The 56,359-nt window shown below is 65.7% G+C and carries 53 protein-coding genes and 4 tRNA genes (2 of these 57 running past the window's edge); 30 read left to right on the top strand and 27 right to left on the bottom strand.

Annotation, left to right across the window (positions count from 1 at the left end; all coding sequences use genetic code 11):
* The 5 genes from B3098_RS23190 to B3098_RS23170 all read left to right on the top strand — a co-directional run.
* A protein-coding gene (locus B3098_RS23190; RefSeq protein ID WP_414631304.1) for a TonB-dependent siderophore receptor crosses the window boundary here: on the top strand, positions 1–1,170 show its 3' portion. 948 nt of this gene lie to the left of the window's left edge; only the last 1,170 of its 2,118 coding nucleotides appear in the window; the start codon falls outside the window, past its left edge; the stop codon is at positions 1,168–1,170.
* Positions 1,171–1,362: 192 nt separating this feature from the next.
* A complete protein-coding gene (locus tag B3098_RS23185; protein WP_255809193.1) occupies positions 1,363–2,349 on the top strand; it encodes a 2-keto-3-deoxygluconate permease in 987 nt (328 codons plus the stop codon).
* Positions 2,346–3,563, top strand: coding sequence for a D-threonate kinase (gene dtnK / locus B3098_RS23180; protein WP_286899205.1), 1,218 nt, complete (start codon positions 2,346–2,348; stop codon positions 3,561–3,563). Before B3098_RS23185 ends, dtnK begins: the two co-directional genes overlap by 4 nt.
* Entirely contained in the window at positions 3,560–4,612 is a 1,053-nt protein-coding gene (gene pdxA, locus B3098_RS23175) for a 4-hydroxythreonine-4-phosphate dehydrogenase PdxA (protein ID WP_286899203.1), read from the top strand. The genes dtnK and pdxA overlap by 4 nt, the downstream gene beginning before the upstream one ends.
* Before the next feature lie 5 nt (positions 4,613–4,617).
* Positions 4,618–5,508, top strand: coding sequence for a GntR family transcriptional regulator (locus B3098_RS23170; RefSeq protein ID WP_286899202.1), 891 nt, complete (start codon positions 4,618–4,620; stop codon positions 5,506–5,508).
* Positions 5,509–5,572: 64 nt separating this feature from the next.
* Here B3098_RS23170 and gudD read toward each other — a convergent pair whose 3' ends face one another.
* Entirely contained in the window at positions 5,573–6,919 is a 1,347-nt protein-coding gene (gene gudD, locus B3098_RS23165; RefSeq protein ID WP_175126179.1) for a glucarate dehydratase, read from the bottom strand.
* Positions 6,920–6,964: 45 nt separating this feature from the next.
* Complete coding sequence (locus tag B3098_RS23160; protein WP_414631303.1) at positions 6,965–7,936, bottom strand: Bug family tripartite tricarboxylate transporter substrate binding protein; 972 nt, start codon at positions 7,934–7,936, stop codon at positions 6,965–6,967.
* Between the two features lie 214 nt (positions 7,937–8,150).
* Here B3098_RS23160 and B3098_RS23155 point away from each other — a divergent pair, with 214 nt between their 5' ends.
* From B3098_RS23155 to B3098_RS23130, 6 genes are all read left to right on the top strand, one after another.
* Positions 8,151–9,176: a LacI family DNA-binding transcriptional regulator gene (locus B3098_RS23155; protein ID WP_286899199.1), complete on the top strand. Its 1,026-nt coding sequence runs from the start codon at positions 8,151–8,153 to the stop codon at positions 9,174–9,176.
* A gap of 197 nt (positions 9,177–9,373) precedes the next feature.
* On the top strand, positions 9,374–10,021 hold the full coding sequence (locus B3098_RS23150) for a DedA family protein (RefSeq protein ID WP_286899197.1): 648 nt from the start codon (positions 9,374–9,376) through the stop codon (positions 10,019–10,021).
* Positions 10,022–10,054: 33 nt separating this feature from the next.
* On the top strand, positions 10,055–11,056 hold the full coding sequence (locus B3098_RS23145; RefSeq protein WP_286899195.1) for a bestrophin family protein: 1,002 nt from the start codon (positions 10,055–10,057) through the stop codon (positions 11,054–11,056).
* Positions 11,057–11,171: 115 nt separating this feature from the next.
* Positions 11,172–12,050, top strand: coding sequence for an RNA polymerase sigma-70 factor (locus tag B3098_RS23140; protein ID WP_286899194.1), 879 nt, complete (start codon positions 11,172–11,174; stop codon positions 12,048–12,050).
* A gap of 304 nt (positions 12,051–12,354) precedes the next feature.
* Positions 12,355–12,789: a cupin domain-containing protein gene (locus B3098_RS23135; RefSeq protein WP_286899193.1), complete on the top strand. Its 435-nt coding sequence runs from the start codon at positions 12,355–12,357 to the stop codon at positions 12,787–12,789.
* A gap of 141 nt (positions 12,790–12,930) precedes the next feature.
* Positions 12,931–13,932: a LysR family transcriptional regulator gene (locus tag B3098_RS23130; RefSeq protein ID WP_279975931.1), complete on the top strand. Its 1,002-nt coding sequence runs from the start codon at positions 12,931–12,933 to the stop codon at positions 13,930–13,932.
* Between the two features lie 11 nt (positions 13,933–13,943).
* Here the strand turns inward: B3098_RS23130 and B3098_RS23125 are convergent, their stop codons facing one another.
* The 3 genes from B3098_RS23125 to B3098_RS23115 are packed head-to-tail and all read right to left on the bottom strand — an operon-like array spanning position 13,944 to position 15,703.
* Positions 13,944–14,438, bottom strand: a complete 495-nt coding sequence (locus B3098_RS23125) for an Ohr family peroxiredoxin (RefSeq protein ID WP_286899190.1) — start codon at positions 14,436–14,438, stop codon at positions 13,944–13,946.
* A 20-nt stretch (positions 14,439–14,458) separates the two neighbouring features.
* On the bottom strand, positions 14,459–15,214 hold the full coding sequence (locus B3098_RS23120) for an SDR family oxidoreductase (RefSeq protein WP_279975932.1): 756 nt from the start codon (positions 15,212–15,214) through the stop codon (positions 14,459–14,461).
* A gap of 9 nt (positions 15,215–15,223) precedes the next feature.
* Positions 15,224–15,703, bottom strand: coding sequence for a carboxymuconolactone decarboxylase family protein (locus B3098_RS23115; protein WP_056563450.1), 480 nt, complete (start codon positions 15,701–15,703; stop codon positions 15,224–15,226).
* A gap of 204 nt (positions 15,704–15,907) precedes the next feature.
* Between B3098_RS23115 and B3098_RS23110 the strand changes: the two genes are divergently transcribed.
* A complete protein-coding gene (locus B3098_RS23110; protein WP_286899184.1) occupies positions 15,908–16,795 on the top strand; it encodes a LysR family transcriptional regulator in 888 nt (295 codons plus the stop codon).
* 11 nt (positions 16,796–16,806) lie between these two features.
* Here B3098_RS23110 and B3098_RS23105 read toward each other — a convergent pair whose 3' ends face one another.
* Positions 16,807–17,475: a FadR/GntR family transcriptional regulator gene (locus B3098_RS23105; RefSeq protein WP_286899183.1), complete on the bottom strand. Its 669-nt coding sequence runs from the start codon at positions 17,473–17,475 to the stop codon at positions 16,807–16,809.
* A gap of 196 nt (positions 17,476–17,671) precedes the next feature.
* Between B3098_RS23105 and B3098_RS23100 the strand changes: the two genes are divergently transcribed.
* Together B3098_RS23100 and B3098_RS23095 are read left to right on the top strand one after the other, a co-directional pair.
* A complete protein-coding gene (locus tag B3098_RS23100; protein ID WP_286899182.1) occupies positions 17,672–18,541 on the top strand; it encodes a fumarylacetoacetate hydrolase family protein in 870 nt (289 codons plus the stop codon).
* A 68-nt stretch (positions 18,542–18,609) separates the two neighbouring features.
* Positions 18,610–19,593 carry a tripartite tricarboxylate transporter substrate binding protein gene (locus B3098_RS23095; protein WP_286899180.1) on the top strand — a complete coding sequence of 328 codons (984 nt, stop codon included), beginning with the start codon at positions 18,610–18,612 and terminating at the stop codon, positions 19,591–19,593.
* Between the two features lie 53 nt (positions 19,594–19,646).
* Here the strand turns inward: B3098_RS23095 and B3098_RS23090 are convergent, their stop codons facing one another.
* The 5 genes from B3098_RS23090 to B3098_RS23070 are packed head-to-tail and all read right to left on the bottom strand — an operon-like array spanning position 19,647 to position 24,668.
* A complete protein-coding gene (locus B3098_RS23090) occupies positions 19,647–21,152 on the bottom strand; it encodes a class I adenylate-forming enzyme family protein (RefSeq protein ID WP_286899178.1) in 1,506 nt (501 codons plus the stop codon).
* Between the two features lie 41 nt (positions 21,153–21,193).
* Positions 21,194–21,928 carry a CoA-transferase subunit beta gene (locus B3098_RS23085; protein ID WP_286899175.1) on the bottom strand — a complete coding sequence of 245 codons (735 nt, stop codon included), beginning with the start codon at positions 21,926–21,928 and terminating at the stop codon, positions 21,194–21,196.
* The gene (locus tag B3098_RS23080) at positions 21,921–22,754 is read right to left on the bottom strand and encodes a CoA transferase subunit A (RefSeq protein WP_286899173.1); all 834 of its coding nucleotides are present in this window, start codon (positions 22,752–22,754) and stop codon (positions 21,921–21,923) included. Before B3098_RS23080 ends, B3098_RS23085 begins: the two co-directional genes overlap by 8 nt.
* Positions 22,755–22,782: 28 nt before the next feature.
* The gene (locus tag B3098_RS23075; RefSeq protein ID WP_279975936.1) at positions 22,783–23,502 is read right to left on the bottom strand and encodes an enoyl-CoA hydratase/isomerase family protein; all 720 of its coding nucleotides are present in this window, start codon (positions 23,500–23,502) and stop codon (positions 22,783–22,785) included.
* Complete coding sequence (locus B3098_RS23070) at positions 23,499–24,668, bottom strand: CaiB/BaiF CoA transferase family protein (protein ID WP_239215730.1); 1,170 nt, start codon at positions 24,666–24,668, stop codon at positions 23,499–23,501. Before B3098_RS23070 ends, B3098_RS23075 begins: the two co-directional genes overlap by 4 nt.
* Before the next feature lie 312 nt (positions 24,669–24,980).
* Between B3098_RS23070 and B3098_RS23065 the strand changes: the two genes are divergently transcribed.
* Both B3098_RS23065 and B3098_RS23060 read left to right on the top strand, forming a co-directional pair.
* Positions 24,981–25,949, top strand: coding sequence for a Bug family tripartite tricarboxylate transporter substrate binding protein (locus B3098_RS23065; RefSeq protein ID WP_286899170.1), 969 nt, complete (start codon positions 24,981–24,983; stop codon positions 25,947–25,949).
* Positions 25,946–27,595: an FAD/NAD(P)-binding protein gene (locus tag B3098_RS23060; RefSeq protein WP_286899169.1), complete on the top strand. Its 1,650-nt coding sequence runs from the start codon at positions 25,946–25,948 to the stop codon at positions 27,593–27,595. Before B3098_RS23065 ends, B3098_RS23060 begins: the two co-directional genes overlap by 4 nt.
* Here the strand turns inward: B3098_RS23060 and B3098_RS23055 are convergent.
* Together B3098_RS23055 and B3098_RS23050 are read right to left on the bottom strand one after the other, a co-directional pair.
* Complete coding sequence (locus tag B3098_RS23055) at positions 27,504–28,268, bottom strand: IclR family transcriptional regulator (protein WP_175124223.1); 765 nt, start codon at positions 28,266–28,268, stop codon at positions 27,504–27,506. The genes B3098_RS23060 and B3098_RS23055 overlap by 92 nt on opposite strands.
* Before the next feature lie 81 nt (positions 28,269–28,349).
* On the bottom strand, positions 28,350–28,964 hold the full coding sequence (locus B3098_RS23050; RefSeq protein ID WP_286899167.1) for a cysteine dioxygenase: 615 nt from the start codon (positions 28,962–28,964) through the stop codon (positions 28,350–28,352).
* Between the two features lie 166 nt (positions 28,965–29,130).
* Here B3098_RS23050 and B3098_RS23045 point away from each other — a divergent pair, with 166 nt between their 5' ends.
* From B3098_RS23045 to B3098_RS23035, 3 genes are all read left to right on the top strand, one after another.
* On the top strand, positions 29,131–29,919 hold the full coding sequence (locus B3098_RS23045; protein ID WP_279975940.1) for an SIR2 family NAD-dependent protein deacylase: 789 nt from the start codon (positions 29,131–29,133) through the stop codon (positions 29,917–29,919).
* A gap of 98 nt (positions 29,920–30,017) precedes the next feature.
* On the top strand, positions 30,018–30,620 hold the full coding sequence (locus B3098_RS23040) for a helix-turn-helix domain-containing protein (RefSeq protein ID WP_286899164.1): 603 nt from the start codon (positions 30,018–30,020) through the stop codon (positions 30,618–30,620).
* A gap of 96 nt (positions 30,621–30,716) precedes the next feature.
* Positions 30,717–30,965, top strand: a complete 249-nt coding sequence (locus B3098_RS23035; protein ID WP_286899162.1) for a hypothetical protein — start codon at positions 30,717–30,719, stop codon at positions 30,963–30,965.
* A 35-nt stretch (positions 30,966–31,000) separates the two neighbouring features.
* Here the strand turns inward: B3098_RS23035 and B3098_RS23030 are convergent, their stop codons facing one another.
* Positions 31,001–31,885 (bottom strand): LysR family transcriptional regulator, encoded by an 885-nt coding sequence (locus B3098_RS23030; RefSeq protein WP_218344564.1) that lies wholly within the window; start codon positions 31,883–31,885, stop codon positions 31,001–31,003.
* A gap of 128 nt (positions 31,886–32,013) precedes the next feature.
* On the opposite strand from B3098_RS23030, the gene B3098_RS23025 reads away from it, so the two are divergent.
* Positions 32,014–32,610: a short chain dehydrogenase gene (locus B3098_RS23025; RefSeq protein WP_175124229.1), complete on the top strand. Its 597-nt coding sequence runs from the start codon at positions 32,014–32,016 to the stop codon at positions 32,608–32,610.
* 156 nt (positions 32,611–32,766) lie between these two features.
* Here B3098_RS23025 and B3098_RS23020 read toward each other — a convergent pair.
* A tRNA-Arg gene (locus tag B3098_RS23020) sits at positions 32,767–32,843 on the bottom strand.
* A 166-nt stretch (positions 32,844–33,009) separates the two neighbouring features.
* On the opposite strand from B3098_RS23020, the gene B3098_RS23015 reads away from it, so the two are divergent.
* Positions 33,010–33,231: a DUF3079 domain-containing protein gene (locus B3098_RS23015; RefSeq protein WP_175124230.1), complete on the top strand. Its 222-nt coding sequence runs from the start codon at positions 33,010–33,012 to the stop codon at positions 33,229–33,231.
* Positions 33,232–33,470: 239 nt separating this feature from the next.
* Here B3098_RS23015 and B3098_RS23010 read toward each other — a convergent pair.
* Positions 33,471–33,547, bottom strand: a tRNA-Arg gene (locus B3098_RS23010).
* Between the two features lie 161 nt (positions 33,548–33,708).
* Positions 33,709–33,785: transfer RNA gene (locus B3098_RS23005), tRNA-Arg, on the bottom strand.
* A 217-nt stretch (positions 33,786–34,002) separates the two neighbouring features.
* Between B3098_RS23005 and acpA the strand changes: the two genes are divergently transcribed.
* Positions 34,003–35,739 (top strand): acid phosphatase, encoded by a 1,737-nt coding sequence (gene acpA, locus B3098_RS23000; RefSeq protein ID WP_286899159.1) that lies wholly within the window; start codon positions 34,003–34,005, stop codon positions 35,737–35,739.
* 73 nt (positions 35,740–35,812) lie between these two features.
* Here the strand turns inward: acpA and B3098_RS22995 are convergent, their stop codons facing one another.
* On the bottom strand, positions 35,813–36,328 hold the full coding sequence (locus tag B3098_RS22995; RefSeq protein WP_286899156.1) for a DUF2199 domain-containing protein: 516 nt from the start codon (positions 36,326–36,328) through the stop codon (positions 35,813–35,815).
* 541 nt (positions 36,329–36,869) lie between these two features.
* Here B3098_RS22995 and mnmH point away from each other — a divergent pair.
* Entirely contained in the window at positions 36,870–37,916 is a 1,047-nt protein-coding gene (gene mnmH / locus B3098_RS22990) for a tRNA 2-selenouridine(34) synthase MnmH (RefSeq protein WP_286899155.1), read from the top strand.
* Positions 37,917–38,075: 159 nt separating this feature from the next.
* Here mnmH and B3098_RS22985 read toward each other — a convergent pair.
* The 6 genes from B3098_RS22985 to cysS form a co-directional block, all read right to left on the bottom strand.
* A tRNA-Ser gene (locus B3098_RS22985) sits at positions 38,076–38,168 on the bottom strand.
* A gap of 89 nt (positions 38,169–38,257) precedes the next feature.
* Positions 38,258–39,523, bottom strand: coding sequence for an aspartate kinase (locus B3098_RS22980; RefSeq protein ID WP_175124234.1), 1,266 nt, complete (start codon positions 39,521–39,523; stop codon positions 38,258–38,260).
* Positions 39,524–39,773: 250 nt separating this feature from the next.
* Positions 39,774–40,751: a tRNA lysidine(34) synthetase TilS gene (gene tilS, locus B3098_RS22975; RefSeq protein WP_286899297.1), complete on the bottom strand. Its 978-nt coding sequence runs from the start codon at positions 40,749–40,751 to the stop codon at positions 39,774–39,776.
* Between the two features lie 156 nt (positions 40,752–40,907).
* Positions 40,908–41,873 carry an acetyl-CoA carboxylase carboxyltransferase subunit alpha gene (locus tag B3098_RS22970; RefSeq protein WP_175186447.1) on the bottom strand — a complete coding sequence of 322 codons (966 nt, stop codon included), beginning with the start codon at positions 41,871–41,873 and terminating at the stop codon, positions 40,908–40,910.
* Between the two features lie 36 nt (positions 41,874–41,909).
* Complete coding sequence (locus tag B3098_RS22965; protein WP_175124237.1) at positions 41,910–42,554, bottom strand: DNA-3-methyladenine glycosylase family protein; 645 nt, start codon at positions 42,552–42,554, stop codon at positions 41,910–41,912.
* A 20-nt stretch (positions 42,555–42,574) separates the two neighbouring features.
* Positions 42,575–44,029: a cysteine--tRNA ligase gene (gene cysS, locus B3098_RS22960; RefSeq protein WP_218344558.1), complete on the bottom strand. Its 1,455-nt coding sequence runs from the start codon at positions 44,027–44,029 to the stop codon at positions 42,575–42,577.
* 343 nt (positions 44,030–44,372) lie between these two features.
* On the opposite strand from cysS, the gene B3098_RS22955 reads away from it, so the two are divergent.
* The 3 genes from B3098_RS22955 (at position 44,373) to B3098_RS22945 (ending at position 46,466) form a co-directional block, all read left to right on the top strand.
* Positions 44,373–45,056, top strand: coding sequence for a tetratricopeptide repeat protein (locus tag B3098_RS22955; RefSeq protein ID WP_175124239.1), 684 nt, complete (start codon positions 44,373–44,375; stop codon positions 45,054–45,056).
* Between the two features lie 134 nt (positions 45,057–45,190).
* On the top strand, positions 45,191–45,700 hold the full coding sequence (locus B3098_RS22950) for a peptidylprolyl isomerase (RefSeq protein ID WP_175124240.1): 510 nt from the start codon (positions 45,191–45,193) through the stop codon (positions 45,698–45,700).
* Positions 45,693–46,466 carry a UDP-2,3-diacylglucosamine diphosphatase gene (locus B3098_RS22945; protein ID WP_279976024.1) on the top strand — a complete coding sequence of 258 codons (774 nt, stop codon included), beginning with the start codon at positions 45,693–45,695 and terminating at the stop codon, positions 46,464–46,466. The genes B3098_RS22950 and B3098_RS22945 overlap by 8 nt, the downstream gene beginning before the upstream one ends.
* 88 nt (positions 46,467–46,554) lie before the next feature.
* Here the strand turns inward: B3098_RS22945 and B3098_RS22940 are convergent, their stop codons facing one another.
* The 3 genes from B3098_RS22940 to azu all read right to left on the bottom strand — a co-directional run bounded on the left by B3098_RS22940 (position 46,555) and on the right by azu (position 49,713).
* Positions 46,555–47,418, bottom strand: coding sequence for an undecaprenyl-diphosphate phosphatase (locus B3098_RS22940; protein ID WP_286899152.1), 864 nt, complete (start codon positions 47,416–47,418; stop codon positions 46,555–46,557).
* Positions 47,419–47,437: 19 nt separating this feature from the next.
* Entirely contained in the window at positions 47,438–49,024 is a 1,587-nt protein-coding gene (locus B3098_RS22935; protein ID WP_175124243.1) for a TerC family protein, read from the bottom strand.
* 239 nt (positions 49,025–49,263) lie between these two features.
* Positions 49,264–49,713 carry an azurin gene (azu, locus tag B3098_RS22930; protein ID WP_175124244.1) on the bottom strand — a complete coding sequence of 150 codons (450 nt, stop codon included), beginning with the start codon at positions 49,711–49,713 and terminating at the stop codon, positions 49,264–49,266.
* Positions 49,714–49,981: 268 nt separating this feature from the next.
* Between azu and B3098_RS22925 the strand changes: the two genes are divergently transcribed.
* The 4 genes in view from B3098_RS22925 to B3098_RS22910 are tightly spaced (at most 53 nt apart) and all read left to right on the top strand, a layout consistent with a single transcriptional unit that may run on beyond the window.
* Positions 49,982–52,240 carry a NosR/NirI family protein gene (locus B3098_RS22925; protein ID WP_286899148.1) on the top strand — a complete coding sequence of 753 codons (2,259 nt, stop codon included), beginning with the start codon at positions 49,982–49,984 and terminating at the stop codon, positions 52,238–52,240.
* A 53-nt stretch (positions 52,241–52,293) separates the two neighbouring features.
* Entirely contained in the window at positions 52,294–54,210 is a 1,917-nt protein-coding gene (gene nosZ / locus B3098_RS22920; RefSeq protein ID WP_175138605.1) for a TAT-dependent nitrous-oxide reductase, read from the top strand.
* A gap of 6 nt (positions 54,211–54,216) precedes the next feature.
* Complete coding sequence (locus B3098_RS22915; protein ID WP_286899146.1) at positions 54,217–55,602, top strand: nitrous oxide reductase family maturation protein NosD; 1,386 nt, start codon at positions 54,217–54,219, stop codon at positions 55,600–55,602.
* Positions 55,599–56,359, top strand: partial view of an ABC transporter ATP-binding protein gene (locus tag B3098_RS22910; RefSeq protein WP_286899143.1) — the 5' portion only. 145 nt of this gene lie beyond the right edge of the window; only the first 761 of its 906 coding nucleotides appear in the window; it begins with the start codon at positions 55,599–55,601; its stop codon lies beyond the right edge, outside the window. Before B3098_RS22915 ends, B3098_RS22910 begins: the two co-directional genes overlap by 4 nt.

Raw genomic sequence — 56,359 nt, 5'->3', positions numbered from 1 at the left:
AAGTTCAACGACACCTGGAAGGTCCGCCAGAGCTTCCGCAACACGGTCAGCAGCGTGGACTACAAATCGCTGTACCCGAACGTGTATGGCGACCGCCGCGGCGATTCCTATATCGACCCCGAGCAGACCACAGTCGACCGCTACTACTACATCAACAAGCCGCGCATGCGCACACTGCTGGCCGATCAGAACCTGGAAGGCAAGCTGAACTGGGGCCGCACGCAGCATACCGTCATCGTCGGCATGGACTACACGCGGTATCGCGAAACCAGCCAATCGGACAGCGGGCTGGGATCGCCGCTGAATCTGTACCACCCGGTGTATGGCAACGCGCCCGACTACACGCTCAGCGACTCGCCCAAGCAGCGCCAGCAACAGCTGGGCTTCTACGCACAGGACCAGATCACGTTCGACAAGAACTGGATCCTGCTGGCAGGCATCCGCCGCGATCGCGTCGAAAGCACGGCCGAGGGCCAGGACAAGGAAACCGATCAGGCCACGACCAAGCGCTTCGGCCTTATGTACGCGGCCGACAACGGCTGGTCGCCGTACGTGAGCTACAGCGAGTCCTTCACCCCCATCGCGGGCGCGGACTTCTACGACCAGCGCTGGAAACCCATGCGCGGCAAGCAGTGGGAACTGGGCCTGAAATACATGCCCCCGGGCGCCGACCTGGAATTCACGGCGGCCGCGTACGACCTGCGCGAAAGCAACCGCCAGACCAACGATCCGGACAATCCCAACAACCAGATCCAGGCGGGCAAGACGCGTACACGCGGCGTCGAACTGGAGATGCGCGGGCGCGTCACGCAAAACGTCGACGTGATCGCCAACTACATCTATACCGACATCGATCCGCAGCTTGAAGGCATGCCCAAGCACATGGTGTCGCTGTGGAGCAAGTACCGCTTCGCTATCGCGGGCCAGCCCGGCTTCGCGGTCGGCGCCGGCACGCGCTTCCTGTCCAAGTTCCGGGACGGCGGCGCGCCGGAGACGCCGTCCGTGACGTTGTTCGACGCGATGGTCAGCTACACCAACGGACCGTGGCGCTATGCGCTCAACGTCAACAATATCGCGGACCGCACGTATGAAGTGGTCTGCCTGGACCGTGGCGACTGCTTCTATGGTGCGCGCCGCACGGTGATGTTGAGCGGCGCCTACCGCTTCTGACGACGAAACCGTCCCCATATCCGGGACGGCAATTGGGGTCAACCTGTACGTACATGCTGTACGTACAGGTGTACACTACGATTTTTTCACCCGTCCGACAGACGCGCGCATGAACGTCTGCAACCCAGAAAAATCGTCCTGGAGACCTCGATAGTGTCGACCGCAACTACCCGCTCGCCCTTTTTTGGCACGATGCAGAAAATCCCTGGTGGATTGATGCTGGTGCCGCTGATCCTGGGTTCCCTGATCGGCACCTTTGCCCCTGATGCGCTCGCCATCGGCGGCTTCACCACCGCCCTCTTCAAGAACAGCGCGCTGCCGCTGATCGCGCTGCTGATCTTCGCGACCGGCACGCACGTCAACGCCCGCACCGGCGGCCCGATCCTGGCCACGGCCGGCACCATCCTGCTGATGAAGACGCTGGTGCCCGCCACGCTCATCATCATCCTCGGCAGCTACGTCGGTCTGGACGGTCTGTGGGGCGTGTCGATCCTGGCCATGCTGGCCGCGTTCGACAACAGCAACGGCGGCCTGTGGCTGGCCTACACCGGCCAATACGGCGATGCCCGCGACCGCGGCGCCTACGTCGCCAGCGCGGTCAACGACGGCCCCTTCTTCAGCCTGCTGTTCCTGGGCGCGTCGGGCTTGGCCGACATCCCGATGATCGCCTTGGTCGCTGCACTGGTGCCCTTCCTGCTGGGCGTGGTCGTCGGCAACCTCGATCCCAAGTGGCGTGACGTGCTCAAGCCCGTGCCGAACATCGTCATTCCGTTCTTCGCCTTTGCGCTGGGCACCGGCATCGATCTGGGCGCCGTGGTTGGCGGCGGCATCAGCGGCCTGATCCTGGGCCTGATCATCAGCCCGATCACGGGCGGCCTGGTCTATCTGGGCTACCGCATGATCCTGCGCCGCGGCGGCAAGAGCGGCCTGGGCTTCGCAGCCGGCACCACCGCCGGCAACGCCATCGCCACGCCCGCCGTGGTCGCGGCAGCCGACCCCAACTTCCAGCAATACGTGTCCACCGCCACCGCGCAGGTCGCCGCATGCGTGCTGATCAGTTCCATTCTGGCGCCCGTGCTGGCATCCTGGTTCCTCAAGCGCGCCGGTGAACTGAAGTCCGAGGACGCCGACGCCACCGTCGCCCCGCCCCTGACCGAAGCCCGCGGAGAGGCCCTGTGAAACCCACCATCGCCATCGTTGCCGACGACCTGACCGGATCTGGCGACACCGCCGTGCAATTCGTGCGCGCCGGCTGGTGCACGCACCTGTCGATCGGCGGCGCGGACGAGGCCCTGTCCGGGCCCGCCCACGAGGGCGTCGAGGTGCTGGCCGTCACGACCAACAGCCGCGCGCTTAGCGCGGCCGATGCGGCCGAAGTCATCCGCGGCAACGTACGTCAGTTGCGGGATGCCGGCGTGACCCGCCTGTACAAGAAAGTGGATTCGACGCTGCGCGGCGCCTTCAAGGCCGAGATCGACGCGGCGCGCGGCGCCTGGGGCGATGACGCGATCGCGGTGGTCTGCCCCGCCTTTCCGGCGACGGGCCGCACCGTCGAGCAAGGCATTCTTTATGTGAACGGCAAGCCGGTCACCGAAACCTCGGCGGCGACCGATCCGGTCACCCCCGTGACCGAAAGCCACATCCCCACCCTGCTCGGCTGCGCCCACGTGGCGCCGCTGGCGGAAGACACGCCGGAAACGCTGGCCGCGCGCATCGCGCACGCGGGCGGCGCCGTGGTGGTGGACGCGGCCACCGATGCCGACCTGGAACGGCTGGCGCGCGCCGTCGGCCTGCTGGGCGAGCGCGCCCTGCCCGTGGGCGCGGGCGGCCTGGCCGTCCCGTTGGCCCGCGTTTGGGCGGGCGCCGACCAGACCGCCCCCGTTGTCGTCGTGGTGACATCGCAGCACAGCGCCGCACGCGGCCAGGCTGCCGCATTGCAGGCTGCGGGCGCCGACACCTGGCGCCCGTCGCTCGAACAACTGGCCGACGACGCGCAGTGGCAGGCCTGGAGCCAACCGCTCCTGCAGGCGCACGCGCAGGCCCCGCTGGAAGCCGGCACCATTCTGCTGCTGGCCCCCGAAGGCCAACGCGCCGGCCTGGATTCCGACAAGGTCGCCGACCGCCTCGGCAGCCTTGCCGCGCAATTGATCGCCGCCTCGCGCGCGGCAGGCGTCGTCGCCACCGGCGGCGACGGCGCGCGCAGCGTGCTGGTGGCCCTGCAGGCCAACGGCATTGCGCTGGTGGACGAAGTAATGGGCGGTGTGCCTCTGGGCACGCTGACCGGAGGCACGGCCGCTGGCCTGCCCGTGGTGACCAAGGCCGGCGGCTTTGGCACCGAAGACGTACTGGTTCGCGCGGTGCGCGCGATCCGCGACAGGAGATTCAAGCGATGACACAAACCCCTCCCGCAAAGCTGCCCCTCTTGGCCGTGACCTTGGGCGACGTAGCGGGCATCGGGCCGGAAATCACGGCCAAGATGCTCATGGGCCACGACGAACTGCGCCAGAAGGCGCGCCTTTTCGTCGTTGGCGACGCAGACGTCATGGCCAATGCCGTGCGCAGTCTGGGCGCCGACCCCGCCATCGTGCGCAAGATCGAACGTCCGGCCGACGCGACCAACACCCCAGGCTTGATCGAAGTGCTGCAGGCCGGCCCGTCGCTCGCGCACGTCAAACTGGGCGAGATCAGCGCGGACGCCGGCGACGGCTCGGTGCGCTTTGTCACCACGGCCTGCGCCCTGGCGCGCGCCGGCGAGATCGACGGCATCGTCACCGCCCCGCTGAACAAGGCCGCGATGCACGCCGCCGGCCATAAATGGCCCGGCCACACCGAACTGCTGGCGCATGAGTTCGGCGTCAAAACCTTCTCGCTGGTGCTGTCGGCCGGCGACCTCTACATCTTCCACGCCACGACGCACGTGTCGCTGCGCCAGGCCATTGAAGACGTGAACCCTGCCCGCATGCGCGCTGTCCTGCGTCTGGCCGGCTCGTTCGCCACGGCTTTGGGCCGCGCCGACGAACCCGTCGCCGTCGCGGGCCTGAACCCGCACGCCGGCGAAAACGGCATCTTCGGCAGCGAAGACGCCGACATCCTGGCGCCCGCCGTGGCCGAAGCCAACGCCGCCGGCATCCTCGCCGCCGGCCCCATCCCGGCCGACGCGCTGTTCCCGCAGGCCGTGCGCGGCAAATGGAAGTTCGTGATCGCCTGTTACCACGACCAGGGCCACGCGCCCTTCAAATCGGTGTACGGCGATGACGGCGTCAACATCACCGTCGGCCTGCCCGTCGTGCGCGTGTCCGTCGACCACGGCACCGCCTTTGACATCGCCGGCAAGGGCATCGCGCGCGAAGACAGCCTGATCCTGGCCGCCGAGCGCGCCGCGCATCTGGCCCCGGGCTGGACGCATGTATGGGAAACTGCGCGGGCACAAACCGGAGGTTGATTCCCATGGCGCCCGCCACGCACGACGCATTGCCCGATCTTGACCGCGCGGGAGACATCCCGCTGCACGCCCAGGTGGCGTCGCGGTTGCGCGGATACATCCGCACGAACAAGCTCGCGGCGGGCGCCGTGCTGCCCAGCGAGGCCGCGCTGTGCGACCGCTTCGGCGTGGCGCGCAGCGTGGTGCGCCAGGCCCTCGCAGCACTGGCCGCCGAAGGCCTCATCCAACGCGAGACCGGGCGCCCTGCCACCGTGGCGGCGCCGCAGGAGCACCGCCGCCTGGTGCAGCGGTCCACCGGTCTGTACGAACAGTTCGCCCAGTCGGGCGTTGCGCTGCGCACGCGCGTGCTGGCGCTGGGCCCGGCCGAGCCGCCCGCCGAAGTTGCCGAGTTCTTCGGCACCACCCGCCTCCTGATGCTCGAACGCCTGCGCCACGTGGCCGAAGCGCCGCTGGCCTACGTGCGCACGTGGCTGCCCGCCGACGCGGTGCCCGGCCTGCGCGCCGAACACCTGGCCGACGCCTCCCTGCACGGCGTGCTGACGCGGCAGTTCGGTCTGCGCCCCGGCGCCGGCCGCAACCAGATCCGCGCGGTCGCGGCCGACAGCGCGCTGGCGGCCCTGCTGGACACGCAGGCCGGCACGCCGTTGTTGATGCTGCAGGGCCAGGGCATGGACCAGCACGGCAAGCCGCTGGAATGGTTCACCACCTGGCACCGCGCCGAACAACTGGTGTTCGACGTGGACGTCAGCATGGGCCATGAAAGCGTGCAGCCCCGGCTGCATGAAACCGCGCCCGAACCGCAGGCGCCGGTCAACACACAGGATCCGCTGGCGCGCGCGCAGGCGCTGGTCGCGGAGTTGTCGGCAGAATTGGCGCGACTGCGCGGGCAGTCCTGAAACCGGCAACGTAGGCTCGAAGTAAAGCGGGGCGGCATATTGCCGCCCCTTTACGTTATGCCGATCAGCGCACCATGCAAGGCCGCTTGTTGTCGAACTTCCACCCAGGCACCAGATACTGCATCGCCGTAGCGTCGTCGCGCGCGCCCAGGCCGTGCTGCAGATAAAGCTGATGGGCGCGCTCGATCGCGTCCATGTCCAGCTCGATGCCCAGCCCGCCGGTCTGCGGCAGCTCGACATAACCGTTGCGGATCTGGAGCGGGTTGCGGGTCAGGTGCTGGCCGTCCTGCCAGATCCAGTGCGTGTCGATCGCGGTGACGCGGCCCGGCGCGGCGGCGCCCACATGCGTGAACATCGCCAGCGACACGTCGAAGTGGTTGTTGGAATGCGAGCCCCACGTCAGGCCGAACGCCTGGCAGGTTTGCGCCACGCGCACCGAGCCCTGCAGGGTCCAGAAATGCGGGTCGGCCAGCGGGATGTCGACCGATTGCAGCGACAGCGCATGCGCCATCTCGCGCCAGTCGGTGGCCACCATGTTGGTGGCGGTGGGCAGGCCGGTGGCGCGGCGGAATTCGGCCATGACCTCGCGACCGGAAAACACGCCTTCGGCGCCGCACGGGTCTTCCGCATAAGCCATCACGCCATGCAGGTCGCGGCACAGGCGCACCGCGTCCTTGAGCAGCCAGCCCCCGTTCGGGTCGAGCGTGACGCGCGCGTCGGGAAAGCGCTCGTGCAAGGCGCGGATGGCTTCGACCTCTTCTTCGCCGCGCAGCACGCCGCCCTTGAGCTTGAAGTCCTGGAAGCCGTAGCGTTCGTGGGCCGCCTCGGCCAGCCGGACGATGGCCTCGGGCGTCATCGCCTTTTCGTGCCGCACGCGCAACCAGCCTTCGGCGTCGGGCGCCGTCTGGTAAGGCAACGGCGTTTGTGCGGAGTCGCCCACGTAGAACAGATAGCCCAGCATCTGCACGGACGTGCGTTGCACGCCCTCGCCCAGCAGCGCCGCGACAGGCACGCCCAGGTGCTGGCCCAGCAGGTCCAGCAGCGCCGATTCGACCGCCGTCACGGCATGGATCGCCACGCGCAGGTCAAAGGTCTGGGCGCCGCGGCCGGCGCTGTCCAGCCCAGCGAAGGCCTGGCGCATCTGATTCAGCGTGTGCTGATAGTTGCCGATGGAGCTGCCCGCGATCAGGGCGCGTGCGTCCTCCAGCGTGGTGCGGATCTTTTCGCCGCCGGGGACTTCGCCCACGCCGGTGTTGCCCGCGCTGTCGGTCAGGATGACCAGGTTGCGCGTGAAGTAAGGGGCGTGAGCGCCGCTCAGGTTGAGCAGCATGGAGTCCTGGCCGGCCACCGGCACGACGCGCATGCCGGTGATCGTGGGCGTCTGGGAGGCTTGGGATGCGTGAAGAGTCATGATTGCTTCTTGAAAAGCCCGGCCGCCACGGCCGGGCGCGTTGCGTCATTGCACGGAAATGCCGCCGGTTTCGATGACCTGCTTCCAGCGGGCGCTTTCCTGCTGCTGGAACTTGGTGAAGGCTTCGGGCGAGTTGGCGACGACCTCCAGGCCGATGTCGGTGAAGGGCTTGCTGATCGCCGGATCCTTCAGGGCGGCGGTCAGGGCGGCGGACAGCTTGTCGCGCACGTCTGCGGGCAGGTTCTTCGGGGCCACGACGGCCTGCCAGGCGTAGACGTCGACACCCGGCACCGACGCTTCGGCGAACGTAGGCACGTCGGGCAGCACCGGCGAACGCTTGGAACCCGTGACGGCGATGGCCTTGAGCTTACCGGACTTGATGTGCGGCAGCACGGCGTTCACGTTCTGAAAGGACATCTCCACCTGATTGCCCAGCAGATCGGAAATGGCCGGTGCGCCGCCCTTGTACGGCACGTGCAGGCCCTTCGTGCCGGTCTTCTGCCAGAAGAGTTCGGCAGTCAGGTGGTCGGACGACCCCGCGCCCGACGTCGCGAAGCTGATCGCGCCCGGCTTTTCCTTCAGCAGCGCCAGCACGTCCTGCACGCTGTTGACCTTGGAGGCGAGCTGCGGGCTGACCACCAGCACGTTGGGGGTCTGCACGGCCACGGTCAGGTACGTGAAGTCCTTGGCCGGATCGTAGGTGATGCCCTTCATCAGGTGCGGCGCCACCACCAGCGGGGCCAGCGACGTGACCATCAGGGTGTAGCCGTCCGGCGCGGCGCGGGCCACCTGCGAGGCGCCGATCGTGCCGGTGGCGCCGGCCTTGTTTTCCACGACGAAGGATTGCTTGAGCTGTTCACCCAGCTTGTTGGCCAGCGCGCGCGCCACCGAATCGGTCGCGCCGCCGGGCGGGAACGGCACGACGACGGTGACGGCCTTGTCTGGCCAGGCGTGCGCCACGCCGGCTGCGGCCATCAGGGTCAAACCAACAATCCACTTGCGCGCGTTGTTCGTCATTACTGTCTCCGGTATAGGTTCTTTTATGAACGTTAACGTTAACATTTCTTTTGTTAACGTTAACATCACGGCCTTTTAGAATATTTCTTCGCCCTGTCCGGCTACTATCCGGACAAACCCTAACCGCCTCCGCCCCGCAAGATTGACGTCTGCAGGTAGGCTTGACCCCAGTTTCACGTCCGTTCCTGTTCCCTTTACGATGCGCCCGTCCCGAATGCCGTCCGCCGATTCGCCTTCCCGCTCCCCGGAGCGCGCCAACGTCACCGTGCGCGAGGTGGCGCAGGCGGCCGGGGTGTCCATGATCACCGTGTCGCGCGCCATCAATACGCCGCAGCAGGTTTCCCCGGCCACGCTCGACAAGGTCAATGCCGCGATCCAGGCGCTGGGTTACGTGCCTAACCTGATGGCCGGCAGCCTGCGCCTGTCACGCAGCAACCTGGTCATGGTGCTGGTCCCCTCGATCACAGGCTCGCTTTTCGGCGGCATGCTCACGGCGTTGACGCGGTCGCTAGAGGCCAAGGGCTTCCAGCTCATGGTGGGCCAAAGCGGCTACGACTCACCGCGCGAGGACGCCCTGCTGCGCGCCATCATCGGGCGCCGCCCCGACGGCATCGTGCTGACGGGCGTGATGCACTCCCCGCAAGGCCGGCAATTGCTGAAAGCATCCGGCATCCCCATCGTCGAAACGTGGGACGCCACGGACGCGCCCATCGATATGCTGCTCAGCCTGTCGCATGACGCGATCGGGACCGCGGTCAGCCACTACTTGCGCGACGCCGGCAAGACGCGGCAGGCGGTGCTTAGCGGCGACGACCACCGCGCCCGGCTGCGCGCCGAAAGCCTGGTCCGCGCCGCCGTCGATTCGGGCCTGCCCGAACCGCTGGTGCACTACATGCCCGCGCCGACGACGCACGCGCAAGGCCGCGAAGGCCTGCGCGCCCTGCAGCGTTCTGGCCAGGGCATCGACGCGGTGTTCTGCAGCTCGGACATGATGGCCGCCGGCGTCCTGACCGAGGCCGCGGCGCAGGGGCTGGAGGTGCCGCGGCAACTGGCCGTGATGGGCTTTGGCGACATGGAGATCGCCGCGTCGATGTCGCCGGCCATCACGTCCGTGCACGTGGATGGGGCCGCCATCGGCGCGCAGGCGGCCGAGATGATCGGCCTGCGCGCGAACGGCCAGCGTCCCGCGCAATCGGTGGTGGAAATCGGCTTTCGCATCGTGACCCGCGACAGCGCATAAATCTGGCCCGCAGCATCCTCGCAGCGCATTGTTGTCGCCCGGACAACACCGTGCGTCCCTGCGCGGGTCTACCGCGCCGCAAGCGCCACCTCTAGGATCTGTCCTGACCGGCCACGCACCGCGGCGCGGCGATTCCAGGAGATCCCACATGTCGACGCCCGCCATCGCGCCCCACCGCAATACGCAGGGAGCGCCGCATGCTGCCGCATGAATGGATCGCGCAATACGGCGTGCTGGCCGTGTTCCTGAACGTGCTGGGCGCATCGCTCGGCCTGCCGCTTCCCGTCATGCCCACGCTCATCGCCGTGGGCGCCAGCCAGGCGGCGACGGCCGGCGCAGCGGGCCACGTCGCCTTGCCGCTGGCAGTCGTGCTGGCAGCGGCGGTGCTGGCGGGCGTGCTGGCGGACCTGCTCTGGTTCCGGGGCGGCCGACGCTACGGGCCGCGCACGCTGCACACCGTGTGCAACCTGTCGCTCTCGCGCGAGGCCTGCATCAGCAGGACCGAGCGCTTCTTCAACCGCTGGGGCGTGCGCCTGTTGATCGTCGCGCGCTTCATGCCCGGTCTGTCGATGGTGGCCGTGCCGCTGTGCGGCGCAAGCGGCACGCGCCTGCGGTCGTTCGTCTGGCACGACTGCGCGGGCCTGGCGTTGTGGGCCGCGGCGGGGCTGGTGCTGGGCGCAGTATTTTCCGCGCGGGTGGAAGCGTTGCTGGCAGCACTGAGCGCGCTGGGCGGCCGCGCGTCGGTCGTAGCCATCGCGGCGGCGGTGCTTTTCCTGGCGTATCGCTATGCCCGGCGCGCGTGGGGCGTGAAAGCGGCGCGCCAGGCCGACCCGACCGCTCCTTGAACGGACGCCTGAAGGCAATCGGAAATCGACATCATGCACCTCGGAAAATCCTATCGCCTGTGCGAATTTGTGGTCTGGACGCGCCGGACCATCTATGGCCTCGCCGCCCTCAGCCTCGCGCCCGTGCTGCTGTACCAGGTGGCGGGCATGAAATGGCTGACGCTACCGCTGTCGGTGGTAACGCTGCTGGGAACGGCAACGACATTCGTCGTGGGCTTCAAGAATGTGCAGACGTACACGCGCACAGTGGAGGCGCAGAAGATCTGGATGGGCATCGTCAGCGCCAGCCGCGCGTGGGGCATGCTGTGCGGCCACTATGCGGGTGACGCCGGGCGCGCCGCAGGGCTGGTCGACCGGCATCTGGCGTGGCTGACGGCCCTGCGTTATCAGCTTCGCGCGCCCCGGGTCTGGGAGTCCATGCAGAACCGGCCGAATGCGGAATACGGCAAGCGCTACGTGATCCCCGAGCGCCGCATGCCGCTTGATTCCGCGCTGGCCCGTTACCTGCCCGAAGCGGAAATCTCAGCCTTGGCGACGGCAGACAACAAGGCGGTGCAACTGCTGGATGGGCAAGCCCGCGCGGCCAGGCAACTGCTGGACGAGGGCGCGATCACGGCGTCGGAATACGCTGATTTGAACGGGCGACTGCGCGACCTGCTCGACCTGCAAGGGCAGGCCGAACGCATCAAGGATTTTCCGTATCCGCGCCAGTACGCGATCATCAACACGCTTTTCGTGCGCGCGTTCTGCGTGGAGCTGCCTTTTGGCCTGACCGCGCAGTTCGACCTGATCGGCGACGCTGCGGGCGGCTTCATGCAGGGCCAGATGGCGTGGCTGGCCGCGCCCTTCAGCGTCATCATTTCGTGGATCTACACCTCGCTGGAACAGGTGGGCCAGAGCACCGAAAATCCGTTCGAAGGCAATGCCAACGACGTGCCGATCAGCCAGTTGAGCACGATGGTGGAACGGGACCTGAGGCAGATGCGCGGCGCCACGGCGCTGCCGCCGCTGTGTACGAATGACATCGTGCTGTAGCTCTCGCGGCTCAAAATGGGAGACCGCCATGGACGTCCCGCGCGCTTGTCGCAGGCAGGCCCCTGCGGCAAAATACCTGCCTCCCTCCCCCCTCGTCCCGGCGCTGGCCCCCTCCATGACCGACTCTGTCGCCCTCTTCGACCAGCACCGTTCCCGCCTTTACGCCATCGCCTACCGGATGCTGGGCGCCGTGGCCGAGGCCGAAGACGTGGTGCAGGAAGCCTGGCTGCGCTGGCACGGCGCGGACCGCGCCTGCATTCAGAACCCGGAGGCCTGGCTCGTCACTGCCACGACTCGCCTGTCCATCGACCGCCTGCGCGCCGCCAAGGCCGAGCGCGAAAACTACGCGGGCGTCTGGCTACCCGAACCGATGCTGATGGCCGCGCCGTCGACGCCGGAGCAGATCCACGAGATGGCGGACGACGTTTCGGTGGCGTTTCTGTACATGCTGGAACGACTGTCGCCAGATGCCCGCGCGGCGTTTCTGATGCGCGATGTGTTCGACACGGACTACGAGGACATCGCACAAACGCTGGACAAGAACCCGGCCGCCATCCGCCAGATGGTACGGCGGGCGCGGCAGCAACTGCGCCAGGGCGCACCACGCGAAGCCGTGCCGCGGGCAACGCTGCAGCGTCTGTTGCAGGCGTTTGCGGATGCGATGCAGCGCAGTGATTTCAATGGGCTGCTTGCGTTGCTGAGCGACGATGCCGAGCTCATCGGCGACGGCGGCGACAAGGTCACGGCGTTTGCCAGCCTGGTGGGCGGCAAGCGACTGGCGCAGCTTTTTTATGCGGGCAAGCGTCGCTATCGCGATGCGCTGGACGTCGAGGTGGTGCAGGTGAACGGGCAATGGACCTTACTGCGCTTCATCGATGGCGAGCTGGAATCCGTGCAGTCTTACGAGACCGATGGCGAGCGGTTGACGCGGGTGCTGGTGCAACGGAATCCGGATAAGCTGGCTCGTATTGCTGCGGATCTCAAGCGTGCCTGATCGGCGCGATTTGCGGGTTTTCGGAGTTGTTGGTTGCGTGGTGTCTGGCTGGAGTTTGGGGCGCGGTTGAGTTCTTTAGACGCCCGGCGCGGCGTGGGCCTGGGGTGGGCGGGGCTCCGAGTGTGGGCGATCGCCTCCCCGGTGACCACGGCGTCGGGCGACCTACTGCGACTACGGTAACCGCAGCGTCGTGCGACCCAAGAACGTTGGTGCCTGACAGGCAACACCGTGATCCCCTATACGGACCTACCGCCCCACCCCCACCAAACCTACGATGGACCCGTCACCCCTCAAAGGACAAACCATGTCAAAGCTCACGAAATTCCTCTTACCCTTCATCGCCACAGCGACGTTGCTCAGCCAGCCCACCCAAGCCGCCTCCCATCACGCCCAGACCACGCCCAAGCCAACCGACCCCATCGTCACCGAAGTAATGACAAAGGCCCTGCCCGACATCGCCGGCAAGGAAGCCCTGATGCTCGTCGTCGACTACCCGCCTGGCGGCGCCGACCCCGTCCACCGCCACGACGCCTCCGCCTTCGTCTACGTCCTGGAAGGCACGATCGTCATGCAGGTCAAGGGCGGCAAGGAAGTCACGCTCAAGCCCGGCCAGACCTTCTATGAAGGTCCCGACGACATCCACACCGTCGGCCGCAACGCCAGCCAGACCGAGCCGGCCAAGTTCGTGGTCGTCCTCATCAAGAAGCAAGGCGCGCCCGCTCTGACACCAGTCAAATAGGGACGCCGGGCGGACCCCGCCCTTCAGAACGCCAGCAGGCCTTCCCAAAGCGGAAGGCCTTCTTTTTTTGCGCCCGATGTCACAAGATTGCGGCGCGCGCCGTCTTAGCTGTAGGATCAACCCACTTGCGGCGCCGCCACCATGTCGACACCCTACCCTCCCTCCTCCGACACCCCTTCGAACGGACCGGATTCCCTGGCCGACAGCTTTGCCACCAGCTATGCCGGTGTCATGGCTTTCATTGCCGTCGCCGCCGAGGGCAACTTTGCCAAGGCGGGCGACCGGCTCGGCATCGGCCGCTCGGCCGTCAGCCGCAGCGTCCAGAAGCTCGAAGACCAGCTTGGCACCCGCCTCTTCGTGCGCACCACGCGCAGCACCTCGCTCACGCCCGAGGGCCAGCGTTTTTACGAACAATGCCACCCCGGCGTCGAGCGCATCATCCAGGCCCTGGACGACATGCGCGATCTGCGCGAAGGCCCGCCGTCGGGCCAGCTTCGGGTGTGCGCCACCGTGGGCTTCGGCCGCAAGGTCGTTGCCCCGCTGCTCATGGGATTTCGTGAGGCCAATCCCGGCATCTCGGTCGAGCTGCTGCTGGATGACGGCCCCACCGACTTCACCACCGACCGGGTCGACGTCTCCTTCCGCAACGGCCGCATGGAAGACAGTCAGGTGATCGCCAAAAAGATCATCCCGATGCAGATGTTGCTGTGCGCCTCGCCCGCCTATGCCGCCGCGCACGGCCTGCCCACCAGCGTCGACGACATCGCCGACCATGCCTGCGTGAACTTCAAGCTGGCGTCGGGCCGCGTTTTCGAGTGGGAATTCAAGGTGGCGGGCCAACTGCGCAAGGTGGCGCCGCCGGGCATGCTGACATTCAACGATGCCGACCTGGTGCTGCAATCGGTGCTGGATGGTCACGGCATTGCGCAGATGGCCGCTTATCAGGTCTGCGACCACCTGCGCGCCGGCACGCTGGTCGCCTGCCTGCCGCAATATGCGCCCGAGGACCGCGGCCATTACCTGTGTTTTCTGAGCCGCCAGCACTTGCCGGCGCGCATGCGCGTGTTCATCGATTACATGACCGAACACATCCGCGCAATGGACCTGCAGATATTGGACAGCCTGCTGGCGAAGCAGGCGTGAAGAGGGCCGCGCTACTGCGTCAGCGCGACCACGCTTTCAATGCCGCCCTGCGCCATCTTGGAATACGGACAGAGGCGTTCCGTATTGCGCACCAGTTCTTCGGCAAGGGCCTTCTCCAGGCCGGGCAGGTGGATGTTGACATCCGCGGTCAGCGCAAACAAGCCATCGACCGGATCTCGTCCGAACGAAATGGTGGCCGTGACCGAGGCTTCGGGAATCGACAGGCCCGACCGCTCGGCCAGCATGCTCAGCGCGCCATGGAAACACGCCGCATAGCCGGCGGCAAACAGCTGTTCGGGGTTGGTGCCCCCGCCCGTGCCGCCCAGCTCCACCGGAAGCCGCAATTCCACGATCAGTTCGCCATCGTCCGAGATGGCAATGCCTGAGGCGCGCCCGTGCGCGGCCTCCCCGCCGCGCACCGTCACGCTGGTGGTGTACAGGGGACGGAAGGCGCCGCCCCGGTACTTGTCCAGGAGGCTTTGGGGAGGAGGCCGCAGTTTGCTCATGTGGGTCCTTGTGCCCGCCGCTACTTTCTTGCGCCCGAACGGCTGAACCAGGTTTCGAAGTCGATCTTGCCCAGGCGGGGGCCGGATCCCGGCACCAGCGTGTCGTCGTCGAGCAGCGCGCCAAAGTAGCGCACGCCGGCGTCCGCCTGCACGGTGCGAGTGTCCCCGATTCTACCCATGTACCGTTGCGCCAGTTCCGACAGCCTGACCTTTTCGGGACCGGCGGTCTCCACGATGCCGTTCACGGGCGCGCCCAACGTGGCGTCGGCCATGGCGAGCGCCACGTCGTCGGACGCGATGGGCTGCACGAAGGCGGACGACAGCCGCACTTCCTCGCCCTGCGTGCCCGACTGCACGATGCCGCCCAGGAACTCAAAGAACTGCGTGCTGTGGACGATGGTGTACGGCATGCCGGCGGCTTCGATCAGGTCTTCTTGCGCGATCTTGCCGCGGAAGTAACCGCTTTCGGCCAGGCGGCGTGTGCCGACGACCGACAGCGCGACGTGATGGCGCACGCCGGCGCGCTTCTCGGCGGCCAGCAGGTTGCGGCCCGAGGTCTGGAAGAATTCCAGCACGGCCTTGTCTTCGAAGGACGGCGAGTTGGCGACGTCGACCACCACGTCAACGCCGGCCAGGGCCGCATCCAGGCCTTCGCCCGTGATGGTGTTCACGCCGGTCGCGGGCGAAGCGGCGATGGCCTCATGACCGCGTTCCGTAAGCAGCTTGACGAGCTTGGAGCCGATCAGGCCCGTGCCGCCGATGACGAGGATTTTCATGATCGTTCCTTAATTGAATTGGGCCTTGTCCAGCCCATATGCCTTGTCGGCGGAGCCCGGCACCGTCTGGAAGCCCACGTTCAGGCGGTTCCAGCCGTTGATGGCCATGATGGCAAAGCTGAGGTCCGAGATTTCCTTTTCGGACAGTTCACCGCGCACGCGCTCGTACACCTCGGTCGGCACGCCGTGCACGCCCAGCGTGGTCAGCGCTTCGGTCCAGGCCAGGCATGCACGTTCGCGCGCCGAGAACTGGTTCGATTCGCGCCAGATGGCGACGTGATGCAGGCGCAGTTCGCGTTCGCCCGCAATCTTGGCCTGCTTGATGTGCATGTCCAGGCAGAAGGCGCAGCCATTGATCTGCGAGGCGCGAATGTCGACCAGGGTCAGGATGGACTCCTCGATCGCGCCGGCCTTGGCCAGCATGCTGAATTCGACAAATTTCTTGAACAGTTCGGGCGACTGGGCAAAGGCGTTGAGACGTTGGCTCATGGTGACTCCTGGGTGGGTTGGGGGCTGCCCCGATGGGGTTATCGGGATTTGCGCTGGCTTGTTCGACGCCCAAATCGTAGGCCGGCGCGCAGCGCGGCAGTAGCCCCGGCGCAGGGACCACGATGTTGCCGCAATGACAACAATCGCCCCGCGCGATCACCCCGAAAATACCCAGGCAATCAAGGCTCGCGCCCGGAAATCATCATGAACAGAAACGTTATCTCGATGCAGGACATCCATTACTTCGTGGAAGTCGCCAAGCGCGGCAAGCTGTCCGCCACCGCCGCCGAACTCGGCCCGCCCGTGGCTACGCTGTCCCGGCGCCTGACGCAGTTGGAGCAGACGCTGGGGTACAAACTGCTGAACCGCACCACCCGCAGCGTCAGCCTGACCGCGATCGGCCAGCAGTACTTCGACCAATGCGCGACGCATGTCCAAGCCGCCCTGTCCGCGCACGAAAGCATCCATTCCGGCCTTAATCATCTGGCCGGCACTCTGCGCGTGTCGGTGATGCCGGGTCTGACCATGATCCTGCCGGCGGTGCTGAAGGAACTGCGCGAAACCTATCCGCAGATCTCGTTCGAGGTGGAGCTAGGCTCGGCCGGCGCCGCCCGCAGCGGCCATCCCTTCGACCTGATGCTGCGCACGGGAGAGCTCGAGGATTCCGCGCTGATCCAGAAGCACGTGGCGCAGGTGCAATGGATTCTCGTGGCGGCCCGCAGCTATCTGGACCGCTTCGGGCGTCCGACCTGCCCGGAAGACCTGGGCCTGCACGAGCGCATCGTCACGGGCGGCCTGCCGGACTGGACGCTGGGGGAAGGCGAAAGCCTGCTGAATGTTTGCGGACCGACCCACATCGGCACCAACAGTGCGGCGCTGGGCGTGCAGCTGGCCACCGCGGGACTGGGGATCGCCTGGATGCCCAGCCATCAGGCGCTGTCGCAAACGCTGCGGGAACTGGCGCTGGAACAGATCCTGCCCGATTGGAAACTGCCGCCGGCCACCATCTACGCCCTATCCGACAATCGCGTGACGCCGGCGCGGGCCAAGGTGTTCCTGGATACGCTGCAACGGCATTTGCGGGTGAATTAGTCCCTGCCCCCTTACCCCAGCAGATTCTCCCTGACGTGCACCAGATGCCGCCGCACGGCCGCCATGGCGCGGTCCGCGTCGCGGTCTTGCAGCGCCTCGACGATCTCGCGATGCTCGACCTGATACGCCGCGCGCCGCTCGGGCGTCAGGCTTTTGCGCTTGAGTGCGCCCCACGTCGCCTGTGAGCGCGCCGCGGTCATCAGCGCAAACACCTTTTCGATGAAGAGGTTGTGCGTGGCCGTGGCCATCAGTTCGTGCAGTTTCGCGTCCCAGACTTCGAATTGTTCAAAGCTGGCCGCGGCCTCCGCTTCATCACAAGCGTTCTGCATCGCGGCAAAATCCGCCGGCGTGCCGTGCTGCACGACCAGCGCCGCGATGGCCGGCTCCAGCACCAGCCGCGCCGCCATCAGTTCGGCCGGACTGGTGGACAGCACCTCACCGCGCAGCAGCGCCTCGGTCTGCGCCAGCGCCGAGGGCGGGTTGGCGTAGGTGCCGCTGCCCACGCGCTGCGAAATCAGGCCCTCTTCCTTCAATTGCGTCAGCGTTCGGCGCACGGTTGACCGGCTGATGCCGAATTGCTCGCTCAACGCGCGTTCGGTCGGCAGGCGGTGGCCCGGCGCCCATTCGCCCGACTGCAGGTTTTCGATGATGACCGCCCGCATGGCGGAGGCTTTGTCCATAGATGTCCCCGGATGATGACGCCGCAAATGATACCAAAACAGACCAATAAATTCTTTCCCGTCCGCGAATTAACCAATTCGCCTGGGAACAATTTTGGTTTATCCTGCCCAACACTAGCAATTGGGCCTGAGAATCGGCCAATTGGTATCTTTTGGTATGTCATCACGGGCGGCCCCGGCCGCCGTAGGAGCAAGCATGAAAATCGCGGTATTTCGAATCAATGGCGAGCGGCGCGTGGGCGTGGTGTCGGATGATGGCGGCACGGTCACCGCGCTGGACTTCCCGCCGCAACTTGCGGCAGCCGGCGCGCTGACGGCGGTGCAATGGCTGGCCGAGGGCCGCGCCCTACCCGCGCAAACGGGTCCGGCCTATCGCTGGGATCAGGTCGAGCACGAAGCGCCCCTGCCCGCGCAGCCGCGCAACCTGTTCTGCGTCGGCCGCAACTACCACGCGCATGCCAAGGAACTGCGCGATTCCGTGTTCAAGGACAACAACGCCAATCCGGAATCCTGGCCCATCGTTTTCACCAAGGTGCCGCAGACCGTGGTCGGCCCCTGGTCCGACGTGACGCTGCCCACGGGCATTTCCGACAAGATCGACTACGAGGCCGAACTGGCCGTCGTCATCGGCAAAGGCGGCCGCAACATTTCGCGCGCCGAAGCCATGAGCCACGTCATTGCCTACACCGTCGTCAATGACGTCACCGCGCGCGACGTGCAGATGCGCCACCAACAGTGGGACCTGGGCAAGTCGTTCGATACTTTCTGCCCCATGGGTCCGTGGCTGGTCACCGCCGACGAGCTGGACGGCCGCCGGACGCGTGTGCGCTGCTGGGTCAATGGCGAACTGCGCCAGGACGGCAACACGGAAGACCTGATCTTCGACATCCCCACGCTGATCGAGACCTGCTCGCGCGGCATCACCCTGTACCCCGGCGACGTCATCGCCACCGGCACGCCCGCTGGCGTGGGCCAGGGCCTGAACCCGCCGCAGTTCCTCAAGCACGGAGACGTCGTCCGGATCGAAATCGACGGCATTGGACGCATCGAAAACCGATTCGTCTGACGCCCGCGTAAACGAGCGCCGGTCACAAGAAACCGGCGCCGCGCAGCAAAAAACCTAAGGAGTGAGACATGAACCTGCGCTGCAAGCATGTAGCCAGACGGGCGGCCGCGGCCGCCTTGCTATGCCTCGGGGCCACGGCCGCGATGGCTGCCGGGTATCCCGAGCGGCCCGTCACGATGGTGGTGCCCTTCCCGCCCGGCGGCGTCGCGGACACCATCGCCCGGCCGCTGGCGCAGGCCCTGGGCGACAAGCTGGGCCAGCCCATCGTCATCGAAAACAAGGGCGGCGCGGGCGGCGCCATCGGCATTGGCCAGGCGGGCCGCGCCAAGCCCGACGGCTACACGCTGTTGCTGAGCCTGTCGTCGATCTCCATCCTGCCCGCCGCAGACCGCCTGCTGGAACGCAAGCCGGCCTATCAGCTCGACCAGTTCGTGCCGATCGCCCGCATCACGGCCGATCCGACAGTGCTGGTCGTGCGCGCGGATGCGCCATACAAGACGCTGGACGAGTTCATCGACGCCGCTATAAAACAGGGTGGCAAGCTGAGCTACGGCAGTTCGGGCATCTACGGCACGATGCACGTGCCGATGGAAATGCTGCAGAACGCCGCGGGCGTCAAGATGATGCACGTGCCGTTCACGGGCGCAGGTCCCGCGGTGCAGGCGCTCGTCGGCGGCCAGGTCGACGCGCTGGCAACCGGTCCGTCCAGCGTCATGCAGCTGATCCAGGCTGGTCGCGTGCGGCCGCTGGCGCATTGGGGCGACGGCAAGCTGGACAGCCTGCCCGACGTGCCGTCGCTGACGTCCAAGGGCTACGACGCCAGCTTCGTGCAGTGGTCCGGCGTGTTCGCGCTGGCCGGCACCCCGCCCGCTGTCATCGACAAGCTGCGCCAGGCCGTCAAGCAGATTGCGGCCGACCCGGCCGTGCAGGCGCGCATTGCGGGCACCGGCAGCCCCGTGCAGTACCTGGACGCGCCGGCATTCGACGATTACTGGAAAAAGGACTCGGCCTCGTTGGAAGTGGCCGTCAAGCGGATCGGCAAGGTCGAATGACTGACGCTTGAGCCATGCACACGCAAAGGGGGCATCGCGCCCCCCTTTCGCGTTTACTGCACCGTCTCCCGCGTCGCCGCCTGGCGCGCCAGCGCCTTGCGGTCCACCTTGCCCACCGCGTTCTCGGGCAGCCGGTCGATCCAGCAGACGTCGCGCGGCACATAGATCCGGCCCAGCCGCGCCAGCACCTCGGCCTGTATCGCGGCCGCATCCGGCGCGGTTTCGCCATTGCGTTGCACGAAGATCACCGGCGTCTCGCCCAGATCATCGTCCGGCGCCCCCACCACGCAGCAGGCCGCGACGCCCGGCATTCCGGTGACCACGCCTTCGATCAGCGCGGGCGAGATGTTCTCGCCGCCCCGGATGATCACGTCCCTGATGCGGCCGGTGATGGTCAGGTAGCCCTGCGCGTCGAAGCGGCCCAGGTCGCCGGTGCGCAGCAGCGTGGGTGCACCCGCGTCTGCGCTATCCACGCCCAGATAGCCCAGCATCAGGCTGTCGCCCGCGATGCAGATCTCTCCTTCCGCGCCGGCCGGCGCCACGCTGCCATCGGGCAAGCGCAGGGTTACGTCCTGTCCTTGCAGCACCGTCCCGACCGATCCCACGCGCCGCGCGTCCGGCGGATTCATTGTGGATGTGCACGTGGCCTCTGACAGCCCGTACGACACAACCAGCGGACACCCAAGAAAGGCTTCGATCCGCCGATGCAAGGCTTCGGTGATGGGCGCCGATCCGCACCGCGCAAAACGCAACCCGGCGAGGCTGTCCGGATCGAACGTCAGTTCCAGCATGCGCGCATACATCGTCGGCACGCCGGTGATGATCGTGGGCCTGAAAGCGTCCAGCAGACCGGGCATGTCCTGCGCGCGGAACCGGCCGGCCAGCGCCACACTGGCGCCGGCCAACAGCGGCGTGAAGATCTGGTTGTTCAGCGCATTGGTGTGATGCAGCGGCATGACGTGCAGCAGGCGATCCGAAGGCGTCAGCCCCGTGTGCGCCAGCACGCCGCGCGCGTTGTTGACCAGGCCTTGATGGGAAAGCAGCACACCCTTCGGATTGCCCGTGCTGCCCGACGTGAAGAGCAGCAGCCCCGGCGCCTGCGGCGCAATGTCCGCGCCCGCCCAGTCCGGGGTATTCGACGCCACATTCGACGCCACCTTGGCGGCATCCAGCACACGCGCTTCCGGCAGGCCGCAGGCGCTGGCCGTGGCGGCGTTGTCGGCGTCCGCCAGCATCCACGTCAAGCCCACCGCCGCCACGCGCCGCGCGGTTTCCTCGACCGACAGCCGCGGCTCGAGCGGACACGGACAAGCGCCCGCCGCCATGACGCCCAATAGGGAAACCACCTGCGCCAGCGAGCGCTCCATCGCCACGCCGACGTAATCGCCCGGCGCGACGCCGGCGGCGCGCAGGCCACCCGCCGCCTGTCCCACGCGGCGGCGCAGGTCCGCGTAGCTGACCGTTTCCTCGGCGGTCACCAGCGCGGGGCGCGCTGCCCATTCCGGCTGGTCCCACAAGCGCGCAAACGCCGCCACGATCGTGGCATCGGCAATCGTCATGATTACTCCCCCTGTACCGGGCTCGTTGATGCGTGGCGCTGTCAGCGCAATGCGACGGCGGCGTCGCGTTCGAACTGTCCGTCGGCATCCAGCTCGCGCAAGGCGCGCGCCTCCTGCTCGGTCGGCGGTTCGGTCGGGCCCGCGCCGCTGGCGTCGAACTCGAAGCCGGTGCGTTCGCGTACTTCAGACAGGCTGGACTGCGGATGCCACGACTGCAGGGCCAGCCGGCCGTCGCGCTTGATGAACACCGCAATCGGCGTCACCACGCCATGAAAACCGCCCCACGACGTCATGAAGTCCAGCTTGGGCACGAACGTGCGGCGCGAATGCTCGGTGCGCCAGGTGCAGGCGCGCTTGGCCGTGGGCAGCATCACCGCCCCGCCGCCCCCGCCGGGCAGCCGAACCTTGGGTTCATGCCAGTCGCCAATGCACGAGTTGTTGGCGCAGCCCGCCCCGTCGATCTGCGCGGCGCCCAGAAAGGTCAGGTCCATGCGGCCGCGCGTGCACAGGTCGTAGAAATCTTCGTTGGAAAAGATCGACGCGGTGTGCTCGGCCAGCACCGGATCCGAACTGGACAACGGAATGTGCGACGGCCGCGGGTTCACGCCGCCCGCCACGTTGATGTACACGAAGTCCCAGTCGTACGCGCGCTTGGCCAGCAGGCACGCCAGCATCGGCATGGTGGAATTCACGCCGCTGAAGGTGATTTCGTCAGGACGGATGAATCGCGCCAAATTGGTGACGATGTACGAAAAGCCCGACCATTGCTCAGCCATGATTTCCCTCCCGCGCTTCGGGCGCCGCGGCCATATGCGCGCGCAGATCGCTGTTCTTGTCCATGTAGGTTTCCACCGCAGGATAGTCGATGGCGTAATCGGGCCAGCACGAACCCGGCCACGCGCCCTGCGGCACGACCGCGAAGGCTTGCACCATGAAATACGGCACCAGCGTGGACTCGGGCTGCGCCTCGAACACGGCGCTGTCCACCTGCTTTTCGGCCACGACCAGCACGCTGCCCGCGGCGCGCGACATGATGCGGTCCCAGTGCGCCGTGCCCTGCACGCGCACGTTGCCCAGCGCATCCACTTCGGACGCCTGGATCACGGCGAAGTCCGGCCGTATCGCCGGCACCACCCAGGTCTTCTCGCCGCTGCCGTACGGATCGTCCAGGCATTTCCAGCCGTTCAGCTCCGGCAAACCGCTGCCATGCAGACCGCCGCAAGGCTGGAACGGCACGCCAAACGCCGCCGCGCGCAGCCCGGCCGTCAGGCTGGCGCAGGCGTGTTCCTCAAGTTCGATCTCGTGGCGTTCCACGGCGCGCCGATACCACGGCGCCAGCCCGAAGTTGCCTTCCATCGCGACGATGCCCGCGCGTACGCGGCGCAGCACGCCCGCGCGGCACAGGATGTCCACGTCATAGCCCGGCGACTGCTTGATCAGTTCAAGATCGCGCTTTTCCTGGCGGATCAGTTCGCGCACCAAGGCGAACGGTCCGCGATGCAGGAAGCTGCCGCCCAGCGCGATGGATGCCCCGTTGGGCACCAGCGCCGCCAGTTCCTGCAGGCTGCACTGCTTGTTCTTCTGGTTGAATCCTGAAGCCATTGTCTTCCTCCTGCTTGATGGGACGCGCCTAGCGCGCCTGCAGATACGCCGCCACGCGGTCCTTCAGGCCGGGCGCCGCCGCCGAACGCACCAGCCGCGCCAGATCCGTGTCCGGCGTCTCCTGCGACAGGGCCGCGTAGAGCTGCGTGCGGCTGGCGTCGGTCAGCGCGCTCGCCGTTTCCAGCGCCGCCTCGCCGATCTGCGGCCATTCCTGCGTCGTGGCCAATCGGCTGACGAAGCCATCGCGCAACGCGTCTTCGGCGTTGAAGGTGGCGGCCTGTTCCAGAATCGTGCGCGCGCGCTCCGCGCCCACCAGCGACGCGAAACGCCGCGTGCCCAGCACCAGGCCAAACTTCAACCCGGGCATGCGGAACGTCGCGTCCGGCGCGCTGATGCGCCATTTGCAGGCGCCAAACACATCCACGCCCGCGCCGAAATTGCGCCCATGCGCCAGCGCCACGGTCAGGCACGGCGAGGCCGCCAGCCGCTGCAGCAGCGTCTCGATCCGCACGAAGCGCAGCAGCAGATCGCCTTCGCTCTGCGTCTGCCAATCGCCAAAGTCAAAGCCCGCGCTGAAGTTCTTGCCCTCGCCTTGCAGCACGATGACCTGGGCACGTGCGCCCTCGGCCTCGTCCAGCGCGGCGATCAGCGCCTCAACCAGGTCGGCCGACAGCGCATTCATCTTTTCGGGGCGCGCCAGCGTCAGCACGTGGCGCGGCCCTTGCCGGTCGATACGCAGAACGCTCATTGCTTGCCTCCCTTGGCAGACACGCGCAGCGGTCCCAGCACCTCGTCGTTGTGCTCGCCCAGCGCGGGCGGCCGGCGGCGCAGCGCCGTGGTCTCGCCGTCAAACCGCACCGGCAGGCCAAACGTGCGGGTCTGCACGCCATTCGGCAACTCCAGCGCCTGCACCCAGCCCATGTGCTCGACCTGCGGATCGGCCAGCACCTCCGAATACGTGTTGATCGGCGCGCACGGCACGCCGGCCGCGCGAAAGCGTGCCAGCCAGTCCTGTGCTTCGTGCTCAGCGAAGATCGCTTCCAGGATGTCGCGCAGCGCCGTCTGATTGCGAGCGCGGGCGCTGGTATCGGTAAAGCGCGGATCGCCCAGCAGGTCTTCACGCCCCACCGTCGCGCACACGGCCTTCCACAACGCCTGGTTGCCCGCGGCCATGCCGAAGTATCCGTTCTTGCAGCGAAACGCCTGATACGGCGCATTGCGCGGATGGGCCGATCCCAGCTTGACCGGATCCTTGCCGCTGCCGAAGAATTCGGACGTCTGCAAGGCGGCGATGCCCAGCGTGGCGCCCAGCATCGGCACGTCGATGTGCGTGCCCTGCCCGCTGGCCTGCGCCGCGCGCAGCGCCGATGCGATGGCGAACGCGCCGTACAGTCCCGCGGAAAAGTCCGCCAGCGGCACGCCGCATTTGACCGGTTCGCCGCCGGGCTCGCCGGTGACGCTCATGATGCCGCTCATGGCCTGGATGGTCAGGTCAAAGCCGCCTTCCTGCGCGCGCGGTCCGGACTGGCCATACGCCGAGATCGAGCAGTACACCAGCCGGGGATTGGCCTCGCGCAGTTGCACGTAGCCCAGGCCCAGCCGCTCCATCACGCCCGGCCGGTTGTTTTCGATGAGCACGTCGGCGCGCAACGCCAATTCGCGCGCCAAGGCCAGATCGCCGGGGTCCTTCAGGTTCAACGTCACCGACCGCTTGTTGCGGTTGAGCGAGGCGAAGTTCTCGCTGTAGCCGTCCGAGATGGGCGGCCAGCTGCGCAGCGTATCGCCGCCTTCCGGGTTCTCCACCTTGATCACGTCCGCGCCCATGTCCGCCAACAACATGCCGCAAAAGGGTCCCGCCGCGACGTTGCAAATCTCCAGCACCGTAATGCCGGCTAGCGCCGAACTAGGTGTCATGTCTGACCTCTCGTTATGAAAATTCAATATTTGGGATGCGGAAAACAGTATAAGACGCGGCCTTCAACGATGGCATCATCCAGACGCGGCGCCCGGGAAAGCCGCTGGTGTCCAGGCGAATCCTAGTGCAATCCCTAGGTGCCGCGGTTAATTGTTGACCAGCATAGCACCGTGTGGAATTCTAGGTAAACCATTTATTGAAACGCCAATCCTAATATTTAGGATTAACAAAAGAGGACTGCAGCGGCCCCGGCGCCCCGCAATCGCGAACCGCCTCCGTCGCATGCTGGCCCGTCCACCGAGGAGACTTGCATGAGACTGTCGTGGCGTATTGCCCTGGCCAGCACGGTGCTGGCGCTGTCGGCCAACCCCGCATCGGCCGACAACTGGCCGACCAAACCCGTCCGCATGGTGGTGCCGTTTCCGCCGGGCGGCGCAACCGATGCGGCCGCGCGCATCTATGCGCAGCATCTGGGAGACTTCCTGGGACAGAGCGTGGTCGTCGAGAACAAGGCCGGCGCGGGCGGCGAGATCGGCGCCGAATTTGTCGCCAACTCCGCAGGCGACGGCTACACCCTGCTGATGGGCGCGGTCGGCAGCCATGCCATCCACGCCGCCATGCCCGACAAGCCGGGCTACGACTTCGGCACGGCATTCGTTGGCGTGTCCATGGCCACCAGCATGCCGATGGCGGTGGCCGTGAACAGCAGCAAGATTCCAGCCAAGAACGTGCAGGAACTCATCGCGCTGGCCAAGAGCAAACCCGGATCGATCACCTTCGGGTCAGCCGGACCCGGCACTTCGCAGCACATGGCCGGCGAGCTCTTCCAGGCGGTCACCGGCACGCGGCTCATGCACGTGCCTTACCGCGGCAGCGGTCCCGCCATTACGGATCTTCTGGGCGGCCAGATCGACATGGTGATCGAAACGCTGCCCGCGCTGCTGCCGCAGGTCGCCAGCGGCAAGATCCGGCTGCTGGGCGTCACGACGGCCAAGCGCGCCACCGCGTTGCCCGACCTGCCGACGCTGGCGGAACAGGGGGTGAAGGATTATTCGGTTGCCACCACGTATGCCCTGCTTGCGCCGGCCGGCACACCGCCCGCGGTCGTGGACAAGCTGTCGGACGGCATGCAAAAGGCCGCGGCGATGGAATCCGTACAGCAGGCCGCGTTGAAGCTGGGCGCCGACGCCATCGCCACCTCGCCCGCCGACACCAGCCGGATGCTCAAGCAGGAAGTCGCGCGCTGGGCCGACGTGGTGCGTCTGTCGGCGGCGAAATGACGCGCGCCACCGCATTGGCCCAGCCGGCCACCTCCGAACTCGCCATTGTCGGCGGCGGCTCGGTTGGCGTCAGCTTCCTGTATCAGTTCCTGTTGGCGCTGCAAGCCGCGCCGGCCGCGCGCCCGCCAACGGTCCATATCTTCGAACCGCAGGCCGACCCCGGTCCGGGCGGCGCGTACCAGGACGACCTGCGCAGCAACCTGCTCAACATTCCCGCAGGCAACATGTCCGCGCGCTCCGATCATCGGCTGGACTTCGTCGATTGGCTGCGCGAACAGGATGCGGACTGGCTGCTCGGTTACGGCGTCACGGCCATCGACCCTGCCGACTTCCTGCCGCGTCCGCTGTTCGGCGCCTACATGCGCGCGGTCTACGAGCGCTGCCGCCGGCTAGCCGAAACGCTGGGCGTGACGCTGGCGCATGTGCCTGACCGCGTGCACCGCGTGGTCCCGCAACCTGACGGCCGTGTGCATGTCCAGCCCGATCAGTGTGCGCCGATCGTGGCGCGCCACGTCGTGCTGTGCAACGGCAACCTGCCTTCGCAGGCGTTTCCTGCGCTGGATGGCGTGGCAGGCTACTTCAACAGCCCATATCCGGTGTCGGCGCTGGCGCAAGCCATCGCGCCCGATGCGTCCGTGTGCGTCGTCGGCACCAGCCTGAGCGCCGTGGACGCCGTGGCTGCATTGCAGCAGGCCGGCCACCGCGGCCCCATTCTGTGCGTCTCGCGCAACGGGCGGCTGCCATCGGTGCGCAGTCCGCACAACCGCGCGCCCGGCACGCTGCAACAGCTGAGCGCCGACGGCGCGCTCCAACTGGCGGCTCGGCACGGCGGCGCGCTGACGCTGGACGTCATCTGGCAGGCGCTGCGGGACGAGGTGATGGCGTTGCACGGCTCGCTGGACGACGACGATGTGTTGGGCATCGACGGCGACGCGCGTGCCGCCTTGGATGATGAAATCCGCCGGTCGGCCACCGCGCCGCGTCCGTGGCAGGCGGTGGCCGCCGCCACCAATGGGGCGGTGGACCGGATCTGGCATCTGCTGCCGGACACCGAACGGCGCCGCTTCCAGTCGACTTGGCGTTCGCTATGGATGGCTAGGCGCGCGACCTTCCCGATGCGCAACGCCTTGAAGTTGCAGGCATTGTTCGGCGCCAAGCAGCTCCACGTTGCCGCCGGCTTTGCCGGGTGCGATCACGATCCGGCCACCGGCCTGTTCCGCACACGCCTGCACACGGCAGGTGCGCACGTCGAACACTCAAGCCAGTATCTGATCAATGCCACGAGTTTCTCCGTGGACGCGCAGCGCACGGCCGATCCGCTGGTGTCCCAGTTGCTGCGCGACGGTCACGCGCAGGCCGATCCGCATGGCGGCCTGGCGCTGGACTACGGCACCGGCTGCCTGAAGAACGCCGGTGGCCATATCGTGGCGGGCGTCTCGGTGCTGGGCAGCCTGGCAGGCGGCACGTACTTCTGGACCACGTCCATGGACGTAAATGCCCGGCTGGCGCGCGATCAGGCCGAACGGATCGCGGCCACCCTGCGCGCCGCGCCCGCTACTGATCCAGAAATCCCCGGCGATATCCCATCCCCTGAGAGATGGACTGCGCACAGGCCGCCACATCCGGCGCAAGCTGCTTCATCCTAGCGGCGCTCAGACGATCCAGCGGCCCGGAGATGCCGACCGCGGCCACGGGCTGGTCCAGGCTGTTGAACACGGTCACGGCCAGCCCGCCGACCCCTTCACGCCATTCGCCGCGATTGATCGCGTAGCCGGCACGCGCGATTCTACGCAGTTCGTCTTTCAAGAGCGGCATGGACACGATGGTGGACGGCGTGTGCCGCACCATCTGCTCCGCGTAGCGTTCGACGTAGCCTTCGGGCTGGTAGGCCAGGAGCGCCTTGCCGGTCGCCACCGCGTAGGCGGGCGCGCGGCCGCCCACCATGGAGTACGCGCGAATGGGTTGCGGGCTGTCGATCTTGTCCACGTACACCACGTCAAAGCCGTCCAGCACCGACAGGTGCACGGTCTCGCCGGTCTGGTCCGCCAGCGTGCGCATGTAGGGCGCGGCCAGCTTGCGCACGTCCAGTTGCGCCAACTGCCTCGCCGCCAGTTCAAACAGGCGCACGGCCCCGCGGTATCCGCCGCCGTCATCGTCCTTGATGACATAGCCGGCGTGAATCAGCGTCTGCAGGGTGCGATGCGTGTTGCTGCGGGTCAGGCCCACGCGCGCGGCCAGCGCGTCGATGGTGCGCGGCGGATTGTCCACATCGGTCACCGCTTCCAGCACCATCAGCCCTTTAAGCAGCGTCTTGTCCATTCGTGATTTTTCCTAATATTTAGGACAGGAACATAGCACGAGACACGCCGCGGGAACAGCGGATTTGCCGCAATGCCCGCGCTAGGCCAGCGTGGCGCGGACAGCGGCAGAGCGGTCCCACAAATTGGGCAGGGTGGGCGACGAATAGCCCGAGACGAATGGCTTGGCGACGCCGGTGACGGGGTCGTACACATGGCGCGACACGGCGCCAATGTTGCCGCCATACAGATGCACGCTAATGGAGACGCGGTCGGGATACGCGTTGGAAACCCGGTGGATGTCGCCCTCGGCCGGCGACAGGCGCTCCACATCGCCGGGCCGCAGCGTCGTGGGCTCGCCCGCCATGACCAGACGCCCGTCGACGTCCCGCGTGAACCGCTGGTTAATCTCCGAGCCGCGCAGCATGCCGACATAGCCCCAGACCTCGTGATCGTGCACGGGCGTCAACTGGCCGGGTCCCCAGACAAAGCTCACCAGCGAGAAGCGCTCCAGCGGATCGCAGTGCAGCAGGTACTGCTGATAGAACTGCGGGTGCGGGGCGGTACAGGCTTCGGGCAGCCAATCGTCGTGGCTCACCAGTTCCGAGAACGCTGCCTCAAGTTCGGGGCTCTGCTCCAGCGCCTGCGGCGTGGCCAGCCGCGTCGCGGTGGCGATAAAGCGGCGCAGCCGTTCCAGGCCGGTGGTCGATTCAGGCATTGCAGGTCTCCGGTGGGATCAAATCCCAGAATGAAAAAAGAGTATCCACGATTCAGGACGGCGACGCACGCGTCTGCTGCTTCCGGCTCGGCCGGACATCGCGCAACCACGCTTGACATCCCCGTGGCGGCGCGTGCAGCGTATCGGACTGTCTGCAAGGTTGGAAATGAAAAACACGCATCACGATATTCCGCCCCCGCTGGCGCGGGCGCTGCGCGACGCGCGCCGCGTCGTCGTCTTCACGGGCGCAGGGGTCTCCGCGGAAAGCGGCATCGCCACGTTCCGCGATGCCTTGACCGGGCTCTGGTCGCGCTTTGACGCACAGGCGCTGGCCACGCCCGAAGCCTTTCAAAAGCATCCCGACATCGTCTGGGGCTGGTACGAATGGCGGCGCGCGCAGGTCCTGCGCGCTTCGCCCAACGCCGCACACCATGCCATCGCGACGCTCGCCCGCCATGTTCCCCAACTGACCGTCATCACGCAGAACGTGGACGACCTGCACGAGCGCGCGGGTAGCCGCGATGTCACGCATCTGCACGGCAGCCTGCATGCGCCGCGCTGTTCGCGCTGCGGCGCCCCCCAGTCCTTTGCCACGGAAACACCGGAAGAACCCGATGCCGGCCGCCGCATCCCGCCGCCCGCCTGCACGGCTTGCGGCGCCCCGGTCCGGCCGGGCGTCGTCTGGTTCGGCGAAAGCCTGCCCGCGCAGGCTTGGCGCGACGCTACCGTTGCCGTGCAACAGTGCGACCTGCTGTTCAGCATCGGCACCTCGTCGCTCGTGTACCCCGCCGCAGAACTGCCCCAGCTGGCCATCGCAGGCGGCGCCACGGTCGTGCAGGTCAACCCGGCCGCGACGCCCCTGGACGGCCTGGCCCACCACAACCTGCGCGGCGCCGCGGCCGAAATGATGCCCAAGGTGCTTGCCGCAGCGAGGTTTGGTGAGGATCCGCCGTAACCGGATCACACGTCTATGACACTTGCGCCACACTCGCGGGGAAACCCTCACTTTCACCATTACAACCGCGCTATACAGTGGTGTAATGCGCTTCGCTTGTGGAGATGATCATTCCGTTTTCCTGGAGACTTCCTGACGTCTTCGTACGTTCGCCAGACGGTGTGCTGCACCGTGTGGTGCGTCACGCCACGACCACGGAAACCATCGCCCTGCTTGAAGGCATGCCAAGCAATACCCATCTGGATTGCGAATGCAAGCTCGATAACGGCGAAACGCTGTGCTGGGTGGGCAACGACGAATACCGCCAGTTGAATGGCGGCGCCGTCTTTCTCGCCGTCACCGCGCACACCACACCTCGAGGCGAGTCGCGGCACAGCGTCTCCGCCCCGAGCGATGAAAAGCCGGCCACCGCGCCGCGCGCCTCTCGCAAGACATTTGCGGGGGCTCAAGCGCGCCTGCCGCCCGCTGTAGTCAGTCTAAAAACCGGCAACGATTGGAGCCTGATCCGCGCCTGGCGCGAGCACCTGAACATCAGCACTGCTGAAATGGCTGCCCGGCTTGGCGTCGATCACTCCATCTATATTGATTTGGAACGGCCCCGCCCGCGGCCCCGGCAGGTCATTCTTGACCGCGTGTCCGAAGCCCTCGGCGTTTCGCCGGAACAACTCGATGATTCATTGTTAGGAGGACAGTTTCATTAGCGCAGCGCGCGACGGCATTGCCCCGCGCCCGCGCCATGAATTGTTCAAACGACTTTGGCGCCGACACCTGACGGCCCGCGCATGGAGGTATTGATTATGCTCGGCACCGCAAGACGATTGACCGACGTGCTCGCCACATCGCCGGATGGCACGTTGTATCGCATTGAACGCTTCGTTTCCGATCCTGGCGCATATTCCGCGCTGGGCACGCCACGCTTCGATCCCAAGATGCACTGCGTCTGCCGCACCAGTTCCGGTGAAAAGGTTGCATGGCTGGGCGGCCAGACCTACCAGCTTCTCAAAAGCGGCACATCCCTGACCGCAGTGGACCGACGACGCGCCTGACAGCCGCCGCCAACGCTCTCCACGACAGCCCGCCACTACCGCCCGAAACGCGTCACGACAAAATCCACGAATGTCGTGAGTTTCGGCGGAGCCTGGCGGTCCTTCGCATACAGCAGCGTGATGGGCCGGGCCACCGGCCAGTAAGGCTGCAGGATAGGCACCAGGCGGCCGGCGCGCACGTCGTCGGCCAGCAGCAGCTCCGGCTGCAGCACGATGCCAAAGCCCGCCAGCGCGGCCTGCCGGAGCGCCTGCCCGTTGTTCGACACGAACCGCCCCGTCGGATACCCCATTTCTCCGCCCTCGTCCGTGCCAAGCCGCCAGCCGGTGCGCCGGCTCCAATGCGAGAAATCCAGGCACTGATGCCGCGACAGATCGCCCGGCACGGCCGGGGTGCCGTACCGCGCCAGATACGCGGGCGCCGCGCAGATGATCATCTGGTAAAGGCCGATGCGGCGCGCCACCAGGCCGGAATCCGCGGGCTCGCCGATGCGCAGCGCCACATCGAAACGCGACGCCACCACGTCCTCCACCATGTCGCTTAGCGACAGCTCCACGCTGACGTCCGGATAGATCGACAGGTATTCGGCGATGGCCGGCGCCAGCGCAAAGGATCCGAACGATACGGACGAGGTGATGCGCAGATGCCCGCGCGGCGCCGAGCGCAGCGCTTCAGCCCCCTGCTCTGCGTCGCGGATGTCGGCAAGGATTGTCTTGCAGCGCGCGAAGTAAGCCTGGCCCGCCTCTGTCAGACTCTGGCGCCGCGTCGTGCGGTTCATCAGCCGCAGCCCCAGCCGGTTTTCCAGGCCTTTGACATGCTTGGCCGCCATCGCAGGCGACATATCCAGCTGCGCTGCCGCGGCAGACAGGCTGCCCAGTTCCACCACCGCCACAAAGACTTCCATGCTGAGCAGACGATCCATGGATTACACACTCCGAGTGTTGACTGATCCAACAATTCTAGGATTTTTCGGGCGGAATACGGCGCGCAGAATGCGTCCATGCGTCGGCGTCCTGCCGGCGCGCTTTATCGGCATTCCCGGAGAACCTCATGAAGATCATCCTCATCGGCGCAAGCGGCACCCTCGGAAGCGCGATCGCCCGCGAGCTGGGCCAGCGGCACGACATCATCACGGTGGGCAAGACCCGCGGCCAGTATCAGGTCGACGTGACCCGCAGCGACAGCATTCGCGACCTGTTTGAACGCGTGGGCAAGGTCGACGCGATCGTTTCCGCTACGGGCAGCCTGCATTTCGGGCCGCTTGCCGAGATGACGGCGGATCAGTTCAAGATCGGCCTGCATGACAAGCTGCTGGGCCAGGTCGACTTGGCGCTGATCGGCCAGCACTACGTCAACGCGGGCGGCTCGATCACGCTGACCAGCGGCATCCTGAGCGATGAACCCATCCGCTTTGGCGCCAATGCCGCGGCCGTGAACAGCGCCATCGACGGTTTCGTGCGTGGTGCAGCGGTAGAACTGCAAGGCGTCCGCATCAACGCAGTCAGCCCCACGGTCTTGGAAGAATCGCTGGACAACTATGGTCCGTACTTCCAGGGTTTCGAAGCGGCGCCGGCCAGCCGCGTCGCGCTGGCGTACAGCCGCAGCGTCGAAGGCGCGCAGACGGGGCGGGTGTATCGCGTGTGGTGATCGCGGGCGTCGCAGCTGCCAAGCATGCGCAAAATCTGCGGCAAAAAACGCGGAGAAAAAAAAGCGGCTTGATGCATTCATCAGGCCGCTTTTCGCGTACGCATTGCTGCGTCTTTCTGGCTGAAACCATGCTGAGAAGCATGGCCTCGAATAAGTTGGCGCGCCCGGCAGGATTCGAACCTACGACCCCCTGGTTCGTAGCCAGGTACTCTATCCAGCTGAGCTACGGGCGCCCCGGAAGAGGCGTGTTTATAACACGAAAGAACCGTGCCATGCAAATCGACCCCGTTTAAATGGCGTACTGGCACAGACAGCGCCCCGGCCTTTGCGGGATGTCAATGAAACACACGGCCAGGCAGCAGTACGCTGAGTTCAACAAGAACACATCAGGCAGACAGCATGGCCAAGAAATTTCCCCTGCACCCCAAACATCCCGAACGCATCTGCTGGGGTTGCGACCGATACTGCTCCACCGATTCCATGGCCTGTGGCAACGGCTCGGGCCGCACCATGCACCCGGCGGAATCGCTCGGCGAAGATTGGTATCTATTCGGAGATTGGGGCTTCGATGAAGCGGACGACAAGCCGCAATCGAAAGAAAAGGAAGAGGCTGCGCATTGATGCGATGGGGCGGTATTGGATGTATCGATGGGATGCGCAGTTATTTGATGTGCATCGGTGTGATGCCCCACCTATTGATGCCCACTTATTGATGCCCACCTATTGATGCCCACCGATGTACGCCCACCGATGTATCCCCACCAACTTGACGCACAAAACAAAAAGGCCTTCGATTCAAGATCAAAGGCCTTTTCATTTTCTTTGCCGCTTTTACATCGCGGTGTTTAGACCGTGAAGTTTGGCGCGCCCGGCAGGATTCGAACCTACGACCCCCTGGTTCGTAGCCAGGTACTCTATCCAGCTGAGCTACGGGCGCTCCGGCAAAGAGGCAAAATTATATCAGAATAATCGTGCCATGTTTGTAGTGCAGTAAAACTTATCGCAGAACTTCTTGCGGCAACTTGTACTTCACTACGCCTGCTTTTTATTCCCTTTCCGGCAGGTCTGCGTAAAACGCAAACAACACAAAAAAGAACTTGGCGCGCCCGGCAGGATTCGAACCTACGACCCCCTGGTTCGTAGCCAGGTACTCTATCCAGCTGAGCTACGGGCGCTTGAAAAAGCAAGCCTTGAATAATAGCGTTGTTTCACGGGATGCGCAAGTCGGAAGGCGCGCGGATGTCTGCGTACAGCTTCCCGACAGCGGATGGTCACATCGATAGAACGTTGTCTCTTTAGCCTAGCGGCCGTTAACGATGCCGGCTGTCATCCGGCGATCTTCGTGACGCAATGACAGTGCGCCACGTCATCCGCAAGCTCAAGAGACCTTTCATGTCCGACAAAGACAAAAGCACTGGAGAACCTTCCCAGGACGCCCCCAGCACGACGCCGGTGCGCGCCACGCGCCGCGGCTTTCTGACCGGCATTGCCGCACTCGGCGCGAGCGCAGCCGCGATGGGCGCGCTGTCCGGATGCTCCAACGACGACGATGACAGTCCTGCGGCGCCCGCCCCAGCGCCTGCGCCCGAACCCACGCCCGCCCCCGCTCCTGACCTCACCACGCAGCTGCGCGACAACGTCAAAACGCTGGTGGTGATCTTTGCCGAGAACCGCAGCTTCAACAATCTGTTCGCCAACTTCCCCGGCGTGGAAAAGCCGCTGTCCGCGCTGACGCCGGCCGACTACACGCAGCTCGATCGCGACGGCACGCCGCTGCCCGTGCTGCCGCCGGTCTGGAACGGCATGGTGCCGACGTCGCAGCAGGCCAACCACGTCACCTATCAGGTGGATCAGGCCGCGGCCTACATGAACAACCTGTCCAACGCGCCCTTCGCGCTGCTGGGACCGCAAGGCGAGCCGCTGCCGCAAGGGGTGGTGACGCGCGACCTTTGGCACGTGTTCTACCAGAACCAGATGCAGATCAACGGCGGCAAGAACGACAAGTTCGTCGCGTGGGCTGATTCCGGCGCGCTCGTCATGGGGCACTACAGCGATTCGGCGTACAACCTGCGGCTGTGGAAGCTGGCGCAGGAATTCGTGCTGTGCGACAACTTCTTCCAGGGCGCTTTTGGCGGTTCGTTCCTGAACCATCAGTACCTGGTCGCGGCGCGTCCGCCTTTCTATCCCGACGCCGCCACGTCGGTCGCCAAGACGCAGATCGCGCAACTGCAAAGCGCGGACCCCACCGATCCGCGCCTGGAACCCAAGGCCACGTCACCCGCCAGCGCGCTGACCGGCATCCCGCAGTTCGGCGCCAGCGCGCTCACGCCCGACGGCTATGGCGTCAATACGATGGCCCCGCCCTACTGGCCGTCGTTCAGCCGCGATGCCACCGATCCGACACTGGCGGATCCGGCCAGCCCGCAAACGATGGTTCCGCAAACGCATGCCAACATCGGTGATCTGATGAGTGCGAAGGGCCTAGACTGGGCTTGGTATGCAGGCGGTTGGAAAGCCGCCGTCGATTCAACGGCCAGCACGGGCTTTCCGTCGTCGCCGAACTTCCAGGCGCATCACCAGCCGTTCAACTATTTCAAGAGCACGGGGCCGGGCACGGCGGCGCGCACGGCGCACATCCGCGACGGCGGCCTGGGTGATCTCAATTCCACCAACAAATTCCTGACCGACGCCGAAGCGGGCACGCTACCGCCGATGACCTTCTACAAGCCGCAGGGCAACCTGAACATGCACGCGGGATACGCGGACGTGGACTCGGGTGATCGCCACATCGCGCACATCGTGGACAGCCTGAGGAAGAGCAAGCAGTGGGAGAACATGGTGGTGGTGATCACCGTGGACGAGAACGGCGGCTGGTGGGATCACGTTGCGCCGCCGCAAGGCGACCGTTGGGGCCCGGGCACGCGTATCCCGGCGGTGATCGTGTCACCCTTTGCCAAGAAGGGCACGGTGGACCACACGATCTACGACACGGGCTCCATCCTGCGTCTTGCCACGCGGCTCTTCGACCTGCCGATGCTCGATGGTTTGAAGGCGCGCGATGACGCCATGACGGCGCGAGGACAAGCGGCGATGGGCGATCTGACGAATGCGCTGACGTTCGGCGCCTGACGCGGGCTGGCGGTGCGGCGATTCGTTGGGCGGCGATCCGTCGGGCGGCGATCCGTCGGGCGAATCGCCCTCTCTACGCCGCGCCCGCCTGCCCGTGCACCAGCAGCGCATAGATCTCCGCAACGCGGCCGGTCGTGATCCCCTCGCGTTGCTCCACCGCCAACGGATGACTCGTGGGCTCCAGCTCGATGTACGGCCGGATGCCGTCGTCCCGAAGATGCACGTGCGTCTTCAGTCCGATCGTGTCGGGATACGGATCGAGCCGCGTCGTAAGCCAGCCGAACAACGGCGGCGTGTGCGAACGCTTTGCCTCGTCCGACATCCGCACCCACGTCTCGTAGCTTTGCAGACTGAGCGAGACCCACACGCCCCACACGAAGGGTTCTGGGTGGCCCGCGATCGGCAGCTCGATGCAGCCGCGCACATAGAAGTGCTGCTCGTCGATTACGCAATCGTCGCTGCCCAGGTCGCAACGCTGGTCTCGTTCTTCGGGGGGGACGGCGTAATACGTTGCGGGCGCATCGGCGCCGAAGCTTGGCAGGCCGTGGTGGAACTCGTCGCAGGTGGTGCACTTGAAGGAAAAGTCCATTGCTACTTTTTCGGTGTGGGTTCTTGAGGCGTCCGGCACGGTGGCGTCCCGGGGTGCGCGGGGCCACGATTGCGGTCCGGAGCCTTCGCTCCGGACTGCCCCATCGTCATCCTCGTCCTCGCCTTCGGCGACTCCTACGGATTCCCTCGGGCTTATCGACGCCCCGCGCACCCCGGGCCGCCACCGCACCGGACTCTAGCATTTGCAATCTGCCGGGCGCTGGGGCGGTTGGTGTGCTTGGCATTATTGTGCAGAGGTTCTCAGATTCGAAGCATCTTGCGATGCCCGTCCCCGATCGGCCGCGCGGGCGGCCTTCGGCGACTTACGCGGTGTTTTGCGTTGCAGTGATGACGCTTCGCGAGTAGGTGGCGTCTGGGTGTCTGGCACCTGCATAGCAGCACTTCAAGATTGAAGCAGGGTCACCCGGGTGTTAGACACCTCATCCTGGCAAGGGCTGCCAAGCTATCCGCCTCCCAAGAAGACCCGACACGACACCGCAGCGTGCGAAAATTGCGGACCGACTTACCGAGGGACGGTCCGCGTGAAACACCTGCTTGTCAGTCTGGACAAAGTCGATGATTTCGACGAAATCATCGACGTGCGCACGCCGCTGGAATACGCCGACGATCACATTCCGGGCGCCCGCAACGCGCCAGTGCTCGACAACGAAGAACGCGCCCTGATCGGCACGATGTACAAGCAGGTATCTCCCTTCGAAGCATCCCGCGCGGGCGCGGCCATCGTCGCTCGCAACATCGCCCGCCATTTGGAAACCACCTTCGCCGACCGCCCGCAAGGCTGGCGTCCGCTGATCTACTGCTGGCGAGGCGGCAAGCGGTCGGGCTCGATGACGTTGATGTTCAACATGATCGGCTGGCGCGCCCGGCAACTCGACGGCGGCTACAAGACTTACCGGCGCGCCACCCTGGACGGTCTGCAAACGCTCCCACAACCGCTGCGCTTCGTCGTACTGACCGGCCCCACCGGCAGCGGCAAGACGCGCCTGTTGCACGCGCTGCGTGACGCAGGCGCGCAGACGCTGGACCTGGAAGACCTTGCCTCCCATCGGGGTTCGCTGCTGGGCGCATTGCCCGGCGCGGAGCAGCCCACGCAGAAGCGCTTCGACACGCTGCTCGCAGTCAGGCTGCGCGAACTCGACGCCAGCCAACCGGTGTTCGTCGAAGCAGAAAGCCGCAAGATCGGCGCGGTGGAACTGCCCGCATCCTTGCTGCATGCCATGCATCAGGGTGACTGTGTCGAAGTCCGCGCCAGCCGCGACGACCGCACGCGCTTCCTGCAGCAGGATTACGCGCGACTGTTCGACACGCCGGATTGGCTCAAGGCGCAGTTGCAGCGCATGTTGGGACTGCACAGCCGAGAAACCATCAAGGGCTGGATAACGCTGGTGGACGAAGGGCGCCGCGAAGACCTGGCGCGCGAACTGATCGACAGGCACTACGACCCGGCGTACGCGCGCAGTTCGCAATCGCACTTCGTGCACCTTGCGCAAGCAGTGCAGGTGGATTTCCGGCCGAACGACGCGGATGTGGTGGAACAGGCGCGGGCGTTGATCGGAAGAAAGACGTAGATCACCGCAACCGTATCGAGACTAGGACTACAACTACAACCAGGACGACGGCTACGCGTGGTCAAACGCGCACAATTACCGCGTAGAAAACAAAAAACCCGCAGAGCAATAAGCTATGCGGGTCTTGAGGCAACCTTGGTTCACTGGTGCAAGTGTCTTTGGCGGAGACGGTGGGATTCGAACCCACGATGCAGTTTTTAGCCACATACTCCCTTAGCAGGGGAGCCCCTTCAGCCTCTCGGGCACGTCTCCGAAAAGAGAACGAGATTCTAGCACGATTTTTTTGGCTCTTGCCCGCGATCGGGGCGTTCACGCAAAAAAATCGTGCCGGACCTGATTCATCAGACCTTGGTGGCCGGCGCCTGGTCCAGACCGAAGGCCTTGTGCAGTGCGCGCACGCCCAGTTCCATGTACTTGTCGTCGATGATGACCGAGGTCTTGATTTCGCTGGTGCTGATCATCTGGATGTTGATGCCCTCTTGCGAGAGCGTCTGGAACATCAGGCTGGCGACGCCGACGTGCGAGCGCATGCCGATGCCGACGATGGAGACCTTGGCGACCTTTTCGTCGGTGGACAGTTCACGGGCACCGACGGCGGGGATGACTTCGCGCTTGAGCAGGTCGACGGCGCGCGTGAATTCGTTGCGGTTCACGGTGAACGAGAAGTCGGTCGTGCCGGCCACGGACTGGTTCTGCACGATCATGTCGACGTCGATGTTGGCGGCGGCGACGGGACCCAGAATGGAGAATGCGATGCCGGGTTTGTCGGGAACGCCTAGCAGGGTGATTTTGGCTTCGTCGCGGCTGAAGGCGATGCCGGAGACAACGGCGGCTTCCATTTTTTCGTCTTCCTCAAAAGTAATCAGCGTGCCCGAGACCATTTCTTCGTCGAGCGGGATAAGGGGGTCGGTCAGCGAGGACAGGACCCGGACCGGAACACGATATTTGCCAGCGAACTCGACCGAGCGGATCTGCAGGACCTTGGAGCCCAGCGAGGCCATTTCCAGCATTTCCTCGAAGGAAACGACGGACATGCGGCGCGCTTCGGGCACGACGCGCGGATCGGTCGTGTAGACGCCGTCCACGTCGGTGTAGATCAGGCATTCGTCGGCCTTGATGGCGGCCGCCACGGCCACAGCCGAGGTGTCGGAGCCGCCACGGCCCAGCGTGGTGATGTGGCCGTCAGGGTCGATGCCCTGGAAGCCCGTCACGATGACCACACGGCCGGCGTCCAGATCAGCGCGCACGCGGGCGTCGTCGATGGACGTGATGCGGGCTTTCGTGAAAGACGAATCGGTGCGCACGGGCACTTGCCAACCGGCATAGCTGCGCGCTGACACGCCCTCGGCCTGCAAGGCAATGGCCAGAAGGCCGCTGCTGGCTTGCTCGCCGGTGGCGGCGATCATGTCGAGTTCGCGGCCGTCGGGCTGGGGCGAGAGCTCGCGCGCCAAGCCCAGCAGACGATTCGTCTCGCCCGCCATGGCGGACGGAACAACAACAACCTGGTGGCCGGCGGCGTGCCACTTTGCGACGCGACGCGCCACGTTTCTGATGCGCTCGACCGAGCCCATCGAAGTACCGCCATATTTGTGAACGATCAGGGACATCTCGTACTCTGGCTGGACACCCGCCGCAAGTGTTGACGGGCAAAACCATATATTCTAGCGCGACGGTAAAAATTTGCGCAGTTTGCGCAGATTTATGTCCATTTTCGGGGTGAATACGGTGTCGGGCTTGTCGATACCGCCCCAAATCGGAGTAGCTGACCTCCTGTCGCAAACCGGCGTCCGAACCGGGTTCCGATCGCGCTTACGTACCGGCTTACGTACCGGCCTGCATACCACCTTACATCCTGACCTACAAACCGGCCTGCCCCCGGCGCTCCACCCACACGCGGCCGCGGTGACATCGAATCACGTGGCCCGCCTGCTCCACTCGCAATTGCCGGTCATGGCCCAGGCTGTGCAGGCCACGCAACTGCCTCAGCAGGTCCGCCATGCGCGCGTCGGTGGGCATCCGCGCCCCATTTCGCTCCAGCCAATACCGCAACACCTGCGACTGACGGGCGGGCGATAGTCCGCGCCACGCCTGCAACGAAAAACTGGCGTCATCGGCACCGGGATCCAGCCGGGCGAAATCTTCACGGGCGACTTCGTCCAGAATCTCTGCCGCTTCGGCCATGTGCCGCGCATGGCGCGCGACGATGCCGCGCCAGCCGGGCCAGCGCGCATCCAGCACGGGCGCCAGCAATTCACGCAGTGCGGCACGGGTGTAGCGCGGATCGGCATTGGTGGGGTCCTGCACGGCGCGCCAGCCGATGGCTGCCTCTACGTCATCTGCCGCCTGAAGAATCGCGCGGCGATCCTGCTCAAGCCACGGGCGCACGTACGACACGCCATCGCGCTGCGTTACCGGCGCCATGGCCGCCATGCCCGACAGCCCGGTCCCGCGCAGCAGGCGCAGCAACACGGTTTCCGCCTGATCGTTGCGATGGTGGGCGAGCAGGATGTGGTGGACGGCGTGCTCCTGCGCCAACCGGGCGAGCGCGGCATACCGCGCATCGCGCGCGGCGGCTTCGATGCCCTTGCCGCTGGCCGGCTCGACCTGCACGCGCGCCTCGATAAGCGGGACCGACAGTCTTGCGGCCAGGGCTTGGCCGTGTTGCGCCCATTCATCGGCCTGCGCCTGCAAACCGTGGTGCACATGGAAAAGCATCACCTCGATGCCCAGCAGCGGCGCGACGGCGGCCGCATGTACGGCCAGCATGGCCGAGTCCGCGCCGCCGCTGAAGGCCACGGCAATGCGGCGCGGACGCTCGGGCAGTGCCTGGAGCATCTGGCGCAACGCCGCGGCAAGCGCGGTGGAGATGGGCAGGGAGGGAATGGCGCCCGCGTCGGCCCGGGGATGGCTGCCGGGCGGCGAGACGTCAGTCATGAGCGTGCAAGGGCGCGGGGGCCGCGGCGCCGGCAAAGGGCCGGCGCCCTGCCCGCTTTACGCGCGCACTTCCTGGAAGGCGCCGTACGAGCGCACGCGCTCAAGGCGCTGCTCGACGAGCTGTTCGGGGGTCATGCCCTGAAGCTGGCGCAGGGCGTCGCCGAGCGCGCGGCGCAAGAGGCGGGCCATGACGCGGGGGTCGCGATGAGCGCCGCCCACGGGTTCGTTGACCACGCGATCCACCAGACCCAGATCCTTCAGACGGGGCGCGATGATGGCCAGCGCGTCGGCGGCCTCGGGGGCCTTGTCGGCGCTGCGCCAGAGGATCGAGGCGCAGCCTTCCGGCGAAATCACGGCGTAGGTGGCGTATTGCAGCATCAGCACGGCGTTGCCGACGGCAATGGCCAGCGCGCCGCCCGAACCGCCTTCGCCGATGATCGTGCAGATCAACGGGACTTTCAGTTCGGCCATGGCGTAAAGATTGTGGCCGATGGCTTCGGACTGGCCGCGCTCTTCGGCGCCGATGCCGGGATAGGCGCCCGGGGTGTCCACGAAGGTGAAGACGGGAATGCCGAATTTTTCAGCCAGGCGCATCAGGCGCAGGGCCTTGCGATAACCCTCGGGGCGCGGCATGCCGAAGTTGCGCGCGGCGCGCTCCTTGGTGTCGCGGCCCTTCTGGTGGCCGATGACCATACACGGCGTGCCGTTGAAGCGCGCCAGGCCGCCCACGATGGACTGGTCGTCGGCGTACATGCGGTCGCCGTGCAGTTCATGGAAGTCGGTGAACATTTCGCGCACGTAGTCCAGCGTGTAGGGACGCTGGGGGTGACGCGCGACAAGCGCCGTTTGCCAGGGCGTGAGCTTGGCGTAGATCTCCTTGGCGAGCGTCTGGCTCTTCTGCTGCAGACGTCCGATTTCATCGGAGATGTCTACCGCCGAATCGGCCTGCACATAGCGCAGCTGCTCGATCTTGTTCTCAAGCTCGGCGAGCGGCTGTTCAAATTCCAAAAATGTATTGCGCATGTAGTGTGGTTCCGTAGATGGGCTGCCTGGTTTGCGTCAGTATTGGACCGGCGTCGGTTCCAGACTGCGCCACAGATACCAGGTCGCCACGGTACGCCAGGGCTGCCACGCCAACGAGACTTCGCGAGCCTCGAAGCGAGAGACAGGCTCGCCGCTGAAATAGTGTAGCGAGATTGCCTTGAGCAACCCGGGATCATCCAGCGGCAGGACATCAGGCCGCTGTAGATTGAAAATCAAAAACATCTCCGCCGTCCAGCGTCCGATGCCGCGGATGGCGACCAGTTCCGAAATGACGGCCTCGTCGTCCATGGCCGCCCATTTCTCGGGATGGACCCGGCGCTCGCCGAAATGCACGGCCAGGTCGAGCACATATTCGGCCTTGCGTTGCGACAGTCCGGCCTTGCGCAGGCCGTCCAGGCCAACGCGCAGCACGGCGACGGGCGTGGGGCGTTTGCCCACGGCGTCGATGAACTTGGTCCAGACGGCATCGGCCGCCTTCGGGGAAATCTGTTGCCCGATGATCGCCCGCGCCAGCGTGATGAACGGCGTGCCGCGCGAGGTCAGCCAGACCTCCGGGTGCTGGGGGATGATCTTTTTCAGAATGCGGTCGCGGCGCATCAGGTGCGCCACGGCGGCCTCCCAGTATTCAGGCTTGGGAATCTCGAGATCTGCGGTGGACATGTCCGGCGTATCCTGCGGGGTCACGCGCGGCGCCATTGCGTCAGGCCGCCCGGTTTGTCGTCCAGCTCGATGCCGGATTCGCGCAGCTCGGCGCGGATGCGGTCGGCTTCGGCAAAGTTGCGGGCAGCCTTGGCGGCCGCGCGCGCGTCGATCAGGGACTGGATGGCGTCGGCATCCAGCGTGCTGCGCGCGCCTTGCTCGATAGCGGCCGCGGAATAGCGGGTGGCGGATTGGAAGTACGTGGCGGGCGCCTGCTGCAGCAGGCCCAGCAGCGAAGCCAGGGCCTTCATCTGACCGGCGCTGCGCGCGCTTTTGGTGCGGTTGGCCTCGGAGGCCAGTTCGAACAACGCGGCCACGGCGCCCGAGCTATTGAAGTCGTCGTCCATCGCGGCCTTGAAGGCCTGCGCCTGAGGCTCGTTCCAGTCAATGCCCTGATCGTCGGCCGGCACGTTTTGCAGGGCCTGGTACAGGCGATCCAGCGCGTTCTGCGCGTCGATCAGGTTGTCCGGCGTGTAGTTCTGCGGGCTGCGGTAATGGTTGCGCACAATGAAGAAGCGCACCATTTCCGCTTCGCGCGGGTTCACCTGGTACTCGGACTGGTCCGCCGCCGGGTCATTCTGCGCGACGGTCTGGCGGATGGTGCGGAAGTTGCCCAGGGACTTGGACATCTTGTCCGAATCGACCATGAGCGGGCCGCAGTGCATCCAGATGTTGGCCAGCGTGCCGCCGAACGCGCCCTCGGTCTGGGCGATCTCGTTTTCATGGTGCGGGAATTTCAGGTCCGGACCGCCGCCATGGATGTCCAGGGGCAGACCCAGCAGCGACTTGCTCATGGCCGAGCACTCGATGTGCCAGCCCGGGCGGCCCAGGCCGTACGGCGATTCCCACTTGGTGTCGGCGGGTTCTTCGGCCTTGGCGGACTTCCAGAGGACGAAATCGAGCGGGTCGCGCTTGCTGGATCCCACCGCCACGCGCTCGCCGGCGCGCAGGTCATCGAGCGTCTTGCCGGACAGCTTGCCGTAGCCGGGGAAACCGCGCACGGCGTAATTCACGTCGCCGTCTTCGGCCTGGTAGGCCAGCCCGTTGGTTTCGAGCTTGCCGATGATGTCGAGCATCTCGCCCACGTACTGCGTGGCGCGGGGTTCGCGATCAGGCGATTCGACGCCCAGCGCGCGCTCGTCGGCATGCATGGCGTCGATGTAGAACTCGGTGACTTCGCCGATGCGGCGGCCCGTTTCCACGGCGCGGCGGATGATCTTGTCGTCGATGTCCGTGATGTTGCGCACATAGTCAACCGACAAGCCGCTGGCGCGCAGCCAGCGCTGCACGACGTCGAACGACACCAGCATGCGGGCGTGGCCCAGATGGCAGAAGTCATACACGGTCATGCCACACACGTACATGCGCACCTGGCCGGCCTGGGCCGGTTTGAACGGTTCTTTGGTACGCGATAACGTGTTGTAGATTTGCAGCATGGCGCGATAGGTTTCGTTTAGTGTTCCGTGGCGGTTTCGGAAAGTTGCTGTCGACGGAACATACCGTCAACGCGTGCCGCCCAATTCGCCGCCCCATTTACATTGCCGCCCCGATGGCAGTGCAGTCCATTGGCAGTGCAGTCCTGGCAGTCTGTCCCGGCAGTGCTGTCCGTGCGGGATCGATGGCCCGTATTCTTCCGGTGGCCCCTATTCCCTACTGCCTTGAACGCGATGGTCGAGCCAAAAACGCAACCGGGGCTAAAATGGCGGTCGTCAAGTATAGCAAGCGGCCCGGTCGCGCGCGTAAGCGCCAGCCGGCCAAGACTTTTAACGGAAAGCCCACGTGACTATCAAGCCGCGTTTTTGCGTTGCCCTGCTCGCCCTGGCCTTGGCCGGCGCGCCGGCGGGCGTCGCCCTCGCCCAGTCGATGAGCGGCGGTGCGGGAGAAAACCCTAACGCCACCCGCACCACCCTGGACCCGATTCCGCCTGAGGGCGGCTGGGACGCTCTGGCCAATCTGCTGGAAGCCGCCAAGCCCAGCGTGGACACCCGGCTGATCCCCTCCGCGTCGCAGATCACGACGCACATCGAGCGCATGCTGAACCGTGGCGAAAACGCGGAAGCGCTGGCGATGATCGAAAAGCGCCAGGCCGAGATCAAGGACCAGCGCGGCACCGACGTACAGCTCATGTTCCAGCATGCGCGCGCCCTCGCCGCCCTGGACCGCACGAACGAAGCCATCGACATCTACAACGATATGACCACGCGGTTCCCGGAATTGCCGGAACCCTGGAACAATCTGGCAGCTCTATATGCTGGACGCGGCGAACTCGACCGTGCGCAGGATGCCCTCCAGATGGCATTGCGCGCAGACCCGAACTACGCCGCCGCCCGCGCCAACCTCGGCGACCTGCAACTGCTGCAGGCCTTGCGAACCTACAAGGAGGCCGCCGGCGACGGCGTGCCTGGCATGCGGGAAAAGGTCCGCGAAGTTGAAACAATGTTGAAGGATAAACAAGGCAAATGATGTCCCGTTACTCCCCTCTTCACCTGCTGCGCCTGACGGCGTGCTCGTTCGCACTGGCTGCATTCGCTCCGGCGTTCGTCAGCGCCGCCCCCGCAGCCTCTTCTTCTCCCTCCACCTCCGAAGGCACCAAAACCATGAGCACCAATCCCCGCGTCAAGCTTCAAACGAACCAAGGCGACATGGTCATCACCCTGGACGCCGCCAAGGCGCCCAAGTCCGTTGAAAACTTCCTGACCTACGTCAAGGAAGGCTTCTACAACGGCACCGTGTTCCATCGCGTGATCGACGGCTTCATGGTCCAGGGCGGCGGCTTCGAACCCGGCATGAAGCAGAAGCAGACCCACGCCCCGATCGAAAACGAGGCCAACAACGGCCTGAAGAACGACAAGTACACCCTGGCCATGGCCCGCACCAGCGATCCGCACTCGGCCACCGCCCAGTTCTTCATCAACGTGTCCAATAACGACTTCCTGAACTTCACGTCGCCCACGCCGAACGGCTGGGGCTACGCCGTGTTCGGCGCCGTCACCGAAGGCCAGGACGTGGTCGACAAGATCAAGGGCGTGAAGACCGGCAACAAGGGCTTCCACCAGAACGTGCCGAACGAAGACGTCATCATCGAGAAGGCCGAAGTTCTTGAATAAGATCTCCCTGCCCGGCCCGGTCTGGCTGGCATCCGACCTGCACCTGGGGCCGGCCACGCCGGCCACCTCGGAGGCCTTCCTGGCCTTTCTGCAGGCGGCAGAGGAAGAGGCGGCAGCCCTGCTGCTGCCCGGCGACATCTTCGACGCCTGGATTGGCGACGACGTGATCCGCGCCGCCCCGCCGTGGCTTGCCACGGTACTGGTGGCGCTGCGCAATACGGCCGGCCGCATCCCGGTCTGGCTGGGGCGCGGCAACCGCGATTTCCTCATCGGCGAGGAACTGGCAAAGGCCGTGGGCGCCAGCCTGCTGCCCGAGCCGGCACTGCTGGAAACCGATTTCGGCCAGGTCCTGCTGACGCACGGCGACGAGTTCTGTACGGACGACGCCGCCTACCAGCAGTTCCGCAAGATGGTCCGCAACCCGCAATGGCAGGCCGAATTCCTGGCCAAGACCATTCCCGAGCGGCTGGCCATGGCGCAGCAGGCACGGGGCGAGAGCCAGGCGGCCAACCAGACGAAGTCCATGGAAATCATGGACGTCAACGCGGACGCCATCGAATCGATCTTCCGCGAGACGGGCGTTCGCGTGCTGGTGCATGGCCACACGCATCGCCCCAACCGCCACGTGCTCGATGTCGACGGCCAAAAGCGCGAGCGCTGGGTGCTGCCCGATTGGGACTGCGATCACGTGTCGCCGCCGCGCGGCGGCTGGCTGGTCATTGACCGCGACGGGCTGCAGTTCTACGACCTGGAAACGGAAGCGTAGACGCCACCCGTCCCACGCCGGACAAAAACAAGGGCCGCTTGAGAAAGCGGCCCTTTTTCTTTCTGCGATCGCCGTGTGGCGAGAGGAATCAGCGCGTGAAGATCCAGGCCGCCACGATGCCGCCGAAGATGATCCGGTACCAGGCGAACACGCGGTACGTGTGGTTGGCCACGAAGCGCAGCACGGCCCGCACCACCACCATGGCGCTCAGGAACGCCGCGATGAAGCCCACGGCGATGCCCGACAGGTCGTGCTGGGTCAGCAGGCCGAAGTTCTTGTACATGTCGTAGGCCGCCGCGCCCAGCATGGTCGGCATGGCCAGGAAGAACGAGAATTCGGTGGCCGTCTTGCGCTGGATGCCGGCGATCATGCCGCCGATGATGGTGGCGCCCGACCGCGAGGTGCCGGGAATCATCGCAAAGCACTGCGCCACGCCCACGCCCAGCGCCTGCTTCCAGGTGATCTGTTCCAGCGTGTGGGCCGACGCGCGCTCGTCCGAGGCGGTGTCGTCGGCGGCGCCCGGCGCATCGCCCGGCGTGTGGCGCGTGCGGCGTTCGACGTACAGCATGATCAGCCCGCCCAGCACCAGCGTCACCACGACCACCGCCGGGTGGTAGAACACCGCTTTGATGGTCTTGATGAAGATCGCGCCGATCACCGCCGCCGGCAGGAACGCCAGGATCAGGTTGCGGGTGAAGGCCACCTCGCTGGGCTCGCCCGTCAGCGTGCCGCGGATCAGCTTGAGCAGCCGGGCTCGGAAAACCCACATCACGGCAAGGATGGATCCAAGCTGGATGACCACCTCGAACACCTTGCCGTCGCCCGAATCGAAATTGAGCCAGTCGCCGACCAGGATGAGGTGGCCCGTGCTGGACACGGGGATGAATTCAGTCAGGCCTTCCAGGATGCCAAGGATGAATGCTTTGATCAGATAGAGCGAGTTCTCGGTCACGGGCTGGGGTCTCTCTCTGTTAGTCGTTGGCTAGGGTTGCTTCGTCAGGAAAATGCTCTTCGGGGCGCTTCTCGACACGCACCAGCGCGATGCGGCGGCCATCCATTTCCAGGACTTCGAAGCGGAAATGCTGGTGATGGATCTGGTATTCGCACACGTCGCCCGGCTTGGGCAGGTGTCCGAAGCGAGAGAGCAGATAGCCCGCAAGCGTGGAAAAGTCCTGGGCGTCGTCGACCAGGCCTTCGGTTTCAAGCACCTGCTCGACGTGGTGCAGGTCGGCCGCCCCGTCGATCTTCCAGGTGTTGTCGCCGTCCGCCACGATGTCGGGCAGCTCGTCTTCGTCGGGGAATTCGCCGGCGATGGCCTCGAAAACGTCGATCGGCGTCACCAGCCCCTCGATGGCGCCGAACTCGTCAGCTACCAGCACGAGCTGGCCGCGCGAGCGCTTGAGGGTGTCCATGAGGCGCAGGATGCCGATCGACTCGTGCACGATGATGGGATCGCGCAGACGGTTGCGGCGCACCCGGCCCTCGGTGATCAGGTCCGCGATCAGATCCTTGGCGCGGCCGATGCCCAGCACTTCGTCCAGCGAGCCGCGGCACACCGGAAAGAAGCTGTGCGGCGCCTCGGTGAGCTGGCGGCGGATGTTGTCGGGATCGTCGTCGATATTGATCCAGGAAACGTCCGTGCGCGGCGTCATGATGGAACGGATGGAACGCTCGGCCAGCGTCAGCACGCCGCTGACCATGTTGCGTTCTTCGACCCCGAAGGCCTGTACTGCCGGGCTGCCGGCATTGGGCAGGTCGGGTTCGTCGCTGGCCGGCGGCCGCTTGCCCAGCATGCGCAGCACGGCCGAGGCGGTGCGTTCGCGCATGGGAAAACGGGCGTCGAGCTTGAGCAGGTTGCGGCGCGCCACCTGGTTGAGCGCCTCGATGGCAACCGAGAACCCGATGGCGGCGTACAGATAGCCCTTGGGCACCTTGAAGCCGAAGGCTTCGGCCAGGAGCGAAAAGCCGATCATCAGCAAAAAGCCCAGGCACAGCACCACCACCGTCGGGTGGGCGTTGACGAAGCGCGTCAGCGGCTTGGACGCGATCAGCATGATGCCGATGGCAATGATGACCGCGATCATCATGATGGCCAGGTGATCCACCATGCCGACGGCGGTAATGACCGAGTCCAGCGAGAACACCGCATCCAGCACCACGATCTGCGTGACGATCACCCAGAAGCTGGCATAGACCCGCGGGCCGGACGAGCCGGTGTGCATGCTGCCTTCCAGGCGCTCGTGCAGTTCCATGGTGCCCTTGAACAACAGGAACAGGCCGCCCACCATCAGGATCAGGTCGCGCCCCGAGGGCGATAGCGGACCGATATTGAACAGGGGGGTAGTCAGCGTGACCAGCCATGACATGACGGACAACAGGCCCAGGCGCATGATCAGCGCGAGGCTCAGGCCCATGATGCGCGCGCGATCGCGCTGCGCGGGCGGCAGCTTGTCCGCCAGGATGGCGATGAAAATCAGGTTATCAATGCCCAGGACGATCTCAAGGACGACCAGGGTAAGCAAGCCGACCCACGCAGCGGGGTCCAGCAGCCACTCCATCAGGAGCTCCAGAAGTTACACGACCGGTAATCGTACATGGAAAATCCATGACATGCCGGTGACGCATCCCCTCCGTAAGCCTGATAGACAGAGGCTTTGGGCCGAATGGACTAAGGCTTGCAAGCGCCTGAAACGGGCCGTGTGTCCCGGTTTACGCGCGCCGCGCGTCAAACGTTGCGGGCATGAAAAAGCCGGCCCCCCGGCCGGCTCTTGCTTGTCTCAACAGACCCGTCGGGACATCAGCCGCCGACTTTGAGCGTGCCCTTCATCATGGCCCAGTGGCCGGGGAAGGAGCAGAAGAATGCGTAGTTTTCGCCAGCGGCGAGCTTGGAGACGTCGATCTTGACGGAGTCGGATTCACCGCCGCCGATGACTTTGGTGTGGGCGATGACGCGGGTGTCGCCCGCCTTGACGTAGTCTTGTGCCAGCCCGGCGCCCATGCCGTCCGTGGCGACGGCCTGCTTGTCGGCTTCCTTGGTGAGGACCCAGTTGTGGCCCATTGCGACCTTGGCCATTTTGCCGACGTGCTTGAGGTTGACCGTGAATTCCTTGCAGCTCTTGTCGACCACGATTTCCTTGACGTTGAACTGCATGGCGTCGTTGCTTTCGACGGTGGCTTCACATTGCGCGGCCAGCACGGGCAGGCTGGAGGCGGAAAGAAGGATGGCGAGGGTGGCTTTTGCCAGCATGAAATTCTCCGATGACACAGCGGTCGATGCACGTACGCCAGCCAGATGCAGACGCCGTTGCCGCCGCGGATCAGTGTAGGACTGCCTTCCCCTCGCACTCTTGACATCTATCAACACCCCCTGCGGATACCCCTCAAAACTCAGGAACTTCCCCTACATTTCGTAGGGCTATTAGGCCTTCGACTCTGGCAGATTGACAAACCGCAATCCGATCCTGAGTGCATGTTCGTAGGATGCCCGTAAGCAAACACGACGAACAGAGTTCAGCATGCGCGGCAGTACCGAAGTACCCCACCGGTTCACAAAATACATTCAGGCCGCGTTCATTGTTTTATGGCTTTCCTGTCTGTTCCTGGCGCAAACCGCGCAGGCGCAGCGCCTGCCTGACTTCCTGGCCAGCACACCTATCACAGACGTATTTCCCGGCGCCGACCGCACCGGTCCCGTCGAAGGCAAGCCCGCAATTGCCCGCGTGTTTGCGGGCAACAAGCCGCTGGGCCTTGTCTACCTGACCACCGACGTCGTCAACACCCGCGGCTACTCCAGCAAACCCATCGACGTGCTGGTGGGGCTTTCCGACAGCGGCCGCATCATGGGCGCAAAGCTGGTCGAACACCACGAGCCCATCGTGCTGATCGGCATCCCACAAGCCAAGGTCGACCACTTCATCCAGGGCTACGTCGGCCTGAACTTCGTCGACGCCCCGCCCCGGCACGGCGCGCCGCCGCCCGTCGATATCGTCAGCGGCGCCACGGTCACGCTGATGGTGATCGGCGACACGATCACGCGGTCCGCCATCGCGGTGGCGCGCGCCCACGGCATCGACAAGTCGGGCGCGCCGCGCCAGGCCGCGCAACCAGTGGCAACCCGCGTCATCGACGAAAGCAAAGACACCGTGCAGACCTGGCAGGAACTGCTTGACGCCGGCGCCGTGAAGAACCTGCGCCTGACGCCCGACGACGTCAACCAGGCGTTTCTGCGATCCGGCCGCAAGGACGCCGCCGAACACGGCGAAGGCGGCCCCGACGACACCTTCATCGACCTGTACGCCGCACTGGTCAGCGCTCCGTCCATCGGCCGCAGCCTGCTGGGCGACATCGGCTGGCAGCGCCTGAAAGAACGCCTCAAGCCCGGCCAGCAGGCCGTGCTGGTCGCCGGCAATGGTCTCTATTCGTTCAAGGGTTCGGGCTACGTGCGCGGCGGCATCTTCGACCGCATCGAGGTCATCCAGGACGAAAGCGCCTTCCGGTTCCGCGACCGCAACCACCAGCGGCTGGCCGACGTCAACGCCAAGGGCGCGCCGGCGCTGCGCGAAGTCGCCCTCTTTGTCGTGCCCGAGGATGCCTCGCTCGACCCGGTCAAACCGTGGCGCCTGCAACTGATGGTGCAGCGCGTGCTCAGCGTGTCGGACAAGGCGTTCGTCACGTTCGACCTGCCGTATGACCTGCCCACGGCCTACACCCGCGCCGTCGCGCCGCCGACCGCACCCGCAGCAGCAGGCCATCCCGCCACTGCACCCGCGCTTTCGCCCGACGTCGAAACCGCCCCGCCCGCGTTGTGGAAGCAAATCTGGCAAGGCAAGGCCGGCCAGATCGCCATCCTGACCGTCGCCCTGACGGTGCTGGTCGGCATCTTCTTCTTCCAGGATCAACTGACGTCGCGCCCGTTGCTGCACGACCGCCTGCGCCTCGCGTTCCTGGCCTTCGCGCTGTTCTGGATCGGCTGGTACGGGCAGGCGCAGTTGTCCATCGTGAACGTACTGACGTTCTTCTCGGCCCTGCGCACAGACTTCCGCTGGGAATACTTCCTGATGGACCCGCTGGTGTTCATCCTGTGGTGCGCCACCGCCATCTCCATGGTGTTCTGGAACCGCGGCGCGTTCTGCGGCTGGCTGTGCCCGTTCGGCGCGCTGCAGGAACTGACCAACCGCATCGCCCGGCGGCTTGGCGTGCGCCAGCTCAAGATCCGCCACGGCGTGGCGCAGCGCCTGTCCACGTTCAAGTACGTGATCTTCCTGCTGCTCTTCGGCTTCTCGCTGTACGACCTGGCGGTCGCCGAACAACTGGCCGAAGTCGAACCCTTCAAGACCGCGATCATCCTGCACTTCGTGCGCCACTGGCCCTTCGTGCTGTTCGCCGTGGCGCTGCTGGCCGCGGGCCTCTTCATCGAACGCTTCTTCTGCCGCTACCTCTGCCCGCTGGGCGCCGCGCTGGCCATCCCCGCCCGCCTGCGCATCTTCAATTGGCTCAAGCGCTACCGCGACTGCGGCAACCCCTGTCAGCGCTGCAACATCGAATGCCCCGTTCAGGCGATCGACCCCTCCGGCGAAATCAACCCGAACGAGTGCATCCAGTGCCTGCACTGCCAAATGCTTTACCACCACAAACAAAAGTGCCCTCACCTGATCCAGAAGCAGGCTAAGCGTGAGCGGCGCCCGGCTCCGCCCCCTGAGCCGTCGGTGCAGGAAGTCGTTCTGCACCGCATGCCGACGCCCAACTCGGCAAATCGCCCCAACCGGGAATCGTGAAACACGGTTTTCGTACCGCGGCGCACTGCGCCGTCCCTACCTAGGAGTTATCCATGTCCGACAAGACCCCCGAAAAAGCCGGCCTCACACGCCGAAGCTTCCTGGGCACCGCAGCCATCACCGGCGCGGCCGGCCTAGTAGCCGGGGCGCAGATGTCCACCGCGCACGGCAAAGAGGGCAAATCAGGCAACGGCGCCGTGCTCGGGCATGTCGCGCCGGGCGAGCTCGACGAATACTATGCGTTCAACTCCAGCGGCCAGTCCGGCGAAGTCCGCGTGCTGGGCCTGCCGTCCATGCGCGAACTCGTGCGCATCCCCGTGTTCAACCATTGCAGCGCCACCGGCTGGGGCCGCACCAACGAGAGCCGCAAGGTGCTGACCGAAGGCCTCACGCCTGAAACCCGCGAGTACCTGAAGGACAAGGGCGGCGTATTCCCCAACGGCGACGCCCACCATCCCCACCTGTCGTTTACCGACCAGACCTACGACGGCCGCTACCTCTTCATCAACGACAAGGCCAACAACCGCGTGGCCCGCATCCGTCTGGACGTGATGAAGACGGACAAAATCGTTGAACTGCCCAACGTGTCGGGCGTGCACGGCCTGCGTCCGCAGCGCTATCCGCGCACCGGCTACGTGTTTGCCAACGGCGAGCACATCATCCCGCTGCCCAACGACGGCAAGGTGCTGGACGATCCCAAGAAGAACTTCTTCTCGGTGTACTCGGCCATTGATGGCGACACCATGAAGGTGGCGTGGCAAGTGCTGGTCGACGGCAACCTGGACAACGGCGACGCCGACTACCAGGGCAAGTATTCGTTCGCCACCTGCTACAACTCCGAGAAAGGCGTCACCGTCGAGGAAATGTCCGCCAACGAGCAGGACTGGGTCGTGGTCTTCGACCTCAAGCGCATCGAGAAGGCGGTCAAGGACGGCGACTTCAAGACGATGGGCGGCGTGCCTGTGGTCGACGGCCGCCACGGGTCCAAGTACACGCGCTACATCCCGGTGCCGAATTCGCCGCACGGCTGCAATGCCGCGCCCGACGGCATCCACCTCATGCTGAACGGCAAGCTCTCGCCCACGGTCACCGTGATCGACGTGCGCAAGCTGGACGACCTGTTCGCCGACAAGATCAAGCCGCGCGACTGCGTCGTGGCCGAACCGCAGCTGGGCCTGGGCCCGCTGCACACCGCGTTCGACGGCCGCGGCAACGCCTACACCACGCTGTTCATCGACAGCCAGATGGTCAAGTGGAACATCGACAAGGCCAAGCGCGCGTACAAGGGCGAAAAGGTTGATCCCATCCTGCAGAAGCTGGACGTGCACTACCAGCCGGGCCACAACCACTCGACCATGGGCGAAACCAAGGAAGCCGACGGCAAGTGGCTGGTGTCGCTGAACAAGTTCTCGAAAGACCGCTTCCTGAACGTGGGCCCGCTCAAGCCCGAAAACGACCAGCTCATCGACATCTCCGGCGACGAGATGAAGCTCGTGCATGACGGCCCCAGCTTTGCCGAGCCGCACGACATGTGCCTGGTGCACCGTTCCAAGATCAACCCGATCAGCGTCTGGAAGCGCGACGACCCCATGTGGGAAGACGCCCGCCAGATCGCCAAGAAGGACGGCGTGTCGCTGGAAGACGCGGCCAAGGTCGTGCGCGACGGCAACAAGGTCCGCGTGTACATGATGGCCGTCGCGCCGATGTTCAGCTTGAAGCAGTTCGAGGTGAACCAGGGCGACGAGGTCACCGTGTTCGTGACCAACATGGAAGTGATCGAAGACCTGACGCACGGCTTCACGCTCGAAGGCCACGGCATCGCCATGGAAATCGGCCCGCAGGCCACGTCGTCCATCACGTTCAAGGCGGATCGCCCCGGCATCTACTGGTACTACTGCCAGTGGTTCTGCCACGCGCTGCACATGGAAATGTCCGGCCAGATGATCGTGCACCCCAAGAAGTCTGCGTAACGATCCATGGCTGCCATCGCAACCTTGCGAAACGCGGCGTGGGCCGCGGCCGGCCTCGTGCTGGCCGGCTTCGGCCCGGCCCTGCACGGGGCGGCCGCGGCCGCCACCCTGGAGGTCGCCGCAGGCGCCGACCTGGCGCAGGCCGTGGCCGCGGCGCAGCCCGGCGACACGCTGCGTCTGGCGCCCGGCACCTACCCCGGCGCCATCGTCATCGACAAACCCCTTGTCATCGAAGGACCGCAGGACCGCTCCGCCATCATCGCCGGCACCCGCGAAGGACGCACGCTGTGGGTCAAGGCCGCGGACGTGTCGCTGCGCAACCTGACCGTCACGCGCTCCGGGCTGGACCTGCCCGCCATGGACGCGGGCATCTTTCTGGACCGCACCGCGCACCGCGCCGTGGTCGAACACAACGACATCCTAGACAACCTTTTCGGCGTTTATGTATGGGGCCCGCAGAACGCGCTGGTGCGCGGCAACCGCATCGTCGGCAACCAGGAACTGCGCGTGGCCGAGCGCGGCAACGGGGTGTCGCTATGGAACACGCCGGGCAGCGCGGTGGTGGACAACGACATCTCCGCCGGCCGCGACGGCGTCTTCGTGAACACCAGCAAGCAGAACCGGTTCACCGGCAACCGTTTCCATGACCTGCGCTATGGCGTGCACTACATGTACACGAACGACAGCGAGATCAGCGGCAATGTGTCCACCGGCAACGACATCGGCTACGCGATCATGTATTCGCACCGCCTGGTCGTTACCCGCAACGTGGCGGTGAACAACGTGGAGCAGGGGCTGATGATGAACTACGCCAACAACTCCGACATCTCCGGCAACACCGTCGATGGCTCGGGCAAATGCGTATTCATCTACAACGCCAACAAGAACCGCTTTGCGGACAACCATTTCTCCAACTGCGACATCGGCATCCACTTTACCGCCGGCTCCGAGGGCAACCGGATCTCAGGCAACGCCTTCATCAACAACCGCAACCAGGTCAAGTACGTGGGCACGCGGATGATGGAATGGTCGGACAACGGCCGCGGCAACTACTGGAGCGACAACACGGCCTTCGACCTGGACGGCGACGGCATCGCCGACACGGCCTACCGCCCGAACGACGTGGTGGACCAGCTGCTGTGGCGCGCGCCCGCCGCGCGGATTTTGCTCAATAGCCCCGCCATCTCGGTAGTGCGCTGGGCGCAATCGCAGTTCCCCGCAATCCTCCCGGGCGGCGTGATCGACAGCAAGCCGCTGATGAAGCCTGTGCGGGAACGGATCGATTACGGCGGTGCGATGGCCAACGCAAAACCCGGTGCAACGCCTGATGCAAAAAGCGCCGCCAACCCCGACGCAAAAAACGGCGCGAAGCGCGCCGAGGACAATCAATGAGCAACCCACTGGTGACGCTTGCGGGCGTCAGCAAACACTATGGCGGCCACAGGGCGATCAGCGTCCTGGACCTGGACCTGCGCGAAGGCGAATGCGTGGCGCTGGCCGGGCACAACGGCGCGGGCAAAAGCACCCTCATCAAGCTGATCCTCGGACTCATCCGACCCACGCACGGGCGCGTCACGCTCTTCGGCCAGGACGCGCACAGTCCGGCCGCCGCGCGCCTGCGTGACCGGATCGGCTACCTGCCCGAAACCGTGGCGCTGCATCCCGCGATGACGGGCGCCGAGACCCTGGCCTTTTACGCGCGCCTGAAGCGTCAACCCGTGTCGCGCAACGCGGATCTGCTGGAGAAAGTGGGTATCTCCGGCGCGGCGCACCGCCGCGTGGGCGGTTATTCAAAAGGCATGCGCCAGCGGCTGGCGCTGGCCCAGGCACTGCTGGGCGCGCCCCGCATCTTGCTGTTCGACGAGCCCACCACCGGCCTGGATCCGGCGTCGCGTCTCAAGTTCTACGAGATCGTGCACGAACTGCGCGCAAGCGGCGCCACCATTCTCCTCAGCACGCACGCCTTGTCGGAGCTGGCCGGCCACGCCGACCGCATCGTCGTCATGAAGGCGGGCGTGAAGATCGCCGACGGCGGCATGTCGGCGCTGCGCCGCGACACCGGGCTGCCCATCCGCATCAGCGTCACGCTCGGGCCGGACAACGCATCCGCCCCGCCCTCCTCGGCCTGGCGCCAGGTCGACGCCAACCG

It is taken from the genome of Achromobacter sp. UBA2119 (assembly GCF_002331005.1).
In the GTDB taxonomy this organism is placed as follows: Bacteria; Pseudomonadota; Gammaproteobacteria; order Burkholderiales; family Burkholderiaceae_B; genus Achromobacter; species Achromobacter animicus.
Note: the sequence above shows the minus strand (reverse complement) of the source record. Positions and strands in the feature narration are given on the sequence as shown.

Bases quoted from the DNA above. Each gene is read 5' to 3' on its own strand.
- B3098_RS23185 (WP_255809193.1), top strand. From the start codon at position 1,363: ATGCAGAAAATCCCTGGTGGATTGATGCTGGTGCCGCTGATCCTGGGT.
- pdxA (WP_286899203.1), top strand. From the start codon at position 3,560: ATGACACAAACCCCTCCCGCAAAGCTGCCCCTCTTGGCCGTGACCTTG.
- B3098_RS23170 (WP_286899202.1), top strand. From the start codon at position 4,618: ATGGCGCCCGCCACGCACGACGCATTGCCCGATCTTGACCGCGCGGGA.
- gudD (WP_175126179.1), bottom strand. From the start codon at position 6,919: ATGACTCTTCACGCATCCCAAGCCTCCCAGACGCCCACGATCACCGGC.
- B3098_RS23160 (WP_414631303.1), bottom strand. From the start codon at position 7,936: ATGACGAACAACGCGCGCAAGTGGATTGTTGGTTTGACCCTGATGGCC.
- B3098_RS23155 (WP_286899199.1), top strand. From the start codon at position 8,151: ATGCCGTCCGCCGATTCGCCTTCCCGCTCCCCGGAGCGCGCCAACGTC.
- B3098_RS23150 (WP_286899197.1), top strand. From the start codon at position 9,374: ATGCTGCCGCATGAATGGATCGCGCAATACGGCGTGCTGGCCGTGTTC.
- B3098_RS23145 (WP_286899195.1), top strand. From the start codon at position 10,055: ATGCACCTCGGAAAATCCTATCGCCTGTGCGAATTTGTGGTCTGGACG.
- B3098_RS23140 (WP_286899194.1), top strand. From the start codon at position 11,172: ATGACCGACTCTGTCGCCCTCTTCGACCAGCACCGTTCCCGCCTTTAC.
- B3098_RS23135 (WP_286899193.1), top strand. From the start codon at position 12,355: ATGTCAAAGCTCACGAAATTCCTCTTACCCTTCATCGCCACAGCGACG.
- B3098_RS23130 (WP_279975931.1), top strand. From the start codon at position 12,931: ATGTCGACACCCTACCCTCCCTCCTCCGACACCCCTTCGAACGGACCG.
- B3098_RS23125 (WP_286899190.1), bottom strand. From the start codon at position 14,438: ATGAGCAAACTGCGGCCTCCTCCCCAAAGCCTCCTGGACAAGTACCGG.
- B3098_RS23120 (WP_279975932.1), bottom strand. From the start codon at position 15,214: ATGAAAATCCTCGTCATCGGCGGCACGGGCCTGATCGGCTCCAAGCTC.
- B3098_RS23115 (WP_056563450.1), bottom strand. From the start codon at position 15,703: ATGAGCCAACGTCTCAACGCCTTTGCCCAGTCGCCCGAACTGTTCAAG.
- B3098_RS23110 (WP_286899184.1), top strand. From the start codon at position 15,908: ATGAACAGAAACGTTATCTCGATGCAGGACATCCATTACTTCGTGGAA.
- B3098_RS23105 (WP_286899183.1), bottom strand. From the start codon at position 17,475: ATGGACAAAGCCTCCGCCATGCGGGCGGTCATCATCGAAAACCTGCAG.
- B3098_RS23100 (WP_286899182.1), top strand. From the start codon at position 17,672: ATGAAAATCGCGGTATTTCGAATCAATGGCGAGCGGCGCGTGGGCGTG.
- B3098_RS23095 (WP_286899180.1), top strand. From the start codon at position 18,610: ATGAACCTGCGCTGCAAGCATGTAGCCAGACGGGCGGCCGCGGCCGCC.
- B3098_RS23090 (WP_286899178.1), bottom strand. From the start codon at position 21,152: ATGACGATTGCCGATGCCACGATCGTGGCGGCGTTTGCGCGCTTGTGG.
- B3098_RS23085 (WP_286899175.1), bottom strand. From the start codon at position 21,928: ATGGCTGAGCAATGGTCGGGCTTTTCGTACATCGTCACCAATTTGGCG.
- B3098_RS23080 (WP_286899173.1), bottom strand. From the start codon at position 22,754: ATGGCTTCAGGATTCAACCAGAAGAACAAGCAGTGCAGCCTGCAGGAA.
- B3098_RS23075 (WP_279975936.1), bottom strand. From the start codon at position 23,502: ATGAGCGTTCTGCGTATCGACCGGCAAGGGCCGCGCCACGTGCTGACG.
- B3098_RS23070 (WP_239215730.1), bottom strand. From the start codon at position 24,668: ATGACACCTAGTTCGGCGCTAGCCGGCATTACGGTGCTGGAGATTTGC.
- B3098_RS23065 (WP_286899170.1), top strand. From the start codon at position 24,981: ATGAGACTGTCGTGGCGTATTGCCCTGGCCAGCACGGTGCTGGCGCTG.
- B3098_RS23060 (WP_286899169.1), top strand. From the start codon at position 25,946: ATGACGCGCGCCACCGCATTGGCCCAGCCGGCCACCTCCGAACTCGCC.
- B3098_RS23055 (WP_175124223.1), bottom strand. From the start codon at position 28,268: ATGGACAAGACGCTGCTTAAAGGGCTGATGGTGCTGGAAGCGGTGACC.
- B3098_RS23050 (WP_286899167.1), bottom strand. From the start codon at position 28,964: ATGCCTGAATCGACCACCGGCCTGGAACGGCTGCGCCGCTTTATCGCC.
- B3098_RS23045 (WP_279975940.1), top strand. From the start codon at position 29,131: ATGAAAAACACGCATCACGATATTCCGCCCCCGCTGGCGCGGGCGCTG.
- B3098_RS23035 (WP_286899162.1), top strand. From the start codon at position 30,717: ATGCTCGGCACCGCAAGACGATTGACCGACGTGCTCGCCACATCGCCG.
- B3098_RS23030 (WP_218344564.1), bottom strand. From the start codon at position 31,885: ATGGATCGTCTGCTCAGCATGGAAGTCTTTGTGGCGGTGGTGGAACTG.
- B3098_RS23025 (WP_175124229.1), top strand. From the start codon at position 32,014: ATGAAGATCATCCTCATCGGCGCAAGCGGCACCCTCGGAAGCGCGATC.
- B3098_RS23015 (WP_175124230.1), top strand. From the start codon at position 33,010: ATGGCCAAGAAATTTCCCCTGCACCCCAAACATCCCGAACGCATCTGC.
- acpA (WP_286899159.1), top strand. From the start codon at position 34,003: ATGTCCGACAAAGACAAAAGCACTGGAGAACCTTCCCAGGACGCCCCC.
- B3098_RS22995 (WP_286899156.1), bottom strand. From the start codon at position 36,328: ATGGACTTTTCCTTCAAGTGCACCACCTGCGACGAGTTCCACCACGGC.
- B3098_RS22980 (WP_175124234.1), bottom strand. From the start codon at position 39,523: ATGTCCCTGATCGTTCACAAATATGGCGGTACTTCGATGGGCTCGGTC.
- tilS (WP_286899297.1), bottom strand. From the start codon at position 40,751: ATGCTCCAGGCACTGCCCGAGCGTCCGCGCCGCATTGCCGTGGCCTTC.
- B3098_RS22970 (WP_175186447.1), bottom strand. From the start codon at position 41,873: ATGCGCAATACATTTTTGGAATTTGAACAGCCGCTCGCCGAGCTTGAG.
- B3098_RS22965 (WP_175124237.1), bottom strand. From the start codon at position 42,554: ATGTCCACCGCAGATCTCGAGATTCCCAAGCCTGAATACTGGGAGGCC.
- cysS (WP_218344558.1), bottom strand. From the start codon at position 44,029: ATGCTGCAAATCTACAACACGTTATCGCGTACCAAAGAACCGTTCAAA.
- B3098_RS22950 (WP_175124240.1), top strand. From the start codon at position 45,191: ATGAGCACCAATCCCCGCGTCAAGCTTCAAACGAACCAAGGCGACATG.
- B3098_RS22935 (WP_175124243.1), bottom strand. From the start codon at position 49,024: ATGGAGTGGCTGCTGGACCCCGCTGCGTGGGTCGGCTTGCTTACCCTG.
- azu (WP_175124244.1), bottom strand. From the start codon at position 49,713: ATGCTGGCAAAAGCCACCCTCGCCATCCTTCTTTCCGCCTCCAGCCTG.
- B3098_RS22925 (WP_286899148.1), top strand. From the start codon at position 49,982: ATGCGCGGCAGTACCGAAGTACCCCACCGGTTCACAAAATACATTCAG.
- nosZ (WP_175138605.1), top strand. From the start codon at position 52,294: ATGTCCGACAAGACCCCCGAAAAAGCCGGCCTCACACGCCGAAGCTTC.
- B3098_RS22915 (WP_286899146.1), top strand. From the start codon at position 54,217: ATGGCTGCCATCGCAACCTTGCGAAACGCGGCGTGGGCCGCGGCCGGC.